The 57,671-nt window shown below is 71.4% G+C and carries 45 protein-coding genes and 1 pseudogene (2 of these 46 cut by a window edge); 12 read left to right on the forward strand and 34 right to left on the reverse strand.

Features of this window, described 5'->3' with window-relative positions; genetic code table 11:
- Nucleotides 1-273: the 5' end (the start) of a TetR/AcrR family transcriptional regulator gene (locus tag ACIQTP_RS07295; RefSeq protein ID WP_403397154.1), read on the reverse strand. It extends 297 nt beyond the left edge of the window; 273 of the gene's 570 nt are visible here — the first part of the coding sequence; it begins with the start codon at nt 271-273; its stop codon lies off the left edge, out of view.
- 159 nt (nt 274-432) lie between these two features.
- Between ACIQTP_RS07295 and ACIQTP_RS07300 the strand changes: the two genes are divergently transcribed.
- Together ACIQTP_RS07300 and ACIQTP_RS07305 are read left to right on the forward strand one after the other, a co-directional pair.
- On the forward strand, nt 433-1,290 hold the full coding sequence (locus tag ACIQTP_RS07300; RefSeq protein WP_382175766.1) for an AAA family ATPase: 858 nt from the start codon (nt 433-435) through the stop codon (nt 1,288-1,290).
- On the forward strand, nt 1,287-2,669 hold the full coding sequence (locus ACIQTP_RS07305; protein WP_403397156.1) for a VWA domain-containing protein: 1,383 nt from the start codon (nt 1,287-1,289) through the stop codon (nt 2,667-2,669). The genes ACIQTP_RS07300 and ACIQTP_RS07305 overlap by 4 nt, the downstream gene beginning before the upstream one ends.
- A gap of 47 nt (nt 2,670-2,716) precedes the next feature.
- On the opposite strand, the gene ACIQTP_RS07310 is transcribed toward ACIQTP_RS07305, so the two are convergent.
- Entirely contained in the window at nt 2,717-3,418 is a 702-nt protein-coding gene (locus tag ACIQTP_RS07310; protein WP_190168162.1) for an SDR family oxidoreductase, read from the reverse strand.
- Between the two features lie 170 nt (nt 3,419-3,588).
- Entirely contained in the window at nt 3,589-5,109 is a 1,521-nt protein-coding gene (locus ACIQTP_RS07315; RefSeq protein ID WP_403397159.1) for an MFS transporter, read from the reverse strand.
- Nucleotides 5,110-5,273: 164 nt separating this feature from the next.
- Between ACIQTP_RS07315 and ACIQTP_RS07320 the strand changes: the two genes are divergently transcribed.
- From ACIQTP_RS07320 to ACIQTP_RS07330, 3 genes are all read left to right on the forward strand, one after another.
- Entirely contained in the window at nt 5,274-5,756 is a 483-nt protein-coding gene (locus ACIQTP_RS07320) for a MarR family winged helix-turn-helix transcriptional regulator (RefSeq protein WP_403397161.1), read from the forward strand.
- A 165-nt stretch (nt 5,757-5,921) separates the two neighbouring features.
- The gene (locus ACIQTP_RS07325; protein WP_403397163.1) at nt 5,922-6,611 is read left to right on the forward strand and encodes a Pvc16 family protein; all 690 of its coding nucleotides are present in this window, start codon (nt 5,922-5,924) and stop codon (nt 6,609-6,611) included.
- 173 nt (nt 6,612-6,784) lie between these two features.
- On the forward strand, nt 6,785-7,966 hold the full coding sequence (locus ACIQTP_RS07330; protein ID WP_403397301.1) for a glycosyltransferase: 1,182 nt from the start codon (nt 6,785-6,787) through the stop codon (nt 7,964-7,966).
- Between the two features lie 60 nt (nt 7,967-8,026).
- Here the strand turns inward: ACIQTP_RS07330 and ACIQTP_RS07335 are convergent, their stop codons facing one another.
- Together ACIQTP_RS07335 and ACIQTP_RS07340 are read right to left on the reverse strand one after the other, a co-directional pair.
- Complete coding sequence (locus ACIQTP_RS07335; protein WP_403397166.1) at nt 8,027-8,224, reverse strand: antitoxin; 198 nt, start codon at nt 8,222-8,224, stop codon at nt 8,027-8,029.
- A 286-nt stretch (nt 8,225-8,510) separates the two neighbouring features.
- The gene (locus tag ACIQTP_RS07340; protein WP_403397168.1) at nt 8,511-9,776 is read right to left on the reverse strand and encodes a DUF418 domain-containing protein; all 1,266 of its coding nucleotides are present in this window, start codon (nt 9,774-9,776) and stop codon (nt 8,511-8,513) included.
- Nucleotides 9,777-9,977: 201 nt separating this feature from the next.
- On the opposite strand from ACIQTP_RS07340, the gene ACIQTP_RS07345 reads away from it, so the two are divergent.
- Both ACIQTP_RS07345 and ACIQTP_RS07350 read left to right on the forward strand, forming a co-directional pair.
- A complete protein-coding gene (locus ACIQTP_RS07345) occupies nt 9,978-10,649 on the forward strand; it encodes a response regulator (RefSeq protein WP_402047357.1) in 672 nt (223 codons plus the stop codon).
- On the forward strand, nt 10,646-11,764 hold the full coding sequence (locus ACIQTP_RS07350; RefSeq protein WP_403397170.1) for a sensor histidine kinase: 1,119 nt from the start codon (nt 10,646-10,648) through the stop codon (nt 11,762-11,764). The genes ACIQTP_RS07345 and ACIQTP_RS07350 overlap by 4 nt, the downstream gene beginning before the upstream one ends.
- Before the next feature lie 134 nt (nt 11,765-11,898).
- Here ACIQTP_RS07350 and ACIQTP_RS07355 read toward each other — a convergent pair whose 3' ends face one another.
- A complete protein-coding gene (locus ACIQTP_RS07355) occupies nt 11,899-12,255 on the reverse strand; it encodes a hypothetical protein (RefSeq protein WP_403397173.1) in 357 nt (118 codons plus the stop codon).
- Here ACIQTP_RS07355 and ACIQTP_RS07360 point away from each other — a divergent pair, their 5' ends adjacent.
- Nucleotides 12,256-13,149, forward strand: a complete 894-nt coding sequence (locus tag ACIQTP_RS07360) for a hypothetical protein (protein ID WP_403397175.1) — start codon at nt 12,256-12,258, stop codon at nt 13,147-13,149.
- Nucleotides 13,150-13,262: 113 nt separating this feature from the next.
- Here the strand turns inward: ACIQTP_RS07360 and ykgO are convergent, their stop codons facing one another.
- From ykgO to ACIQTP_RS07380, 4 genes are all read right to left on the reverse strand, one after another.
- On the reverse strand, nt 13,263-13,385 hold the full coding sequence (gene ykgO, locus ACIQTP_RS07365) for a type B 50S ribosomal protein L36 (RefSeq protein WP_054230145.1): 123 nt from the start codon (nt 13,383-13,385) through the stop codon (nt 13,263-13,265).
- 36 nt (nt 13,386-13,421) lie between these two features.
- Nucleotides 13,422-13,682: a type B 50S ribosomal protein L31 gene (locus tag ACIQTP_RS07370; protein ID WP_403397177.1), complete on the reverse strand. Its 261-nt coding sequence runs from the start codon at nt 13,680-13,682 to the stop codon at nt 13,422-13,424.
- Nucleotides 13,683-13,747: 65 nt separating this feature from the next.
- Nucleotides 13,748-13,912, reverse strand: a complete 165-nt coding sequence (gene rpmG / locus ACIQTP_RS07375; RefSeq protein WP_402047341.1) for a 50S ribosomal protein L33 — start codon at nt 13,910-13,912, stop codon at nt 13,748-13,750.
- Nucleotides 13,913-14,342: 430 nt separating this feature from the next.
- Nucleotides 14,343-15,704, reverse strand: a complete 1,362-nt coding sequence (locus tag ACIQTP_RS07380; protein WP_403397180.1) for a hypothetical protein — start codon at nt 15,702-15,704, stop codon at nt 14,343-14,345.
- 134 nt (nt 15,705-15,838) lie between these two features.
- On the opposite strand from ACIQTP_RS07380, the gene ACIQTP_RS07385 reads away from it, so the two are divergent.
- A complete protein-coding gene (locus ACIQTP_RS07385) occupies nt 15,839-16,330 on the forward strand; it encodes a MaoC family dehydratase (RefSeq protein WP_402047335.1) in 492 nt (163 codons plus the stop codon).
- Between the two features lie 2 nt (nt 16,331-16,332).
- Here ACIQTP_RS07385 and ACIQTP_RS07390 read toward each other — a convergent pair whose 3' ends face one another.
- The 7 genes from ACIQTP_RS07390 to ACIQTP_RS07420 all read right to left on the reverse strand — a co-directional run bounded on the left by ACIQTP_RS07390 (nt 16,333) and on the right by ACIQTP_RS07420 (nt 23,514).
- Nucleotides 16,333-17,298, reverse strand: a complete 966-nt coding sequence (locus ACIQTP_RS07390) for an ornithine cyclodeaminase family protein (RefSeq protein WP_403397182.1) — start codon at nt 17,296-17,298, stop codon at nt 16,333-16,335.
- Nucleotides 17,295-18,305, reverse strand: a complete 1,011-nt coding sequence (dmpG, locus tag ACIQTP_RS07395) for a 4-hydroxy-2-oxovalerate aldolase (RefSeq protein WP_403397184.1) — start codon at nt 18,303-18,305, stop codon at nt 17,295-17,297. Before dmpG ends, ACIQTP_RS07390 begins: the two co-directional genes overlap by 4 nt.
- Nucleotides 18,302-19,231: an acetaldehyde dehydrogenase (acetylating) gene (locus ACIQTP_RS07400; protein ID WP_403397186.1), complete on the reverse strand. Its 930-nt coding sequence runs from the start codon at nt 19,229-19,231 to the stop codon at nt 18,302-18,304. Before ACIQTP_RS07400 ends, dmpG begins: the two co-directional genes overlap by 4 nt.
- Nucleotides 19,228-20,109 carry an HpcH/HpaI aldolase/citrate lyase family protein gene (locus ACIQTP_RS07405; protein WP_403397303.1) on the reverse strand — a complete coding sequence of 294 codons (882 nt, stop codon included), beginning with the start codon at nt 20,107-20,109 and terminating at the stop codon, nt 19,228-19,230. Before ACIQTP_RS07405 ends, ACIQTP_RS07400 begins: the two co-directional genes overlap by 4 nt.
- The gene (locus tag ACIQTP_RS07410) at nt 20,109-21,380 is read right to left on the reverse strand and encodes an aminotransferase class I/II-fold pyridoxal phosphate-dependent enzyme (protein WP_403397188.1); all 1,272 of its coding nucleotides are present in this window, start codon (nt 21,378-21,380) and stop codon (nt 20,109-20,111) included. Before ACIQTP_RS07410 ends, ACIQTP_RS07405 begins: the two co-directional genes overlap by 1 nt.
- On the reverse strand, nt 21,377-22,165 hold the full coding sequence (locus ACIQTP_RS07415; protein ID WP_403397305.1) for a cupin-like domain-containing protein: 789 nt from the start codon (nt 22,163-22,165) through the stop codon (nt 21,377-21,379). Before ACIQTP_RS07415 ends, ACIQTP_RS07410 begins: the two co-directional genes overlap by 4 nt.
- Before the next feature lie 95 nt (nt 22,166-22,260).
- A complete protein-coding gene (locus tag ACIQTP_RS07420) occupies nt 22,261-23,514 on the reverse strand; it encodes an MFS transporter (protein ID WP_403397191.1) in 1,254 nt (417 codons plus the stop codon).
- A gap of 421 nt (nt 23,515-23,935) precedes the next feature.
- Here ACIQTP_RS07420 and ACIQTP_RS07425 point away from each other — a divergent pair, with 421 nt between their 5' ends.
- The 3 genes from ACIQTP_RS07425 to ACIQTP_RS07435 all read left to right on the forward strand — a co-directional run bounded on the left by ACIQTP_RS07425 (nt 23,936) and on the right by ACIQTP_RS07435 (nt 27,389).
- Nucleotides 23,936-25,423, forward strand: coding sequence for an aminopeptidase P family protein (locus tag ACIQTP_RS07425; RefSeq protein WP_403397193.1), 1,488 nt, complete (start codon nt 23,936-23,938; stop codon nt 25,421-25,423).
- A 155-nt stretch (nt 25,424-25,578) separates the two neighbouring features.
- Nucleotides 25,579-26,109, forward strand: a complete 531-nt coding sequence (locus ACIQTP_RS07430) for an ArsR/SmtB family transcription factor (protein ID WP_403397195.1) — start codon at nt 25,579-25,581, stop codon at nt 26,107-26,109.
- A complete protein-coding gene (locus tag ACIQTP_RS07435) occupies nt 26,109-27,389 on the forward strand; it encodes an MFS transporter (RefSeq protein WP_403397197.1) in 1,281 nt (426 codons plus the stop codon). The genes ACIQTP_RS07430 and ACIQTP_RS07435 overlap by 1 nt, the downstream gene beginning before the upstream one ends.
- Nucleotides 27,390-27,800: 411 nt before the next feature.
- Here ACIQTP_RS07435 and ACIQTP_RS07440 read toward each other — a convergent pair whose 3' ends face one another.
- From ACIQTP_RS07440 to ACIQTP_RS07520, 17 genes and pseudogenes are all read right to left on the reverse strand, one after another.
- The gene (locus ACIQTP_RS07440; RefSeq protein ID WP_403397307.1) at nt 27,801-29,669 is read right to left on the reverse strand and encodes an amino acid adenylation domain-containing protein; all 1,869 of its coding nucleotides are present in this window, start codon (nt 29,667-29,669) and stop codon (nt 27,801-27,803) included.
- Between the two features lie 12 nt (nt 29,670-29,681).
- Nucleotides 29,682-34,250: pseudogene (locus tag ACIQTP_RS07445) on the reverse strand (amino acid adenylation domain-containing protein); the annotation flags it as partial.
- Between the two features lie 199 nt (nt 34,251-34,449).
- Nucleotides 34,450-35,721: an ATP-grasp domain-containing protein gene (locus tag ACIQTP_RS07450; protein WP_403397198.1), complete on the reverse strand. Its 1,272-nt coding sequence runs from the start codon at nt 35,719-35,721 to the stop codon at nt 34,450-34,452.
- Complete coding sequence (locus ACIQTP_RS07455; protein WP_403397200.1) at nt 35,718-40,049, reverse strand: amino acid adenylation domain-containing protein; 4,332 nt, start codon at nt 40,047-40,049, stop codon at nt 35,718-35,720. Before ACIQTP_RS07455 ends, ACIQTP_RS07450 begins: the two co-directional genes overlap by 4 nt.
- Nucleotides 40,046-41,860, reverse strand: coding sequence for a non-ribosomal peptide synthetase (locus tag ACIQTP_RS07460; protein ID WP_403397202.1), 1,815 nt, complete (start codon nt 41,858-41,860; stop codon nt 40,046-40,048). The genes ACIQTP_RS07455 and ACIQTP_RS07460 overlap by 4 nt, the downstream gene beginning before the upstream one ends.
- 25 nt (nt 41,861-41,885) lie before the next feature.
- The gene (locus tag ACIQTP_RS07465) at nt 41,886-43,100 is read right to left on the reverse strand and encodes an MFS transporter (RefSeq protein WP_403397204.1); all 1,215 of its coding nucleotides are present in this window, start codon (nt 43,098-43,100) and stop codon (nt 41,886-41,888) included.
- On the reverse strand, nt 43,097-44,422 hold the full coding sequence (locus ACIQTP_RS07470) for a cation:proton antiporter (RefSeq protein WP_403397206.1): 1,326 nt from the start codon (nt 44,420-44,422) through the stop codon (nt 43,097-43,099). Before ACIQTP_RS07470 ends, ACIQTP_RS07465 begins: the two co-directional genes overlap by 4 nt.
- Nucleotides 44,423-44,426: 4 nt before the next feature.
- Nucleotides 44,427-45,239 carry a siderophore-interacting protein gene (locus tag ACIQTP_RS07475; RefSeq protein WP_403397208.1) on the reverse strand — a complete coding sequence of 271 codons (813 nt, stop codon included), beginning with the start codon at nt 45,237-45,239 and terminating at the stop codon, nt 44,427-44,429.
- The gene (locus ACIQTP_RS07480) at nt 45,236-46,447 is read right to left on the reverse strand and encodes a prephenate dehydrogenase (RefSeq protein ID WP_403397211.1); all 1,212 of its coding nucleotides are present in this window, start codon (nt 46,445-46,447) and stop codon (nt 45,236-45,238) included. The genes ACIQTP_RS07475 and ACIQTP_RS07480 overlap by 4 nt, the downstream gene beginning before the upstream one ends.
- Entirely contained in the window at nt 46,444-47,694 is a 1,251-nt protein-coding gene (locus ACIQTP_RS07485) for a cytochrome P450 (protein ID WP_403397212.1), read from the reverse strand. The genes ACIQTP_RS07480 and ACIQTP_RS07485 overlap by 4 nt, the downstream gene beginning before the upstream one ends.
- Before the next feature lie 12 nt (nt 47,695-47,706).
- Entirely contained in the window at nt 47,707-50,274 is a 2,568-nt protein-coding gene (locus ACIQTP_RS07490) for an amino acid adenylation domain-containing protein (RefSeq protein WP_403397215.1), read from the reverse strand.
- A gap of 38 nt (nt 50,275-50,312) precedes the next feature.
- Nucleotides 50,313-51,617, reverse strand: a complete 1,305-nt coding sequence (locus ACIQTP_RS07495; RefSeq protein ID WP_403397217.1) for a PLP-dependent aminotransferase family protein — start codon at nt 51,615-51,617, stop codon at nt 50,313-50,315.
- On the reverse strand, nt 51,614-52,972 hold the full coding sequence (dpgC, locus tag ACIQTP_RS07500) for a (3,5-dihydroxyphenyl)acetyl-CoA 1,2-dioxygenase DpgC (protein ID WP_403397219.1): 1,359 nt from the start codon (nt 52,970-52,972) through the stop codon (nt 51,614-51,616). The genes ACIQTP_RS07495 and dpgC overlap by 4 nt, the downstream gene beginning before the upstream one ends.
- A 2-nt stretch (nt 52,973-52,974) precedes the next feature.
- Entirely contained in the window at nt 52,975-53,679 is a 705-nt protein-coding gene (gene dpgB, locus ACIQTP_RS07505; protein WP_403397222.1) for an enoyl-CoA-hydratase DpgB, read from the reverse strand.
- A gap of 8 nt (nt 53,680-53,687) precedes the next feature.
- A complete protein-coding gene (dpgA, locus tag ACIQTP_RS07510) occupies nt 53,688-54,749 on the reverse strand; it encodes a 3,5-dihydroxyphenylacetyl-CoA synthase DpgA (RefSeq protein ID WP_403397225.1) in 1,062 nt (353 codons plus the stop codon).
- Between the two features lie 160 nt (nt 54,750-54,909).
- On the reverse strand, nt 54,910-56,148 hold the full coding sequence (locus ACIQTP_RS07515; protein ID WP_403397227.1) for a cytochrome P450: 1,239 nt from the start codon (nt 56,146-56,148) through the stop codon (nt 54,910-54,912).
- Nucleotides 56,145-57,671 carry the 3' portion of an amino acid adenylation domain-containing protein gene (locus ACIQTP_RS07520; RefSeq protein WP_403397230.1) on the reverse strand. The gene runs 1,086 nt beyond the window's last position, so the window shows 1,527 of its 2,613 coding nt (coding positions 1,087-2,613); its start codon lies beyond the right edge, outside the window; it ends in the stop codon at nt 56,145-56,147. Before ACIQTP_RS07520 ends, ACIQTP_RS07515 begins: the two co-directional genes overlap by 4 nt.

Raw genomic sequence — 57,671 nt, forward strand, 5'->3', positions numbered from 1 at the left:
CAGCCGGTCGAAGATGCCCAGGATGCGCTCGCGCGGCGTCCCGGCGTCCTCCGGATCCGGCGCGAGCTGCTTCTCGTACCGCGAAATCCGCCGTTCCAGGCTCGCCGCGAGGACGTCGTCCTTGCTCTCGAAGAGCTGGTACATCGACCGCTTCGAGACGCCGGCCGACCGGCACAGCGCCTCGATGCCGACGGATACGCCCTCGCGGTAGACGAGGTCGGCCGCCGCGTCCAGCAACCGGTCCCTGGTGGACGCCTTGTCTGTAGTGGCCATAAGGGCAGGTTACCGCGCGGGACGAGACAAGGAAACCGATCGGTGTCCCCAGACCGCGTGGGCGCAATCACACGTGACACAGCGACTGAACAAGCGCTTGGATAGTGGCGTTCGGACCCGTGTGTCCCACCTCGCCGTGCCGCGCTGGAGGCCCCGTTGCTGTTCACTTCCGTCGACGATGTCTCGGCGCGTCTCGCCGAGACCGGCTATCTGGCCTCGCCTGCGGTCGCGACCACGGTCTTCCTGGCCGACCGCCTGGGCAAGCCGCTGCTGGTGGAGGGCCCCGCCGGGGTCGGCAAGACCGAACTCGCCAAGGCCGTCGCCCAGGTGGCCGGGGCGCGACTGGTCCGGCTTCAGTGCTACGAGGGCGTCGACGAGTCCCGGGCGCTGTACGAGTGGAACCACGCCAAGCAGCTGCTGCGCATCAGCGCGGGCCGCGACGAGACGTGGGACGAGGCGCGCACGGACATCTTCAGCGAGGAGTTCCTGCTGGCGCGCCCCCTGTTGACCGCCATCCGCGGCGACGACCCCAAGGTGCTGCTGATCGACGAGACGGACAAGGCCGACGTCGAGGTGGAGGGGCTGTTGCTGGAGGTGCTCAGCGACTTCCAGGTCACCGTCCCGGAGCTCGGCACGATCGCCGCGACCAGCCGGCCCTTCGTGGTCCTCACCTCGAACGCGAGCCGTGAGCTGTCGGAGGCGCTGCGCCGCCGCTGCCTCTTCCTCCACATCGGCTTCCCGGAGGAGGAGTTGGAGCGTCGCATCGTACGGCTGAAGGTGCCGGGTCTGGACGCGGCGCTGACGGAGTCGGTGGTGCGGGTGGTCGGCGCGCTGCGCGAGATGGACCTGCGGAAGGTCCCCTCGGTCGCCGAGACGATCGACTGGGCGCGCACCCTGCTCGCGCTCGGGGCCGACACCCTCGACGGGACCGTCGTACGTGACAGCCTCGGCGTGCTCCTCAAGCACCAGGACGACATCCTCAAGGCGGCCGCCAAGCTCGACCTGGACGCCATGTGAACGCGCCGACGGGCGTCGCCGAGCGGCTGACAGGGCTGGTCGGCGCGTTGCGCGCGCACGGCGTGCGGATCGGCACCGGCGAGACGGTGGACGCCGCGCAGGCGGTGGCGGCGCTCGGCCTGGCCGACCGGGAGCTGCTGCGTGAGGGCCTCGCCGCCACGCTGTTGCACAGCACGGGGCAGCGCCGGGTGTTCGACCCCGTCTTCGACCTGTACTTCCCGCGTCTCGTCGGGCCACCGATGTCCGACGGGCCGGAGAGCGACGCTCCCGCCGCCGACCGGGAGGAGCTGCGCGACCGGCTCGCGGCCGCGCTCGCCGCGGGCGACCGGGAGACGCTGGAGCGGCTCGCGATCGAGGCGGTGGACGGTTTCGGGGGCTACGGTTCCTCGCCGGGGTCGGACGGCTGGTCGTCGTACCAGACACTCGACCGGCTCCGCCCGCAGACGCTGATGGCGCGCGTCCGTGACAGCGTCCGGGCAGGGCAGGACGGAGCGGCGGGGTTCGCCGACCGGCTGCTGGAGGACGAGATCCGGCGGCGTATCGAGGTGTTCCGCGCGCTGGTGGCCACGGAGGCGCGGCGCCGGGTCGCCGAGCGGCGCGGCCGGGACGAGATGGCGCGGCGGGCGGTGGCCCCGACCGCCGACCGGGTCGACTTCCTGTTCGCGGGGCGGGACCGGCTCGCCGAGCTGCGCAGAACCGTGCAGCCGCTGGCGCGCAAGCTGGCCACCCGGCTCGCCGCACGCCGTCGCCGGGCCGCGCGCGGCACCATCGACCTGCGGCGGACCCTGCGCGGTTCGCTGTCCACCGGCGGGGTGCCCATGAAGCCCGTGCTGCGCAGGCGCCGCCCGGTCCGGCCCGAACTGGTGCTGCTGTGTGATGTGTCGGGCTCGGTGGCGGGCTTCTCGGACTTCACGATGCTGTTGGTGCAGGCGCTGCACGACCAGTTCAGCAAGGTGCGGGTGTTCGCCTTCGTCAACCGGATCGACGAGGTGACCGGCCTGCTCGTGCACGGCGCGGCCGATCCCGAGGGGCTGGGCGCCCGGATCCGCTCGGAGGCGACACTGACGGGCTGGCACGACAGCAGCGACTACGGCGTCGCGTTCGGCGAGTTCGCCGAGCGGTACCTCGACGCGGTGGGGCCGCGTACGACCGTGTTCGTCCTCGGCGACGCGCGGACGAACATGGGTGACCCGAATCTGCCGGCCGTCCGGCGGTTCTCCGAACGGGCCCGCCGTGTCTACTGGTTGAACCCCGAGCCGCTCTCCCAGTGGGGTACGGGCGACTCGGCGGCGCCCGAGTACGCCGAGCTCGTCGAGATGCACGAGTGCCGCAACGTACGGCAGCTCAGCGGGCTGATCGGCCGGCTGCTGCCGGTCTGACCGCCGGGGGGCGGGACGGAACCGACCTCCCCGTGTCCCCGACTCCCTTACGCGACCAGCTGCGGGTACATCACGCCCAGGTCCTCGGCCAGCTGGGCCTTCACCTGCCGGGTGAGGTCGTCGGCCAGCACCTCGAAGGCACCGGACTCGATGCCGTCGAGGGCCTGTGCCGCGACGCTCTCGGGCGAGGACTTCGGCGCGTCCACCTTCGCGGCCATGTCGGTGTCGACGTAACCGACATGCAGTCCCGTGACGTCGATGCCGCGCGGCTTCAGGTCGAGGCGCAGGGAGTTGGTCTGCGACCAGAAGGCCGCCTTGGAGGCGCTGTAGGAGCCCAGGAGCCCTACCCACGACAGCACCGAGTGGACGTTGAGGAGGTGACCGCCGCCGTTGCGCTCGATGATCGGCACGAAGGCGCGCGTGACGAGGAGGGGGCCGAAGAAGTTCGTCTCGAACTCGCGGCGGACGTCCTCTACGGGCGAGTCCAGGAAGTTCGCGTTCACGGACGCGCCCGCGTTGTTGATCAGGACGGTGACGTCCTGCGCGCGCTCGGCGGCCGCGGCGACGGACGCGGGGTCGCTCACTTCCAGCGCCAGCGGCACGGCGTCGGGGTGCGTGACGGTCCGCGGGTCGCGTGCGGTGGCGTACACCTTGGACGCGCCACGCTCGTAGAGGGCCTGCACCAGTGCCCGGCCGATGCCGCGGCTGCCGCCGGTGACCAGGACGACCGAACCTTCGATGGATGTCATGAGAACTCCCGAAGCCACGAGGAAACCGATCGGTTTCTCTTCACCGGAAGCGTAAACCGATCGGTTTCCAAGAGCAAGGCGGGAGGCGAAGGGGGGCAAGGAGGGGGCAAAGAGCGGACACGAAAACGGCTCGCCCCCGTGGACAGGGCAAGCCGTTGAGCGTGTCCGGATCAGGACGTGACGCCCGCCGTCTCCACGACAGCCTCGTCCGCCACGGCGTCGTCGGTGGCGGCGGCGTCCTTCTTCTCGGCCGTGTACTCCTGGGCCGCACCCCTGGTCAGACCGACCAGTGCCACGGCCACGATCAGCACGAACGCGACTCCGGCGATCGCGAAGCTCAGCGTGAACTGGCTCTCGGCGGGCAGTGCGGGCGCGCCGGCCGGCAGGTGCTGGATGGTCTTGGACGCCAGCAGCGAGGTGATCACGGCACTGGCGATCGCGCTGCCGACGGAACGGGAGATGGAGTTGAGTCCGTTGGCGATGCCGGTCTGGTGGTGCGGCACGCTCGCCACGATGAGCGCGGGCATCGCGGCATAGCCGAAGCTGATCGCGACACCGATCAGCAGGCCCGCCAGGATGATCGACGCGGAGGTGTCGTGCGCCAGGGTCAGCCACGCGAAGCCGGCGACACCGAACACCGCGCCCACGGCGAGGGTGAACCGCGCCCCGATCCGCCCGACGAGGATCCCGCCGAACTGTGCGGCGAGCAGCGAGACTAGCGTGGTCGGCAACAGGTACTCGACGGAGGCGCGCAGCACCGAGGCGCCGAATCCGTATCCGGTGAGCTCCTTCGGCATCTGCGCCAGGTACGCGACGCCGATGAACTGGGAGAACATCGCGAAGCCGAGGAAGAGGCCGGCGAGGTTCGTGAAGAGCACCGGGCGGTGGGCGAACATCCCCATGTCCACCATCGGCTCGCGGACCTTGCGCTCGACCAGGACCCAGACGCCCGCCATGACGACCGCGGCGACGAACAGGCCGACGGTGCGGGCGGAGGACCAGCCCCACTCGTGTCCCTGCGAGATCGGCAGCAGGAGCAGGACGAGCAGCGCGGCGAGCGTTCCCGCGCCGAGCCAGTCGGTGCGGCCGCCGGTCGTCGAGCGTGAGGAGGGGACGCGCAGGACGACGCCGACCAGGGCGAGGGCCGCGAGCGCCACGGCGAGCCAGAACACCCGGTGGTAGTCGGGGTCCGAGCCCCGTGTGAGCAGTCCGGCCGCCACCAGGGCGAGTCCGCTGCCAACCGCGAGCGTGCCGCTCACCAGCGCCATCGCGCCGTGCAGCTTCGCCGGGGGTATCTCCTCGCGCAGGACCGAGAGGGCGAGCGGGAAGATCGCGGTGGCCGCGCCCTGGAGCACCCGGCCGACGATCAGCCACAGCAGCGAGGTGGTGGTCGCCGCCAGTACCGAACCGGCGATCATCAGCAGCAGAACCCCGATCAGCGTGGGCTTCTTGCCATGCATGTCGCCGAACCGGCCGAGCAGCGGGGTGAAGACCGCGGCGGACAGCAGGGTCGCGGTGGTGACCCAGCTGACGTTGGCGGTGGTGGTACCGAGGTCGCTCTGGATGATGCTCAGGATCGGTACGACGAGGGTCTGCATCATCGAGACGATCATGGCCGCGAGGCCGAGGACCAGGACGAGTGAGAGGTCGCCGGTGGGGCGCTTGGGCGCCACGCGATCTGTGGGTGTCACGGTGTTCTTCCGTTTGGTCAGGACGTCGAGCAATCACGGACGGTGATGCCGCGAAACTTGAGGTCCGCAAAGCTGTAGAGCCTAGAAGTTTGAGGTCCTCAAGTAACTTGATAGAGGTAAGCATCGAAGATTGAGGTAGTCAAGTTTCGGGTTACCCTGGGTCCATGTCCGCGACATCTGGAACGAACCGCTCCGCCGAGGCGTCCGACGCCGGACCCCCCACCGTCTCCAACGTCATGCTGCTCGACACCCTTTGGGCGTCGATGGTCAGCCTCTACGCGGATCTCACCAGCGCCGCCGCCGCGCACGGCCTCACCTACAGCCAGGCCAAGGCACTCAACGTGCTGCGCCAGGGCCCGGCTCCGATGCGGGCCCTGGCGGGCACCCTGCGCTGCGACGCCTCGAACATGACCGGGATCATCGACCGGCTGGAGGCCCGCGGCCTCGTCTACCGCGAGCCCAGCCCCACCGACCGGCGGGTCAAGAACGTCGTCCTCTCGGAGGACGGGGCGGCCGCCGTGTCGAGCATCCGCGACGGCATGCACGGCACCCACCAAGCCCTCGACTCCCTCAGCGCCGCCGAGCGATCCACCCTCGACGGCCTGCTCTCGCGCCTGTTCGTCGCCGAGGACGGCCGGGCTTCCTGACCCCCGAGCAGGACGCCCCGCCCAAGCAGTTCCGCTGCCTGCCCAGCTCCTCCTAGGGAGGGACCCCGGGATTTCCCCGAAGAGCCGGGGTGCGGCGCGGCCCTAACCTCGCAGGTGATCGGCCGGGGTGGCCTGTGAAGCCCCGGGCGGACACGGGGGGGCGCGGTGGGCAGTGCCGATGTGATCGCCGATGTGTCCGACATCCTGGTGCACGTCCTGACCGCCGCGGTACGCGAATCCGACGCCCACGCCCGGGTGCGGCTCGTCGAACTCGTCGGGCAGCAGCCCGGCGGCGGCCATGGAACGCTCCGCCTCGAACTCTTCCTGTACGAGGTCGCCGAGAACCCCAGCGCACGCAACCGCCCCTCCCGCCACACCGTGGTCGAGGATCCGGGCACTGGTGCCGTCCGGCAGGAACGGCGCGGGGCGGACATGGCCCTGCTGCTGCGTTATCTGCTCATCCCGACCGGCGGCACCCCCGACGCCCAGCAGCGGATCCTCGGCCGGGCGATGCGGGCACTGTACGACGACGCCATCCTCCAGGGCCCGTTGCCGGTGCCGGCCGCGCACAGCAACAGCGTGGCCGACGCCGGGGAGTCGCTGAAGCTGCGGCTGGCTCCCCTGTCGCTCGACGAGCGGGCCAAGGTGTATCAGACGCGTGGCCCCGCGTCGCCGGTGCACCCAGATATTCGCCCTTCCGCTTCAGCCGGGCGACGGGGGCGCCCCGCTCGGTCGCGGCGCGGATTGTACGTGTCGCCCACCCCTGGACCAGCAAATTTCTGGCCTGTTTTTTACCAGTCGGTTGGTGTGAGAACGGCCGCCAGGCCCGCGACCTCCGCCTCTTCATTCGGCTGATCCACCAAACAGTACACCGTAACCAATCGTGTCCGAATTCGAAACGACGAGTTCACAGGCTCGCAAGTTTCTCCTGTGTCCATAGCGGAGAACCCGCAGATCACAGGGGTTGAAAAGGTTTCCTCCCTTTCTGCGAGACGGGCCAAGAGGTGCGCGTGATGGACGAACTGCGTGTGCTGTCGATCTATGAAGGATTCTTCTCGGGCGGGGCCCGGATCGTGCACAGTGATGTGGTGCTGGGGCTCCATGAGGGTGGCCAGCGGCACGCGGTGCTGAGCGTGAATGGCGAAATGTATCGGGAGGAGACCCGGCAGCGGATGGAGGACGACGTCTGCTACCGGTCACTGACCGCGTCGGGCGTGCCGGTCACCTCGCTGGGCCGCACCCCCGGGACACCCGGCGGCCCCGAGACCCTCACCGGGCCGGAACTGGCCGCCACCACGCGGGCGGTGGCCGCCGCGGACGTCATCCTGTCCCTCAAGGAGCAGCCGCTCGGCCTGCTCAACCAGGCCGGTCTGCCCCGGCGGCCCGTCGTGGTCTGTCTGCACCGCTCCGACCCTGAGAACCAGGGGGCGGCGCTGGACGAGCTGCGGACGGCGGTCGCCGACGGCCGGATCGCCGCCGGGATCTGTTGCGCCGAGTCGACGCGCGCCGCGTACGCCGCGGCCGGGATCCCGGCCGGGCTGCTGCACGTCATCCCGAACGGCGTGGATCTGCTGCGATTCCGTCCCGACCCGTTCAGACGCGTTCTGACGCGGACGTCCCTGGGCATCCCGGAGCGCGCGCCCGTGATCGTCTTCGCGGCACGCTACGCCACGATGAAGAACGTTCCGCTGTTCCTCCGGGCCGCCCGGGCCTGGCTGCGCCGAGAGCCCGACGGCCACGTCCTTATGTGCGGCGCGGGCATGACGCGGGCCAACGGCTGCCTGCGTGAGGACATCGCCTCCGCGTTCGGCGAGGACGCCCCGCTCGCCGACCGCCTCTCGCTGCTCGGCGTACGGCACGACATGGAGAGCGTCTACGCGGCCGCCGACGTGGTGTCGCTGACCTCCTCCAGCGGCGAGGCGGCACCGCTGTGCCTGATCGAGGGCATGATGTGCGGCGCCGTGCCGGTAGCCACCGATGTCGGCGACAGCGCCTCGATCGTGACCGGGCACGGCTTCCTCACCCCGCCCGACCCCGAAGCGATCGCCCTGGCCTGGTCCGAGGCGGTGGCGCGGGGCGGCGAGTTCGCACCGGCCCTGGCCCTCAGCCGAGAACGGTTCAGCCGCACCCGCATGATCGCCGCGTACGCCGCGCTCATCGAACAGGTGCGCAGCAGGTCGGGCCGGGTGCCTCTCCCGGAACCCTTCTGAGAGAGCCCGCCGGGAAGGGGCGCCCCCGGGCGCCCTGGGACCTGCGTACGCCGCGCGGGGTCAGGCCTCCTTCTCGCCCAGTTTCTCGACGTACTCCTGCGCCTTGTCCACACCGGTCTCGATCTTGTCGGTGTATTTGCCGTCCGTCTTGTCGTCGACGAGGTCGCCGGCCTTCTCCAGCCCGTCGGAGATCGTGTCGCCGTGGGCCTCGGCGATTTCCTCGGCCTTGTCCTTGAGGTTCTTCAGGTTGTCGAACACGCGTGACTCCTTCTCCGGCGGCACCGCCTGATCAGGGTCACGATCCCACCCGGCCCTCTGCGGACAACAGGCCCACGGTGCGGCGCCCTTGGGCAACGGGAGCGCACGGCGTGGACCGCTCCAGGCCACCGAAGCCCAACGCGCCCCCGCCAGGCCCTCCTTCGCGGACGGGACCACACTCACGGCCGTCCCGCCCCTACGCTCGCGCAGCGCAAGGACCACGACCCCGGCCCGCCCGCACAACCGCCGTTCGAGCCAGGGCCCCGGCGGCCGCTCGACGGATCTCTCAGCGGACGCGCTCCGCGATCCTGGTGGCCCGGCCGAGCAGCCACTCCAGCGGTCCGCGCGCGAAGCAGCGGGACCAGAGGGTCGCGAACACGGTCACGGCCACGAGGAAGCCGAGCAGTACGTGCGGCGGGGAGCCGGGCAGTTCCTCGATGCCCAGGGCCTGGATGCCGACGATGTGGAAGACGTACGCGGTCAGGGACATCGTGCCCACCGCGACGACCGGAGCGGCCAGTCGGCGAAGGCGCGGGAAGGTGTCGGTGACGGCGAGGCAGGCGGCCAGGACCGTGATGGCCACGCCGGTGTTGGCCACGACCGAGAGGGTCGTCTCGCTGTGCGGCGAGGCCGCCAGCAGCCAGGCCGGGGTGGTGCCGGTCGGGTAGCCCGCGGTGTCGGACCACCAGGCCGACATGACCGAACCGCCCTCGCCCCGGCCGGAGGCGCGGAGTGCGGTGGCGACGCCGGGGACGAGGTGCAGGGCCAGGAAGGAGCCGCCGTAGCCGAGGACGGCCAGCGAGACACCGGTGATCGCGAGGCGTGTACGGACGACGGTGGAGGCCAGGTCCAGCCGGGCCACGGCCATGCCCGCGACGACGAACGGTATCCAGGCCAGGGCCGGGTAGCCGCCCGTGAAGAGCAGCGAGACGATGCCGTCCGCGTCGGCGGGCCAGGCCCAGATCCCGCCCGGACCACCACCGTCGCCGCCGCCCGGATTGAGGGCCTGCTGCACCACGTACAGGACCTGAGGCAGGATCAGCGCGCCGCTCACGGCGATGACCGCCAGCGGTCGGGCGCCGAGCCGGTACAGCGGCAGGACCAGCAGGAAGTACAGGCCGTAGAAGGCGAGGATCACCTCGACCGGGGTGCCGGTCAGGGTGAGCGCGGTGCCCAGGACCAGCAGGATGACCGCTCGGATCACCACCTTGGCGACCGCCTGGCGGCCCGCCCGGCCGGTCCTGGGGGTGCGGCGGCCGGTGATCAGCACGATCGAGAAGCCGGCCAGGAAGGCGAAGAGCGCGGAGGCCCGGCCGTGAGCCAGTTCCATGAGGAAGCCGGTCGCTCCGCCCTCGGAGGGATCGGGGCCGACGTGGGCCGCGTACATCCCGAAGACCGCGAGCCCCCGGGCGAGGTCCACTCCGGTCAGGCGCCCCACCGAGGGCCGGGTATCGGGTTGTCGCGTGGTTTCGGACGCCTCCGGTCGGGGCGGTGCCACAAGTCCCGGTCGAGGCGGTGGCACGAGCGCCGTGTCCTGTGCGTTCTGCGTCATGGCTCACAGGCTGGAGAGAACGCCGATCGCGAAACATCCGGCAGTCGTCCGGTCCACACCCCCCGGACGACTGGAACCGACCCGCCACGCGGCTGGGCCGTCCCTCCGGAGCGCCGCACCGGGCTTTTCCCGTTCTACGGTCGCAGTGACGACAATCGACATCGAGGACATCGATGGCATCAAGGGCGAGGCGGAACGCACGTGATCCGGGTGGTAGTGGTGGACGACGAGGCCCTGGTGCGCTCCGGCTTCGAGCTCATTCTCGGCGCGGCCGACGACATCGAGGTCGTCGCGACCACGACGGGCGCGGAGGCGGTGGACGCGGTACGGAGGGAAGGACCGGACGTCGTACTGCTGGACATCCGGATGCCGGACGTCGACGGTCTGACCGTACTGCGGCACCTGCGGGCGCTGCCGGACGCGCCCGTGGTGGCGATGCTGACGACGTTCGACGCCGACGAGTACATCCTCACCGCGCTGCGCTCCGGGGCGGCGGGCTTTCTGCTCAAGGACACCGAGCCGGACCAACTCGCGCAACTGGTACGGACCTTGTGCGCGGGCGGTGTCGTGATGTCACCGAAGGCGTCCCGTGCCGTGTGGCAGAGCCACCCGGGCGCGGCCGCCGCGGACGACGAGGAGGCCGCCCGCGTCGGACGGCTCACCGAGCGGGAGCGCGACGTGCTGGTGCTCATCGCGGAGGGGCTGTCCAACGCCGACATCGGCAGCCGCGTCCACCTGAGCGCGGGCACCGTCAAGGACCATGTCAGCGCGATCCTCACCAAGCTGCGCGTGAACAGCCGGGTGCGGGCCGCGCTGCTCGCCCAGCGGGCGGGCCTGCTGGACGAGCGGAACGGGTCGGAGGACCGGCGATGAACGCGGGCGGCCCGTGGTGGGCGCGGGTCCCGGATCCGGTCGTCGATGCCGCGGTCGTCGCCGTGGCCGCCGTGGACGCCCTGATCAGCCTGGGGGACTCGAGCCGCCTCGTGACGGCCACGGCGGCCGTCGCCTGTGCCGCGCTCGCCCTGCGTCGCCGCTTTCCGCTCACGGTGTTCCTGCTCACGCTCCCCGCCAGCCTGATGGTGGACATCGTCTTCGCCCCGTTCGCCGCGCTGTTCACCCTCGCCGAGCGCTCCCGCGACCGTCGGCTCCTGGTCGCGGGCGCCTTTCTGTTCGCCGGCGCCTCCGCCGCGCCCTGGCCCCTGGGCAACGTCGGCTCACATGAACGCGCCTGGACGGTGATCTACTTCTTCTACACCCTGGCCACGGCCGCCGCCCCCGTACTGCTCGGCCAACTCGTCCAGGCCAGGCGGGACTTGGCCGACCGGCTCGCGGAGATCGAGGAGGCCCGCGAACACGAGCGGCTGCTGCACTCCCAGGCCGTCCTGGCCCGGGAACGCGCCCAACTGGCCCGTGAGATGCACGACGTCGTCTCCCACCAGGTGAGCCTGATCGCCGTACAGGCGGGTGCGCTCCAGGTCGCCGCCAAGGACCCGGACTTCAAGGAGGGCGCCCGCACCATCCGTTCGCTGAGCGTCGACACGCTCGACGAACTGCGCCACATGGTCGCGCTGTTGCGGGCCTCCGGAAGCCGCGTCGGCGAACTCACCCCGCAGCCCACACTCGCCGACCTGCACAAGCTCGTGTCGACCAGCGGCATCGAGACGACGTTGACCGGTGAGCTCCCCTACGCCATCGGCACCCCCGCGCAACGAGCCCTCTACCGCACCGTGCAGGAATCCCTCACCAACGTACGCAAACACGCGCCCGGCGCGGCCGCCACCGTCCGCCTGTGGCACACCGGCGACCGCTTCGGCGTCACGGTGATCAACAACGCCCCCACCCGCCCCTCCCTGCCGCTGCCCGGCTCCCAGCAGGGCCTCGTCGGCCTCCGGGAGCGCGCCGAACTCCTGGGCGGCACCTTCGAGTCCGGCCCCACCCCCGACGGCGGCTACCGCGTGACGCTCCGCATCCCGACGGACGCGGACTGAGCCCGCAGCCATGGCGCGTACGAAGATCAGACCGTCGCCGAGACGAGGCGGAGGGGCCGATCGGGGGGACGTGCCCAGGTGCCCCGCGTGGGATTCGCGATCCGACGGAGAAGGGCGCCTACCCTCCGAAAGGATCAAGGAGGTGGCATGCGGGACAAGATCCGCAGGGGGATCGTCACGTCGGTGTGTGCTGGAATCGGCCTCGCCACGGCCGCCGCCTGCGGCTCCTCGGAATCGACGAATGACCCGTCGACGTCCCCGGCCGTCAGTCCGTCCTGGTCACCGAGTTCCTCCACCACGGTTCCGGTTCCTTCCACGGACACCACGGACGTTCCTTCCACGGACACCACCGGGCCGACGGTCCCACCACCGCCGCCGCCACCCACGGATCCCAGTGACGACACGACCGTCGAACCGCCCCCCGCGCCGCCGTCCGCGACACCGTCCGACAACACCCCGCACGCCGACGAACCACCGGCGCCTCCGAGCACGTGAGCGAGCATGTCGAGCACAACTACCGTGCGGACAGTTCCACACTGATGACGGACCTGGGCGACCGCAGGAGCACGACGGCTCTCTTCAAGAGCGTGGCCGCTCAGGCTTCCTTCGTCGCGGCGCTCATGTTCTACCTCGGCACGATGTACACCACCAGTTTCTACGGCTACTTCAACCTCACCCTGAACACGCTCAACCTCGGTTTCAGCGGCTTGGTACTGCAGAGCCTGCACCTGCTGAGACGCCAAGTCCTGGTGGTCGCCGTGATCGTTCTGATGGCGACAGGCATCCCGTGGTCCCGCTTCGGCGGACGATTCGCTGAGCCAGGAGACGGAGACGGCGGCTCACCTCTTCGCACAGCGGCGGCACGTCTCCACTTGGTGGTGGTCGGCACCGGGCTGGTGCTGCTTGTGATCTCGCCGACCATCGCACCGTACGGCTGGGTCGCCGCGCTCACCGTCGCGGCCGGTCTCTTCCTCGGCCAGTACCAGAACGCCACGGGCGCCCGTCGGGCCGGTCTCCGGCACAAGGCGCTCCCGTGCTTCGCGGCGGCCGTCTTCCTGTTCTGGGCACTGACCCAGATCACCTGGCAGCTCGGAGAACAGGACGCCAAGGAGCGCGCCCGAGATGTGACGCGCTGGACCGGTGTGATGATTCTCAGCACGCACCGGCTGGCCCTCCCCCAGGACTCCCTGGTCACGGAAGACCTGGGAGAGCGCTTCCACCCTCGTTACCGCTACACGGGTCTGCGGCTGCTCCTGGAGCGCGATGGCCGGTACTACGTGGTTTCCCGTGGATGGAAACCACGTAGGGATCCCCTCTACGTGATCCGGGAGAGCGACGACATCTGGGTTGCCCTGACGTCCGGCACGCAGCCGCGCAGCGCCTAGCCGGGCGGCCGACACGGCATCCGAAACCATGAGCGTCCAGGCCGTAGTCGTTCCCGGCGGCCTGGACGCACTCTTCATTCACCCGGCCGCGCCGTGGCCGGCCCGGTGTGCCGTCAGCCCTGGCGGGCCTTGAAACGCGGGTTCTTCTTGTTGACGACGAAGACCACGCCTCGTCGACGGACCACCTGAGCCCCCGGCTTGGACTTCATCGAACGCAAGGACTTGCGCACCTTCATGGATCTGCCTTCCTCGTGCTGGGAACCGGCCCGCCGTCAGTGCCGCGGCGAGGCCGTACGGCCGTAACGACGCTCGAAGCGCTCCACACGGCCTGCGGTGTCCAGGACCCGCGAGGTCCCGGTGTAGAACGGATGGCTCGCCGACGAGATCTCGACGTCGATCAGCGGGTAGGTACCCCCGTCCTCCCACTCGATCGTCTTCGACGAGAGCGCGGTCGAACGGGTCAGAAACGCGACGTCCGCCGCCCGGTCACGGAAGACGACGGGACGGGATTCGGGGTGGATACGCGGCTTCATGAGGTTTCCTCCCTTGTGACGGTCGACGGTCCTGTGACGGTCCGCCCGGTGACGCCGGGCTCGGCTCAGCGCTCCTCCCGGAACGGGACGTGCTCACCGAGCACCGGGTCGTACTTGCGCAGGACGAGCCGGTCGGGGTCGTTCGCGCGGTTCTTCCGTGTCACGTAGGTGACGCCGGTCCCGGCTGTCGACCTCAGCGTGACGACGGGTCGCGCGCTGTTGCGTGCCATGAGGTTCTCCTTCCGCCCACATCACGCGATCTTGACTCGCGCATGTCAGCTACGTGTGCTGTAACAGCGGACCTGGTCGGCGCATTCCCGGGGGCAGGGCAGAGGCCCGGAGCGGGGGTGGGAGGCGGGCAGGCAGCGGCAGCAGGGAGGCCTGGGGCGAAACGAAACAAGCCCCGCCTCCGGAGTACAGGAGGCGGGGCTGTGGAGCGCCGGGCAGGCCTTGCACCTGCATCTCCCCGCAGGAAGCGGGGCGTCTTTCCTTGGACCACCAACGCGAGGCCTACCGCCGAAATGATCTGGCGGGCTGCTCAAGATCAATCATAGCGCAGCCGGAGCGGTGCGTGACACCGCCAGGGTCGCGGGCCCCCGCGGCCGGTGCCGCGCAGGCCCTCGCCGGTCTACTGGCGCAGGCCCTCGGAGAGACGCCTTCCTAGACGGCGACCACGCAGTCGTAGGAGCTGTTGTTCCCGTTGATGCTGACGATGCCCGACGTGTTGTCGGCGGAGAAACGGGAGAACAAGGCAGCCGGGCGGCCGGCGAACAACACCGGTCCGAACACCGGGGCGACGTCGACGTCGTACGGCTCGTCGACGCCGTCGGCGACCACCGCCAGCCGACACGTGCGCGGCTCCACGAACTCCTGCACCACGCTGGCACCCTTCTCAGCGGCCTCCGTCACCGCCGCCTCCCATTCGGCTTGACCCGTCTCCCGGCCGATGACGACCTGTTTGCCACTCATCCCGATGCTCTCCTTGAGCACCAGCGACTCCCGGTTGTCCACGGCGTATCGCACGAGGTCGACCTTCCGGCCGCCTCGGGTCGTCCACCGATCGGAGAGCACCCGAGTCCACGGCAGGTAGGTGTCGACCAGAGAGCGCTCGCTCGCGCTCATCCATGGTCGGCCCTCCGACAGCATGCCCAGAGTCAGCTTGCTGGACAGGAAGGTGGAGGTCTGGGTGCCCACCAGCAGGCACCCGTTGTCCAGGGCGGCCTGCACCGGGGCGGTATCGATGCCGAGTTCGGCCCAGTCGGGGATGGTGAAGTCCCTCAGCCCCAGCGGGTAACGCAGGTGCGGTGGGCAGTCCCAGGCCTCGTGCAGGTCCTCAGGCTCGAAGAAGCGTGCGATCAGCCCGTGACTGTTGAAATAGTCGGTCTGCATCTCGAAGTACCGTGTAGATCCTCCTTGGTCACGGGAGCTGCCCAGGAGAGCCACCCGGGGCGCCACCCCCAGTTCCCGGCCCAGGCTCCGAAACATCTCCGTACGGACGGCGAACGCGTCCTCATAGCTGAACGGCACCCGGCCCCGGGCGTCGGTGTAGAGCCTGCGCCAGACCTCGAGGCGGCAATGCGTCTCCACCGGGCCACCGAGCGCCCCGCTGACGTTGAACTCGAGGAATTTCGGTCCGTTCGGTCCGATCACGATGTCCGGGCGGGTCACACAGTCCGCGTACCGCTCTTCGGTGAACTGATCGGCCACGAAGAGCTGGTGCTCGCTCGGCGGCATGCGATAGGCCGCCAGTCTCCCCTCCGTGGTGGGCGCGCTCTCCAGGGCGGTGCGGCGCACCAGGTCGAGCAGGGCCGCGCTGACGCGGAACAACTCGGCGTAGGACGTACTTGGCAACGTGATCGGAGCCGCGGGCAGGAACGACTGGTAGGAATACCCCATGTCCCGCATCTCGGTGCGCAGCATCTCCCGGATCGTCTGCGCCGGGGCGGCCGGCAGCAGTCGGTTCCGGCCGAACCACGGGTGTCCTGTGGCCGCTTGGGGGCCTGTCTCCTGGAACACGCTCATCAACTTTCTCCCGTTCTGCCACTCCTGAGGGGCATCGCTAATGTGTGCGCGGGGGCGGTGCCGTCTCCGCGGTGCCGCCACCCGGCGACGCCCGCGCCCGCCCGGCAGAGCGATCGCACAAGGGAGAACGCCGTATGACCCTTCGCCGCGTCCAGGACAACGAGTACGTCGAAGAGCACGGCGGGGACTACGAGGACTTCGAGCCGGGCATGGTGATCCGGCACTGGCCGGGACGGACCCTTACCGAGACCGACAACACCTGGCTGACGCTGTTGACGATGAATCAGCACCCCCTGCACTTCGACAGGGCCTACGGGGAAAGCGCGGAGTACGGGCGGGTGCTGGTCAACAGCGGGATCACCCTGTGTCTGGTCGGCGGGATGACCGTGCAGGCGCTGTCCGCACGTGCCGTGGCCAACCTCGGCTGGGACCGGGTCCGTCTGAAGGACCCGGTGTACGTGGGAGACACCTTGTACGCGACGAGCCGGATCCTGGGCAAGCGGTTGTCCAGGTCGCGGCAGGGGCTGGGGATCATCACGGTCGAGACGACCGGGACCAAGTCCACCGGGGAGACCGTCATCGTCTTCGAACGGTCTTTCATGGTGCGCTGCCGCGAGGCCGGCTGACCTCATGGTCCGGCGCCCGCGGCCGCGAACAGCGCGGCCGCGGCGGCCGTGTCCTCGATGGCCATGCCCACGCTGCGGAACACCGAGGTCCTGCCGTCCACGGCCGCCGCCGCCCCCTCGGCCAACTCCCCCAGTTCGTGCAGCGCGTGGACGTCGATCAGCCCGTCGGCCAGAGCGGCTCGGACCTCCCCCGCCTCGGCACGGGCGGCGGCCCGCTCCTCCACGACGACGAACGCGTCCTCGAGCAGCGCCGGGTCGACCTCAAGCGCGTCCTCGTGGGTTCCGCCGATCACATTGACGTGCGCGCCGGGCGACACCCAACCGGCCTTCACCAGCGGCTCCCGGCCGCCCGTGGAGGTCGCGGTGCAGATGACCGCCGCGTCGCGGACGGCGTCCTCGGCGGTGTCGCACACGAAGACCCGGATCCGGTCGTCGGTGGTGTCGCTGATCCACTGTGCGAACCGCTCGGTCCGCTCCCCGGTACGCGAGAACACCCGGACCGTCCGAACGGGACGCACCGCGAGCACCGACCGAACCAGGGCGCGTGCCTGTACCCCGGCGCCGATCACGGCCAGGTCGGCGGCGTCCGCCGGGGCGCACAGGCGGGTGGCCAGCGCGGCTGCCGCGCCGGTGCGGACGGCGGTGAGCTCGGCGCCCTCCAGCAGGGCGGTGACCCGGCCGGTGTCCAGGTCGGTGAGCACGACGACGCCGTGGATCAGCGGCAGCCCACGGTCGGGGTTGCCCGGGGTGAGGGTGGTGATCTTGACGCTGCCCACGCCGTGCCGCTCCCAGACCGAGGTGGCGGTCAGCAGCTCCCGTCGTCCGCCGTGCGGGACGACCGTACGCGGCGGGGACGACACGCGTCCGGCCGACAGGTCCGCGAAGGCCTCGGCCAGCGCGTCGACCACCCGCAGCAGCCGTTCGGTACCCGCCATGTCCTCGGGACCGATGGTCACCGGCCCTGTCATACGGCCCTCTCCCCGGCGCTCAGTGCGGCCACCGCATCCGGGATCAGGTCCTCCTGCCCGGCGATGGCCTGGCATCTGCCGAGTTCGAAGAAGACGTCTCGGGGATCGACTCCGGCCCGCTGCGACTGTTGCAGCACCTCGTGCTTGAACCCGGAGAACACCCCGGCCAGCCCGCTGACGATACTCAGCGAGCCGGTGACCGGCGGCGCGGGCATCAGCTCCCGCTCGGCGAACTCGGCCGCGTCCAGCAATCCGTACAGGTCGATGCCGGTGACGAAGCCGGTCCGCTCGAGCACCGGCACCAGAACCTCCAGCTGCGTGTTGCCCGCTCCGGCGCCGAAGCCGCGCGCGCAGCCGTCGATGATCCCGGCGCCGGCCTGGGCGGCCGCGACGGAGTTCGCGACGGCCATGCCGAGGTTGTTGTGCCCGTGGAAGATCACCGGGACGTCGACGGCCGCACGGATCGCGCCGATCCGTGCGGTGACGTCCTGGGGCAGGAAGTGGCCCGCGGAGTCCATGATGCCCACCGCCTCGGCCCCGTAGCCGACGGCGCGTGCCGCGTGCTCGGCGAGTTCGTCGGCGGTGGCCATGTGACTCATCATCAGCACGCAGTGGGCCTCGGTGTCCCGCTCGCGCAGCAGGTCCAGGTGGCGCTCGGCGAGAGAGGTCTCCGTGCAGTGCACACCGATGCGGATGACGTCGGTGCCGTGCCCGATGGCCTTGCGCAAGTCGTCGGAGGTGCCCCAGCCGGGCAGCATGAACGCGGCCATCCGGCTGTGGCGCAGGGCTTCCCGCACGGTCGACAGCATCAGGTCGTCACTCACGGCGGCCCGGCCGACCTGGAGGGAGGAGGCGCCCAGGCCGTTGCCGTGGCCCACCTCCACGACCGGGACGCCGGCGGCGTCGGCCGCCTCCGCATAGCCGCGCAGTGCTGCCGCCGTGAGCTGGTGGCGCACGGCGTGCTGGCCGTCGCGCAGCGTGGGGTCGTGAATCACCACGGTCTTCACCGGCCCGCCCCCTTCCGGGAGGCCGAGTCGAGCCGGGCCGCATGCTGTTCGGCGACCAGGACCGCGGCCGAGTCGATGATGTCCAGGTTCCCCGCGTAGGCGGGCAGTACGTCGCTGTCGGCGGTTACTTCCAGGGAGACGGTGACCAGATCGCCGCGCACGTCGCAGGCGAGAACCCGGTAGCCGGGCGCGAACTCCCGCACCCGCCCGGCCGCCTCGCCGACGGCGGCCCGCACCGCCTGTGGGTCGGCCTCCGGCAGCACCGCGTGGACGGTGGTGCGGAAGTGCGCGGGCGGCACGGCCGGACTGATGTTGAGGATCGCCTTGTTGCGGCGTACGCCGGTGAAAGCGGTAAGGGCGTGCTGGGTCGTCGCGACGTATTCGTCGAGGTTGAGCCGGGTGGCCCGGCCGGCGATGCTGCTGGCCACGGTGGAGACGACTTCAAGGTACGTCACCTCGAACCGGTCGGCGAGGGCGTGCGCGACCGGGACCGACGCCTGTCCCCCGCAGCTGATCAGGCTCACGTTGCCCGCGGAGGGCGCCTGCACGCCCGTGACGGTGGGCACCACCATCTGCCCGGTCTTGCTGGGGGTCAGGTCGATCAGGAGTGTGCCGAGCGGTTGCAGCAGCCGCCAGTGTTCGGCGTGCGCCATCGCGTTGGTGGCGTCGAACACCACGTCGAACGGGCGGGGCGCGGCGAGGATCGCGTCGATGCCGTCCGCGGAGGTCCGGCAGTCGAGCAGAGCGGCGTGCCGCAGGCCCGCCGACTCCGGATTGCGCCCGGCCACCAGGGCGCAGTCCAGCAGGTCCGAACGGCTGATCTTGGAGACCAGGTCCTGGCCTATGGCACCGGTGCCGATGACGGCCACCGTGAGCGGCGGGATGGAGTGCGGCCGCACGGTGGTGAGGGCCTCCGTGACGGTCATCGCTCCGCCTCCGCTCCCGTCGGAACCGACGCGAATCGCGCGGCCCAGGCTTCCCCGAGGGCGACGGTCGTCCGGGCCATCCGGGCGAACGGCGGGCCGACCATGTTGCCGTCCAAAACCGCGATTCCGCCGTTCGCGGACCGGACGGCCGCGGTGACGCGCCGGGCCTGGCGCAGTTCGTCCGGGTCGGGCCGCAGGGCCAGGTTGATCGCGTCGAGTTCACTCGGGTGCACGGTCACCTTGCCGTGGAAGCCCAGTTCGCGTATTCGGCCGATCTCCTCGTCCAGGGCCTCGGGTTCGGTCAGCCGGAAGTTGGCGGTGTCCACGCAGGCCTTGCCGTGCCGGGCGCAGGCCAGGGCCATCGCCTGTCGCGCGGCGAGGAGTCCGGCCCAGGTGATCTCGACGCCCAGGGTGGCGGCGAGGTCCGCGGAGCCGAGGATCAGCCCGTCGGCGGCTGCCGCGATCGCGTCGACGGCGGCGACGGCGGCCGGGGTCTCCAAGGTCACGTAGATCTCGGGGTGGGCGCCGACCGAGGCGAGGGTGGCGCGCAGCAGCTCCACCTCGACCGCGGAGTCGACCATCGTCATCACCACGATGCCGGGCCTGACCGGGCTCTCGATGAGCAGCAGCAGGTCGCGCACCGCGTCGGCGGTACCGAGCTGGTTGAGGCGTACCCCGATGTTCGCGGGCTCCGGCGCCTTCTCCAGCGCCGCGCGGCACATCTGCCGGGCGGCCTGCTTCTCCGGCGGCGGGACGGCATCCTCCAGATCGATGACATGCACGTCCGCGTCGTACGACCAGGCCTTGACGACCCGGTCCATGGACAGCGCAGGCGTGTAGAGGATGCTGCGCGGGATGGCCCGGGCGTGGCCGCTCATCATGCGACCTCCCCGGGCTCGGGTGCCGTGCCTCGGGCGCCCACCTCGGCGAGGACCGCGCACAGTCGGCGGATCTGCTCCTCGGTCTGCCCGGTCCGCATCATCACGCGCAGTCCCGCCGTCCCGCGGGCGACGATCGGGAAGAACACCGGGGAGACGTAGAAGCCGGCCTCGAAGACCCGGCGGCCGGCCTCGATCACGGTGTCGTCGCTCATCGGGACCAGGCGGATGGGAAAGGTGCTGCCCGCCTGCTCGGTGCGGATCAGCGAGTCGAAGAGTGCGATGTTGGTCTGGAGCCGGTTCTGCAGTGCGGTCAGTTCGGGGGTGCGGTGGATCTCCGCGGAGGCGAGGCCGGCGCCGACGGCGGGCGTGTTCAGCAACTGCGAGTAGTTCAGCGCGCCGCCGAAGCGCTCGATGACCCGCAGGGTCTCCTTCTCGTAGCCGTCGAGGACGATGGCCGCGCCACTGGTGCCGAACGCCTTGTTCAGGGTCACCACCACGATGGTGCGCTCGTCCAGCACCGGGCTGTGCGAGCGGACGTAGCCGACGCCCCGTTCCCCGTACGCCGACAGGGAGTGGGAGTCGTCGTAGTAGACCAGCAGACCGTACTTGTCCTGCAGTTCCGCCAGTTCCTTCACCGGCGCGTAGCCGCCGAGGCTGTCGCTGCCGTCACAGACGTAGGCGACCCGCTCGTACCTGCGGCAGGCGTCCTCGATGTAGTCGAGGTCGTGGTGGCCGCTGGTGACGACCTCCGTCTCGTCGGCGCAGACCGGTTTGAGGTTCGCCATCGACACATGGGCGTTCTTGTCGAAGATCATCAACGGGCGGGTGCCGTTGCCCAGATGGCCGGAGGCGATGAGCGGCAGGAGCCCGAACGTCGCTGTGCTGGCGGCGATGGAGCACACCACGTGGGCGCCGAACAGCTCGCCGAGCGAGTCCTCCAGTTCCAGCATCGCGGGTATCTGCACCCTGCTGCGGGCGATGCAGTGGTCCAGGACGCCGTAGCGACGCAGCGCCTCGATGCCGCCCTCGACGACCTTGGGGTGGGAGTCGAGGTCGAGGTAGGAGCAGCAGCTGAAGTTGACGAACTCGTGTCCGGCGTCGATGAATTCGTGGCCGGGGGTGGTCCGCAGCACACCGGCGTCCAGGTCGGCCACGATGCCGGCCAGCCCGTTGCGCTCCGACATGTCCCAGAACTCGTTGCCGATGCCGATCAGCTTGTCGTTGTTGCGGTAGCGGTGGGTGGGGGTGATGGTGACGCGCTCGGTCATGACGCCGCCTGGGCAGGTTCGTAGTTGTAGACGCCTCTGAGCTTGCGGAAGACGGCTGTGTAGAGCGCCACACCCAGCACGTACGGCCTGCGCAGGATCTTCGGGTCGCGGAGCCAGAAGTTGATGTTGATGTTCATCTCGTCGAGCGATTCGGCCTGGTGCCACCAGCCGAGCGGCAGGTAGAGCATCTGGCCGGGTTCCAGGATCAGTTCCCGGCGCTGGGCCAGTTTGGCGGCGAGCCTCGGGTAGCGCGCGGCATCCACGTCGTCGAAGTCGAAGACCTGTGACTTGTCGCCGAATCCCCGCTTGAGCGAACGCGGGTAGTACTCCCTGGATCCCGGGGGCGCCAGGACGAACCGTTTGCGGCCCTCCAGAGCGATGTTGAAGTTCTCCAGCTCGTCGAAGTGGCTCTGGGTGAACACCCCGCGGTGGCTGATCCACAGGTTCGCGGCGTTGAGCGAGCGCCGGTAGTCGAACAGCTTCCCCGCGTCGAAGCCGAGGATCGCGTTGACGTCGGCCGGGCGGTTGCGGATGTTCGACACGACACGGTTCCAGGTGCTCGCATCGTTCTGATAGCGGTCGTCGGCGAAGAACTCTGCGAGCCGGATCTCCCGGGTCGTCCAGCGCTCCGGGTTCCGCTTGTCGCTCGGCTCGGTGAACAGGGTCACCGCGAGATGTCCGAGCCGCTCGGCCACCCCCTCCCTGCCCAGGCCGCGGGTGCCGCCCGGCAGGGTGACCACCACCGGAACGTCGGCCCTGATGAGAGCGTCACGGCCGAAGGCCATGAACTCGTCGAACGAGAGCCGGGGCACGGGCCGGCCTCCGAGGTCTGCCCGTGTCGGGACAGGATCCGCTGTTCCCACAACTCTTCCCTCTCTGCTCACTGTTCCTGTACCGCCAATTCCGAGGTGGCCTCCATGACCGGCCGCCGGGTTCTCAGCACCGGCTGTCCCACGAGGCTCAGTGCCAGGGCCACCAAGCCGCCGCCGGCCCCGGCCCACGCCCCCGCCGCGGAGCCGAACGCGTCGGTCAGCCGTCCGCCCACCGCTGTGCCGGTGGCGATGCTCATCGCGCCGGCGCTGGTCAGCCACGAAAAGCCCTCCGAGAGCGCGCCCTTGGGGCAGACCGACTCGAGCAGCGTGCTGCCCGCGATGAGTCCCGGGGAGATGGCCACGCCCGCCAGGACGGCGAGGAAGCACATCATCAGGGAGGATCCGGCGAAGGCCAGGGGGACGACGCCGAGCGTCAGCACACACGTGGTCACCGACAGCAGCCGGGCTTGCGACAGCCGCCAGTTCACGGCGCCGTAGACCGCCCCCGCGATCAGGCTGCCGACCGAGATGAGGGCCAGGAACACGCCGCTGAGGCCGGGCGACGACTGCTCCCGCGCGAACGCGATCATCGTGACGTCGACCGCCCCGAACTGGAAGCCCATACCGGCGTAACAGAGCATCAGCACCCACACCCCGGGCACCTTGATGGCGCGCTCGGGGCCGCGGCCGGCCGTTGGCTCCGGTGTCGGCTCGGACTGGCGGTGCAGCGCCACGGCGATGGATCCGGTCAGCGTCAGCAGCGCACAGGCGACCAAGCTGGCAGCCGGGTGCACGGTGGTGGACAACACCGTGACCAGCAAGGGTCCGAGCAGGAAGATCGTGTCGTCCAGCATGGACTCCAGGGCGTACGCGGTGCGCAGCATCCCTTGGTCGACCATTACCGCCCAGCGTGCGCGCATGAACGAGGTGAACGACACCGAGGTACAGCCGGTGGCCACCGCCGCGATGATCATCACCGGCAGAGGGGCCTCCAGCACGATGGAGACGAGCAGCATCGTCATCCCCAGGACGTGCGCCGCGCACGCGGTGAGCAGGACCCTCCGCTGGCTGTAACGGTCGGCCGTCCGCCCCAGCACCGGGCTGACGATGCCCTGGGCGAGCAGCATGGCCGCCGCCACCAGACCGGCATCGGTCAGTGATCCGGTCTCCGCCGAGACGAGCAACAGGCAGCTGATGGACCGCATGGCGATCGGGGCCCTGCCGATCACCCCCCACAGCGCCAGCGGGGCGGCGCCCGGCAGGCGCAGCAGCCGAAGATAGGCACCGAGTCCTGAACCCGCCCCCGAAGCACCCTCCGACACGGATTCCCCCATAACTGACATGACGTCATAAGTGTGATGGGCCCCGGAGTTTGGGACATCGGGGCATCGGCTAGCCACGCGGGAGCCGAGGACCCGCCGGCCGTCCCGTCGGACGTATCGGCGATCTTTGCCGTCCAGCACGACGGATGGCAACGTTCGGCGGTCGAAAAAAATCGGCCGCATGTAGGGTGCGGACAGCGTGGTCCCTTCCGCGTCCGAGCAGCAGGCGTGCGGTCAACTCCCCTGCGGCGTAAGGCGTGTGGTCCGTCCTGACGACACGGCCGCCCGTGTCCCGCCGCACCCGCACGTCCCACGACCTCGGTGCGGCGAGACCGCGCGCAAGAGCCGTCCACCCGTGAAACGGCGCCTGCCGCACGAGATCCGGGAGGGCCGTGCGGCGAACCCGAACGAGGAGGCACGAGTGAACGAGCCGACGTCCGAAACTCTGGAGCCCCAGACCCCGCGGAGCACTCAGGGCGAGGAGACCGAGGCGGTGAAGCCCCGCAAGAACGGCCTGGACCGCGGTCCGAGCGAGGAACTCGCCGAGAACATGCGGCAGGGCTGGGCCGACACCGAGCGGCACGACCTGGAGGCCGTTGCGCAGGCAGCGCACACCGCGCGCCGCCGTGCGGTGCTCTCCGCCCGCTTCCCCGGTGAGCGTCTGATCGTCCCCGCCGGCACGCTGAAGGTGCGCTCCAACGACACGTACCATCCTTTCCGCCCCGGCTCCGACTACGTCTATCTGACCGCCGACCAGAGCGAGAACGGGGTGCTGGTCCTGGAGCCGAAGGACGGCGGCGGCCACGAGGCCACCCTGTACCTGCTGCCCCGCTCCGACCGCGACAACGGGGAGTTCTGGCTCTCGGCCCGGGGAGAGTTGTGGGACGGGCGGCGCAACAGCCTCGCGGAGAACGAGCGGCTGCTGGGGCTGGCCACCGCGGACATCCGCCGGCTGACGGACCTTCTGGCGGACGCCACCGGCCCGGCCCGGGTACTGCGCGGCCTGGACGCCGGTGTGGAGGAAGCCCTGCGCGACAAGGTGACCGCCGAGGGCGATGAGGAGTTCCGGATCTTCCTCTCCGAAATGCGCCTGATCAAGGACGACTTCGAGGTCGCCGATCTGCGCTTCGCCTGTGCGGCGACCGCGCGCGGCTTCGAGGATGTGGTCCGGGTGCTCGACAAGGCGCAGGCCAGTTCGGAGCGCTACATCGAGGGCACCTTCTTCCTGCGCGCCCGGGTCGAGGGCAACACGGTGGGCTACGCCTCCATCTGCGCGGCCGGACCGCACGCCACGACCATCCACTGGGTGCGCAACGACGGCCCGGTCCGCCCGGGAGACCTGCTGCTGCTCGACGCCGGCGTGGAGACCCGCAACCTCTACACGGCCGACATCACCCGCACTCTGCCCGTCAGCGGTCGCTTCACGCCGTTGCAGCGCACGATCTACGACGCGGTGCTCGACGCCCAGCAGGCCGGCATCGAAGCGGTGAAGCCGGGGGCCTCCTACCGCGACTTCCACGAGGCGGCCCAGCGTGTGCTGACCGAGCGCCTCGTCTCCTGGGGGCTGTTCGGGGACCTGTCGGTGGAGAGGGTGTTCGAACTCGGTCTGCAGCGCCGCTGGACCATGCACGGCACCGGCCACATGCTCGGTCTCGACGTCCACGACTGCGCCGCCGCCCGCGCCGAGCGGTACGTGGGCGGCCCGCTGGAGCCGGGCATGGTCCTCACCGTCGAGCCCGGCCTGTACTTCCAGGCCGACGACCTGACGGTCCCCGAGGAGTACCGGGGCATCGGCGTCCGCATCGAGGACGACATCCTCGTCACCGAGGGCGGCCGGGAGATCCTGTCCTCCGCCCTGCCGCGAGGGGCCGACGACGTCGAGGCCTGGATGGCCTCTCTCCTGCCCTGATCCCCCGTCAACCCGGGTCCGCCCGGCCGCCTCCGAGGACCGCCGTACGGCGCTCGGCAGCGGCCGGGCGCTCTGTTTTCGGGGGCCTTCGGGGCAGGTGAGCGGTGCCGGAGGCCGCATTGACAATATGGTCAAGACTCGTTGACCATTGCGGCGTGTCAGAAAAACAGCCGCCCGACGGCCAGGACGAGACGCTGCAACTCACCAGCGAGCTGCAACTGCGCGCCGTCAGCAACTTCGTGCGCCACCGCATCCTCCGCGTCCTGCGCGACCAGCCCGCGACCATCACCCAGGTCGCCGCCCGGCTGGGCATCGCCAAGGGCAGCGCGAGCTACCACATGCGTCTGCTGGAGAAGGCGGGCATGGTGGCCGTGGTGCGCACCCGCAAGGTCCGCGGCGTGACCGAGCGCTACTACGAGCGGACGAGCAGCGGGATCAGGTTGCCCGAGCCCGAACAGGGCGCACCCAACGTGGTGATGCGGCATGCCCTGGCTGATCTGGAGGCCGCGCCGAGCGGGCCGCCGCGTCTTGTCCGGATGCACCAGGCGCGGCTGAGCAAGGACAGATTCGCGGAGTTCACCGCCCGCTTGCAGGCGCTGGTGGAGGAGATCGCCGCGGCATCCGACCCGGCGGAGCCCGCGGCCACGCTCGCCGTGGCCTTCTTCCGACCCGAGGAGGACGTCTGATGTCCCCGCTGATGTCCCTGCGTAGACTGCACGACGGTCTGCCGCCCGCCTTCAGCCGCCTGTGGTTCGCCTCGGCCGTGTCCTCCCTCGGGGACGGCGTCTACCTGGTCGCCCTGCCCCTGTTCGCCGTCTCTCTCACGCCCGATCCGTTCGCCCTCAGTCTGGTCACCGCCGCTTCCCTGCTCCCGTGGCTTCTGTTCGGGCTGCTGGGCGGCGCGCTGGTCGACCGCTGGGACCGGCGCCGGACCATGTGGATCAGCGACCTCGCGCGCACCGCACTGCTGTCGGCACTGGTCGCGGCGACCGCCCTCGGAGCGGTGGACCTCCAGCTCCTCATCGCCGTGGCCTTCCTGCTGGGCATAGGGCAGATCTTCTTCGACACCGCCTCCTCGGCCTATCTGCCCCAGCTGCTCGACCGGGATCTCACCAGCCTGCGGCGCGCCAACACCCTGAAACAGGGCGCGCAGACGGCGACGAACGAGTTCGCCGGACCGCCGCTGGGCGGTCTGCTCTTCGCCCTCGGCCGGGCCGTTCCCCTGGCCTTCGACGCCCTCTCCTTCCTGCTCAGCGGGCTGCTCATCCGTACCTTGCCCGCCCAGCCGGTCGCTCCTGCCAAAGAGCGGCGCTCGCTGTGGTCGGACGCGCGGGAAGGCGCCGCCTACGTCTTCGGCAACCGCGTCCTGCTCGGTCTCGCCCTGCGGTTCGCCGTCGGCAACCTCGCCTTCGCGGGTGGGGAGGCGGTCCTGGTTCTCTTCGCCCATCGCACCCTGCACATCGGGAACAGCGGCTACGGCCTCCTGCTCGCCACCCAGGCCGTCGGCGGCCTGGCCGGCACCGCGCTCGCCGGGCTGCTCGGCGCCCGGATGAAGACCGGTCACGCCCTGACGGTCACGGCCGCGGTGGAGGCGGCGGCGCAACTCGGCCTCGGTGTGTCCAGCGGGCCGCTCACCGCAGGCCTCGCCATGGCCGTCTGCAGTGCGGCGATGTCGGCGACCATGGTGCTCGTCCCGTCCGTGTCCCAGGCCATCGTCCCCGCCCACCTCACCGGCCGGGTCTCCGCCACCAACCGCATGCTGGGCGTCGGCGCGGCACCGGTGGGTGCCGTCCTGGGCGGCTGGCTGGCGACTGCGGCGGGGTTGCGTGCCCCCTTCGTCGCAGGAGCCTTCGTCCTCGCCGCGATGACCGTACTCGTCGCCGTGCTCACGAGTGCCGACCGCATCGAGGCCGCCCTCGAGAAGGCCCGGGACGAAACCGCCCCGGCCGACCTCCCGGCTGCCTGACGGACAACCCGACGGAGCGAGGAGCCACGACGTCGCCGACGTGCCCGGGCCGAGAGTGGGCCCAGGCCCCCGCACGCGGCGTTCGTCCAAGACCCCGGCGGCCAGCCGGCCGCCGGGGTCGTTTCACACCCTCACACCGGCGATGCCCGCGTGGTCATCCTGCCCGGCGGCACCTGCGCCGACAGGAACACCGACGCCCCAGCCCTGACCCGCGGGTTGCGGCGTCATCGCCTGATCCCTGCCGTCACTCGACCTCCAACCGGCTCCGAGGGACCGCGTCCTCGGAGCCGACGCGGATGTTCGACTGAGGAACTTCCTCGCTCGAACGGCGGCGGAACGAGCCCACCGTCTCCGGCAACCGACCGGTCGTGGCGGCGATGGACCGGCCGGAAGAGCCGGGCGCGTTCCTCGTCACTGATGGGCCCGGCGCCGGCGCAGGGCCGGACGAGCGGGGACGGCATCCTGCAGCCGCTCCGCCAGACCGGCCACGGTCGGGGACTCGAAGAGCGTCTGAATCGTCAGCTCCGTCCCCAGCAGGGAACGCACCTTGTTCACCAGGCGGGTGGCGAGCAGCGAGTGTCCGCCGAGCTCGAAGAAGCTGTCGTCGATCCCCACATCGGGCAGCCCGAGGATGTCGGCGAACGCCTTGCACAGTGTCGTCTCGCGCGCGTTGCGCGGGGCGGCTGCGGACAGCACACCGTCGTACGTGGGGGCGGGCAGCGCCCGACGGTCGAGCTTGCCGTTGATGGTCAGCGGCAGCACACCCAGGCTGACGAACGCCGCTGGAACCATGTAGTCGGGCAGCGCGGCGGACAGATGCCGGCGCAGCTCGGTGGCCGGAGGCAGGGAGCCCCCCGCAAGGGGCGCGGCGTAGGCGACCAGCCGCCGGTCACCGGGCCGGTCCTCGCGGACGATGACAGCCGCGGCGCCCACCTGGGGGTGGCGCGTCAGGACGGACTCGACCTCGCCGAGCTCGATCCGGAAGCCGCGCAGCTTCACCTGGTCGTCGGCACGGCCCAGGAAGTCCAGCGCGCCGTCCGGCAGCCAGCGCACGAGGTCACCGGACCGGTACATGCGCGCCCCCGCCGGACCGAACGGGTCGGCGACGAAGCGCTCGGCGGTCAGATCCGGCCGGTTCAGGTAGCCGCGGGCCAGACAGGTACCGGCCAGGTACAGCTCGCCGGAGACACCCGGCGGCACCGGATTGAGGTGGCGGTCCAAGACGTACGCCCTGGTGTTCCAGATCGGCGGCCCGATGGGCGCGGTCGCCGTGGCGGGCCAGTCGGGCACGCGGTCCGGGAGGGTGTACCCCGTCACTACGTGCGTCTCTGACGGCCCGTAGTGGTTGTGCAGCCTCACGTGGGAGTACCGGGTGTGGAACGCCCGTACGCCGTCGGTCAGCCGGAGCGCCTCGCCGGCTTGCATGACGTGGCGCAGGGAGCCGAGGGCGAGGCCCTGTTCCATCGCCGCCTCGCAGACCGCGCCGACCACCAGGTCCGGTGCGAAGAGTTCGTCCACGTCGTGCCGGTCCAGCCAGCGGGCGAGCGCGGACGGGTCGAGGCGGGTCTCATCGTCCGGGACACACACGGTCTTGCCGTTGAACAGGGCGGAGAGTATCTCGTGTTCCGAGGCGTCGAAGCTGATGGCACTGAACTGCGCCACCCGGGCCCCGGGGCGTACGGCGACGGCGGAGGCGTTCCACACCAGCAGGTTGCGCAGCGCGACGGCGGTCATCACCACGCCCTTGGGGCGGCCGGTCGAGCCCGAGGTGTAGATCACGTAGGAGCTGGTCTCCGGCAGCAGCGGGGCGGTGCGGTCGGAGTCGGCGGGGTCGGTGGCCGCCTCTCGGGACAGTTCCCGGACGGTGTCCGCGCCGTCCAGGAGCAGTACGTCGAGGGCGGCGGGCAGCGGGCCACCGGAGCCGTTGGTGACCACCAGCGCCGGCTGGGCGTCGGTCAGGATGTAACGGATGCGTTCGGCCGGGTAGGCGGGGTCGATGGGCAGATACGCCGCGCCGGTCTTCAGGACGGCCAGGAAGGTGACGATCAGGTCCGCCGACCGGGGCAGCCGCACCGCGACGTACCGCTCCGGGCCGATGCCCCGCCGGATCATGAGGTGGGCCAGCCGGTTGGCCCGGGTGTTCAGCTCGTCGTAGGACAGCCCGGTCTCGCCGGCCAGCACGGCGGCGGCGTCCGGGGTCCGCGCCACCTGCCGCTCGAAGGCCTCGGGCAGGTTGTCACCGGGCGGCTCCACCGCCGTGTCGTTCCACTCGGTGAGCACGCGCCGACGTTCCCCCGCGGTCAGCAGATCGGCCTCGGTGACGGGGCGGTGCGGCTGCGCCACGACGGTCCTGAGCAGGGACAGCAGCCGGTCGGCCAGGGCCTGGGCGGTCTCGGCGTCGAACACGTCGGTGGAGAACTCGACGACCCCGTCGATGCCGCCGGCCGCTCCCTGCGCATAGGACTCGGTGAAGCTGAACAGCAGGTCGAACTTGGAGGTGCCGGTCCGGCCCTCCTCGACCGTCAAGGACAGGCCAGGAAGGGTGAAGACGTCGTATTCGTCGGCGGCCTGCATGACCAGCATGACCTGGAACAGGGGGCTGCGGGACAGCGAGCGGGTCGGATTGACCGCTTCCACGACTTGCTCGAAAGGCACGGTCTGGTGCGCGAAGGCCGCGAGGTCGGTGGCGCGTACCCGGGTGAGCAGTTCCTCGAAGGTGGGGGCGCCGGAAAGGTCGGCGCGCAGCACCAACGTGTTGGCGAAGAAGCCCACCAGATCGTGCAGCGCCTCGTCCTGACGCCCGGCCACCGGGGTGCCCAGCGGAATGTCCGTACCGCCGCCGAGGCGGCTCATGAGCGCGGAGAGAGCTGCCTGGAGGACCATGAACACGGTGGTGCCGGTGCGGCGTGCGAGGCGGACGACGGCGGCGTGCGTGCCGGCGTCGACGGCCATCTTGACCGTGTCTCCGCGGTAGCTCGCCGCCGACGGCCGAGGCCGGTCGTACGGCAGGTCGAGTTCCTCCGGAAGGTCCGCCAGTTCACGGGTCCAGAAGGAAAGTTCCGCCGCCGTACCGTCCTGCGCAAAGGCGCTTCGCGCGCGCTGCCACAGGGCGAAGTCCGCGTACTGCAAAGGCAGTTCGGGCCACACTGGTGGGGCACCGGCGCACCGCGCCTCGTACGCCGCCGCCAGGTCCCCGGCCAGTGGCGCGGTGGACCAGCCGTCGGTGGCGATGTGGTGCATCACCAGCAGCAGTACGTGTTCCTCCGGCGCCACCCGCAGCAGCTCGGCGCGCAGGGGCAGGTCGCGGGCCAGGTCGAAGGGGCGCAGTGACGCGGCGCGCAGCGCCGTTTCGAGCTCCTGGCCGGCGGCCTCGGTGACGACGAACTCGGGGCGTGCCCGCTCGCCGTCCAGCACCAGCTGAAAGGGGGTGCCCTCCTCGTCGGGGAAGACCGTCCGCAGGCTCTCGTGCCGCGCCACCACATCGCCCAGTGACGCCTGCAACGCGTCCACGTCGAGCGGCCCGGAGAGCCGCAGCACCAGCGGGATGTTGTAGGTGGCCGAGGGGCCCTCCAGCCGCGACAGGAACCACAGCCGCTGCTGGGCGAACGACAGCGGGACATGTTCCGGGCGTTCCCGCGGCGCAAGTCCCGTCCGGCCCCGAGCATCCGTCCCGCCCGGCGCGGACCGTTCCAGCCACCGGGCCAGTCCGGCGGGAGTGGGCGACTCGAAGAGCACCCGGATGGGCAGGTCCACCCCGAGCCGCGCCCGCATCCGGTTGGCCAGTCGGGTCGCCAGCAGCGAGTGGCCGCCCAGGGCGAAGAAGTCGTCGTCCGCCCCGACCGCGGTGACGCCCAGGACGTCGGTGAACGCCTCGCACAGGATCGCCTCCTGGGCGGTGGCGGGTCCCCGCCCGGTGCCGGCGATGTACTCGGGAGCCGGCAGCGCGGTGCGATCCAGCTTGCCGTTCAGCGTCAGCGGCAGCTCGGGGACCACCACCACCGCTGCCGGCACCATGTATCCCGGCAGCCGTTCGGCGCCGAACCCGCGCACCTCGGCGGCCAGCACGCCCGCGGCGGGGGCCAGATCGGGATCTTCGGCGGGCACGACGTAGGCGACCAGCCGCTTGTCTCCCGGGTTGTCCTCCCGGACCACCACCGCCGCCTGGCGCAGCCCCGGGTGCGCGGCCAGTACCGCGGCCACTTCGCCCGGCTCGATCCTGAAACCCCGGATCTTCACCTGCTCGTCGGCCCGGCCGACGAATTCGAGGTTGCCGTCCGCCCGCCACCGGACCCGGTCCCCGGTCCGGTACATCCGCTCACCGGCAGCGCCGAACGGGCAGGCCACAAAGCGCTCCGCGGTCAGCCCGGGCCGCCCCAGGTACCCCCGCGCGAGCCCCGCACCGGCCACGTACAGCTCACCGACCACCCCTACCGGCACCGGGCTGAGGGAGTCGTCGAGCACGTAGGCGCGGGTGTTGGCGATCGGGGCGCCGATGGGCACCGTGCCCGACCGCAGTCCGGGGCGGCAGCGCCACGCGGTGGCGTCCACCGTCGTCTCCGTGGGGCCGTAGGTGTTGAACATCACCCGCCCCGCCGACCAGCGCTCCACCACCTCGGGAGGGCATGCCTCGCCACCCACCTCGAGGACGACTCCGGTCCCGATCGCCCCGTCCGGCATCGTCGCCAGGGCCGCGGGAGGCAAGGTTGCGTGTGTCACGCCCTGGTCGGCCATGAACTCGGCCAGTTCCACGCCGAGCCGCCGGTCCTGGTCCACGACCACCAGGGCCGCTCCCGACAGCAGGGCCAGCGACCACTCCGAGCAGAAGTTGTCGAAGCCCACCGACGCGAACTGCGCCACCCGGTGGCCCGGTTCCACACCGAACCTCGCGTGGCTGGCCGACAGGTTGGCGAACCCCGCGTGCGAGACGACCACGCCCTTGGGCCGGCCGGTGGAGCCGGAGGTGTAGATGACGTAGGCCGCGTTCTGCTTCCGCGGCGGCGCCGGCCGGTCCGCGTTCTGTGCGTCTCCCGCCTCCGGTGTCCCGGGCGCGTCCAGCACCAGCAACGGTACGTCGCAGCCTTGCGGCAGCACCCGTTCGCAGCGTGACGTGGTCAGTATGCAGTCGGGCCTGGCGTCATCGAGCGTGTAGACGACTCGCTCGACGGGATAGTCCGGGTCGATGGGCAGGTAGGCGCCGCCGGCTTTGAGCACCGCCAGGATCGCCACGATCAACTCGGCGGAGCGCTCCATGAGCACCGCCACCACCGACTCCGGGCCCACGCCGTACTCCGATGCCAGGCGACGGGCCAGCCGGTCCGCCCGCACGTCCAGCTCGCCGTACGTCAGTTCGGTGCCGTCGCACACGATCGCGACGGCGTCCGGGGTCCGGGCCGCCTGGGCCGCGAACAGCTCGGGCACCGTGGCCTCGGGCACCGTGAGTCCGGTGTCGTTCCACTCGTCCACCACTTGCCGTCGCTCGGCCGCGTCGAGCACGTCCAGATCGCCGATCCGGGACTGCGGAGTCTCCCCCATTCCCCGCAGCACCCTCACCAGCCCGCGCGCGATCCGCCCGGCGGTGGCCGGGTCGAACAGGTCTGCCGCCACCGTGAGTTCCCCGCGCAGACCGCCGGGCGCGCCCTGGCCGTCGGTCTCCTCGCTCAGGACCACCTCAAGGTCGTACGCGGTCATCGGTTCGCCCACCGTCGACGGGCTCACCCGGACGCCGGGAAGCTCCAGGAGCGCCGCGGCGGAGGCGGTGGTGTCCCGCAGCGTGAGCATGACCTGGAACAGGGGGTGGGCGAGGCCGAGTTCCTCCACCAGGCGTTCGGCCGACACATCCTGACGGGCCGTCGCGCCCGGCTCCGTCTCCCGTACCCGGTCCAGCACCTGCGCCGTGGTGGGATCGCCGGACAGGTCGATCCGCGTCACGCGCGTGTCCGCGTAGCACCCGACGAGGCATTCCAGCATCTCGTCGGTACGCCCGGCCACGGCCGACCCGACGAGGACGTCACGGTCGGCTCCCCACCGGGACAGCAGCACGGCCAACCCGGCCCGCAGCACCGCGCCCAGGGGCATCCCCCGCTCCTGGGCCAGCGCTGCCAGGTCCCGGTGGACTGCGGCGGGCACGGTGACGTCGAGGCGATGCCCGCGGTGCGAAGCCGTGGCCTGACGCGGCCGGTCCGCGGGCAGCCCCAGTTCGTCCGACACTCCGGCCAGCACCTCACGCCAGTACGGCAGTTGCCCGGACAGCTCGCTGTCCGGATCGTCCGCCGAGCGGAGCGGCTCGCAGCGGCCCGGTGCGTCGTCGGCGTCCGGGGCCGGGGGTTCACCCCAGAGCGGCTGCTGTCCCCGCCGACGCGCCGCGTACGCGACCGACAGGTCCCGTACCAGCGGTGCGGCCGACCAGTCGTCCCCCGCGATGCGGTGGACGACCAGCGCCAGCACCGCCTCGTCCGCCCCCGTGCCGGACAGCCACGCCCGCACCGGGATCTCCGACTCGAGGTCGAACGCGCGGGCCGCCGCCTCCACTTGGGGCGACTCGGCCATCTTCAGTTCGAAGCCTGTCCCATCGACGGGGAGGATCCGTTGATACGGCACCCCGTCGGCAGCGGGGAACACCGTGCGCAGCGCCTCGTGCCGCCCGATGACGTCGTGCAGTGCCGCCTCCAGCGCCTCCCGGTCCAGCTCTCCGGCCAGCGTCCAGGCCATCGTCAGACGGTTCACCGCGCTCGGTTCGTCCGACCGTTCCAGAAGCCAGAGCCGTCGCTGCCCAAGGGAAATCGGGATACGTTCCGGACCTAGCTGATCCGCCGTGTCTGGTCGCGCAAAGAACATATCTGCCCCCATGGGTAAAAAATTCATAGACTCATGGTCAGCCGCGAATTGCAGCGCAATGAACAGGATGAAAGTGAACGGATAAATGACCGGCCGGCAGGAACAGCGCACTCCATGTGCGAAGCCGAATGTCCGGAGAGCCCGCCAAGGGAATTTATTTGATTCCCATTCAGGCTCAGCTATGTCGATTCAGAAGGTATTACCGGCCCACTCGGCGCGTCAAGCTTCATTCATTGCACAGGGCGACTCCGAAGGGGTCGAGCACCTCGTCCGCGGCCGTCAGCAGGTCCTGCATCGTGGCCGTCGGCTCGATGGGGAGCGGCTCCGTGTGGACGCGGATCAGCGCGGCGGCACTGCGGGCCCGCCGCTCGGCCGTGGCGGCGTCCTCGGCGCGCGCGACCACGTATCCGCTGCGGTCCTCGGACCAGCGCAGGGGCTCCACCTGTCCGCCGGGGTCGACGCCCACCTCCGCCCGGACCACGCCCTCGGCCTGCCGGGCCGCCGCGAGGCCCTCCACCGCGCGTACCCGGCCGGGCGGTGGGGTGAGGAAACGTACCGCGGCCGCTCCCCGGGTGACCGGGTCGAGCGCCGGTACGCCGCCAGGCAGGGCGAGTTGGCAGGTCAGTCGCTCCATGTCGAAGCCGTGCACCAGCTCGACCAGCTCGGCGATCCGGCCGCCCGCGCACCGCGGGTGCGACTCGACCACACGTGGCCCGTCGGCGGTGAGAATCAGTTCCGTGTGGGCCGGCCCGTCGACCAGGCCCACCGCGTCGAGCATCCGGCGCACCATGTCCTCGACCTCGGCGGCGCACCCGGGCGGCAACGGCGCCGGGAGTACATGCCCGAGGGCCACGACGCCGCCGCCGTTGTCCTTCCGGGAGACGGCAAGCACGGTGTGGTGTCCGGCGACCGAGAAGCTCTCCACGCTGATCTCGGTACCGGTGAGCAGCTTCTCCACCATGAACTCACCCACGCCGAAGGCGTCCAGCCAGGCCCACGCCTCCGGCACCTGTTCCGGGGTGTGGACCTTGCGTACGCCCAGGCTGCCCGATCCCATGGTCGGCTTGACCACCAGGGCGCCGTGCCGTTCGGCGAAGGCGCGCAGCATGGACGGCGAGCCGCCCACACGGAAGGGCACCGGGCCGATCCCCCGCTCGTTCAGCAGGGCGCGCAGGGCCGCCTTGTCGTGCAGCAGCCGCGCCGTGGCCGCGCCGGTGCCGGTCAGGCCGAGGACGGTGGTGAGGTGGCCGGCCACCAGCGGACCGGCCTCGGTCTGGCTCACCACGCGCCGGAACGGCCGGTGCGCGTGCAGGGTACGGGCCAGCGCGGTGACCAGGCCGATGTCCTGGTAGTCCACCAGGTGGGTCTGGACGCAGTAAGCACGGGCGGCGGGTTCGAAGAGCGCCGGCTTGTCGATGTTCACGACGTCCAGGCCGCACTCGGCGGCCTTGCGGACCCCGGCCTCGGTACCGCCGAGCAGCAGGATGCGTGGCCTCACCGGACGTCCCCCGGTCCGGGCAGGAAGCCGACGGCCCGGAAGTAGGACAGGTAGCGGTCGAAGAGCGGGCCGTCCACCTCCGGACAGTCCACGCCGGTTCCGGCCAGCAGCCGCCGGGTGTCGGTGGCGTCGAAGCGGATGCTGCCCTCGGGGTCCTCGTCCGCGCCGTTCTCGCCGAACGCGCCGAGCAGCGGGAAGGCCGCGTTGCCGGGCGAGGCCGCCACTGCCCGCAGCCATGCGCCGACCGGCACCTCGCGTAGCGCGTACCCCCGCTCGCGCAGCCGGTGCACGGCGGTCCCGAACGGCAGCAGTCGCTCGCTCGCCAGATGGAAGGTCCGCCCGGCCGCCTGTGGACTGCCGGACAGCGCCACCACGGCCCGGCTGACGTAGTCCACCGGGACCAGGTCGAAGGCGACCTCCGGGAGTGCGGGTGCCAGTCCCAGCTGAACGCAGCCTTTGAGCAACAGCCACAGGAAGTCGGTCCGCTGACAGGCGCCGTCGCTCACCGCGCCGGAGACGCGGGTCGGCCGGTAGACGGAAACAGACAGGTCGCGCCGCCGGGCCTGCTCGACCAGCTGCTCGGCCACCCACTTGCTCTGGGTGTAGCCGTGCACCAGCCGCCCGGGCCGGGCCAGCGGCTCGCGCGGCCCGATCCTGCGTCCGGCCAGACCGGGACCGGCGAAGACCCCGGCCGTGGAGATGTGATGCACCGGCACACTCCGGACGGCGGCCAGGCGCAGCACCTCCACCGTGCCGGTCACGTTGGCGTCCCGCGCCTGTGCGTACGCCTGGGCCAGGTTGACCTGCGCCCCGCAGTGGTAGACGGCGTCGACCCTCCGGGCGAGCTGGTCGAACGCCGCCGCGCCCAGTCCCAGCCGGGGAGCGGCCAGGTCGCCCCGGTGCACGGTGATCCGGTGCTGGACGGCGGCGTCCCACAGGCCGAACTCCTCCAGCGCGGCGCGCAGCCGCTTCTCGGCGTGTTCCCGGTCGCCTCCCCGGACCAGGCAATGCACCCGTGCCGTGGTGTGAGCGAGCAGATCGCGCAGCAGAAAGGCACCCAGGAAGCCGGTGGCACCGGTGAGCACGACCTCCTCCGGGTGCCCGGAGCGGACACCCGCGTCGGGTGTGCCGGGCCGGACATCGGCCGGCAGCCGCAGATCGCCGGGCGGTACGGATCCCGGCGTGCCCGGTTCCAGATCGTCCACCAGGGCTCCCAGCGCCCTCACGGTGGGGGCGGTGAACACCGCGTTCATGGGGATCCGCGCGCCGAATTCGGCGCGCAGCGCGAGCACGAGCCGTACAGCCAGCAGGGAGTCACCGCCGTGCCGGAAGAAGTCCTCGTCGGCACCGATCCCCGGCAGGCTCAACAGCCCCGCCATGTGGTCGGCGATCCTGTGCTCGGTCGCGGTGCGCGGGGGCGCCACGGCGCCGGTCGGCCGACCGGCCGGGACGCCGGTCCAGGCCCGGGCGACGGCGGCCCGGTCCACCTTGCCGCTGTGGGTCAGCGGGAGGGCCGGCAGGTGCAGGAAGGCGCTGGGCACGAGCGCCTTCGGCAGCCGCTCGGCCAGGGCGGCGCGAAGCTCGTCGGCCGCGGCGGAACCGTCACCGACGTAGCCGGCCACGAGCCGGTGTCCGGCGCCCGGTCCGGGTTCGGCCGTCACCACCACGGCGTCCCGCACCTGTGGCAACGCCTTCACCGCCGCCTCGACCTCGCCGAGCTCGACGCGGTGTCCACGGATCTTGACCTGGTCGTCGCGTCGGCCGAGGTAGTCGATCCGGCCGTCGGGAAGCAGCCGGGCCAGGTCACCGGTGCGGTAGAGCCGTCCGGACGGTGCGCCGTCGACGGCTTCCGGTGCCGCGGCCCCGGCCGGCGGGGCGTATGGGTCGGGGAGGAACCGCTCGGCGGTCAGCCGCGGCCGCTCCAGGTAGCCCACGGCGAGCGGGGGCCCGGCGACGCACAGTTCGCCGACCGCCCCGACCGGGGCCGGGCGCAGCCTGTCGTCCAGCACATAGACGCGTGCGCCCGTGACGGGACGTCCTATCGGCGGGCGCTCGGGCCAGAGCGCGGGGGAACCGGTCAGACGTTCGGCGGTGACCACATGTGTCTCGGTGGGCCCGTACTGGTTCTCCAGTACGGCATCGGTGAGTTCGGCGAAGAAGCGCCGTACCTCCTCCGTGACGTAGAGCTGCTCCCCGGCCGTGATCACCTCGCGCAGCCGGGGCAGGCGGCGCCGCGTGGCGCACGCGTACTCGGCCAGCTGACGCAGCGCCACATACGGCAGGAACAGGCGGTCCACGCGCTGCTCGACGAGCAGGTCGCAGAGCCGCTCGGGGTCGGTACGGGCGGTGTCGTCGGCCAGCACCAGGCAGCCGCCGCCGGCCCAGCTGGCGAACATCTCCTGGAACGCCACGTCGAAGCTCAGCGGGGCGAACTGCAGGGTGCGCGAGCCCTCGCCGCAGCCCGACGCGGCGCGTTGCCAGGCCACGAGGCCGGCGGTGGAGCGGTGGGGCATCGCCACGCCCTTGGGGGTGCCGGTGGAGCCGGACGTGTAGAGGACGTAGCAGAGGTCGTCGGGGGTCGCCGTCGGCAGCGGTCCGAGCGCGGCGGGCAGCGCGTCCAGGCTGACGGCCGGCAAGGCGGTGGGGAGCGGACGGTCGGTGAGCACGGCGGCGGCCCCGCTGTCGCGGAGCATGAAGTCGATCCGCTCGGCCGGGTAGGCCGGGTCCACCGGGACGCAGGTGGCGCCCGCCCGCAGCACGGCGAGGACAGCCTGCGGCAGCGCGAGGGAGCGCCCCACGCAGACCGCGATCCGCCGGCCCGCGTAGCCCTCCTCGACCAGCCGGGCGGCCAGCACCTCGGTGGCCGTCTCCAGGTCGCCGTAGGTCAGCCGCTGTTCGCCAAGGGCGACGGCCGGCGCGTCGGGGGTGCGGCGGGCCTGTTCGGCGAAGAGTTCGTGCACCAGGGGCGGGTCGAGGGGTGGCCGCCCGGCCGTCCAGGCCGCGCGGATCGCCCGCTCCTCCGCTTCGGGCAGCAGCGCCAGGTCGGCGACCGGGTGTCCGGGGTGGGCGAGCCCGTCGGCCAGCAGTGTGCGGTAGCGCTCGACCAGCCGCACGGCGCTGTCGTGGTCGTAGAGGTCCGCCGCGTATTCCAGTACGCCCGACCAGCAACCCTGCTGCGGGGTGAGGTTGCAGAAGAGGTCGTACTTGGCGGTTCCGGTGGGCACATGCAGCCGCTCGGCTGTGATGCCGGGCAGGTCCGGACCGACGGCCTCGGTCGACTCGGCGTTCAGTACGATCTGGAAGAGCGGGAACCTGCCGAGCGTACGTTCGGTGCCGAGTTCGCCGAGCAGCCGGGTGAAGGGCAGGTTGCGATTCTCGACGGTGTCCAGCAGGGCGAGCTGGGCCTCGTCAACCAGGGCGGCGAAGGAATCGACGGGGTCGATCCGCTGACGTACCGGAAGCACCTCGGTCAGGCAGGCGATCAGCGGGTCCAGGTCCGGCTCGTCGCGCAGCGAGACCGGCACGCCCAGCACCAGGTCCCGCCCGCCGGTCAACCGGTGCGTGAGCGCGGTCAGCGCGGCCACCAGCACCGCCTGCGGGGAGCTGCGCCGTTGCCGGGCCAGGCGCGCGATGCGCCCGGTGAGTTCCTGGTCGAGGACGAAACGCACCTCCCCTCCGCGCGGTCCGAGCACGGACGGCCGGGGGCGGTCGCCGGGGAGCGCGGTCTCGGCCGGCGCGCCTTGCAGAGCGGCGCGCCAGTGGGCGGCGGCCGTGTCGGCGAGGCCGCTCTCGTCCCGGTGGCGGAGTTGGGCATGGGGGCCGATCTGGCGGGGCAGGGCGGGCAGCGGATCCGCCCTGCCGTCCAGCGCGGCCCGGTACAGGGCGCTGAACTCGGTGTCCAGCACCCGCAGGCTCGCCCCGTCCATGGCGGCGTGGTGCAGTACGACGGCCAGGACGTACTCGTCGTCGGTGTCCTCGATGTCCAGCAGGGTGGCCCGCAGCAGCGGCGGGGTGTCGAGCGGCAACGGCTCGGCCATCATCCGCGCCACTACCTCGGACAGCCGGTCCGCCGGCACGGTTCGTCGTGGCACCCGCACCGGAACGGGTGCCAGTACGGTCTGCACCGGGCCGGCGCCGGACAGTTCGAGCCGGCTGCGCAGCCCTTCGTGGCGGCGGACGATCCCGGTGAGCGCGGCCTCGACCGCCGACGGCTCCAACGGTCCCCGCAGCCGGTACGCCCAGGACTCCCGGTAACGCGAACCTCCTTGACCGACCCGGTCGTTGAGCCAGATGGAGGTCTGCTCGAAGGACATTGGATAGCTGGTCATGGCACTCCGATCGGGGTTCGGCCCGCACGGGCCAGGAGGAGCTGGACCTGCTCGACGTGGTCGTCGAACCGCGGATGAGCGAAGACCGTCCGCAGCCGGAGGACGACGCCCGCCTCCCGGTGGAGCGTGGCGGCCAGCCGCGCGGCGAGCAGTGAGTCCCCGCCCAGGGCGAAGAAGTCGCTGTTCCGTTCGATCTCGGCGGCGCCGAGGACCTCCCGCCATACGCGCCGGAGTAGCGGAACCAGGTCGTCGGGGCCCGGAGCCACCGCGTCCGCGGGGCGGGCGGCGGCCAGGTCCCGCAGGGCCGGCATGTCGACCTTGCCGCCCGGGGTCAGCGGGAACGTGGGCAGCACGAGCAGCTCGCCGGGAATCATCGTCGCGGGCAGGACCGTACGCAGGTCGCGCAGCAACCGGCCCGTGTCGACGGGCCCGTTCGTGGTCAGGCAGCCGACCAGCCGGTCGCCCGCCCGCAGCACCCGGACGTCGGTCACCGAGGCTGCCGCGGCCAGGGTGGCGGCGATCTCACCGGGGTCGATGCGCACCCCGTTGACCTTGAGCCGGTCGTCGGTCCGGCCGAGGAAGTACAGGAGCCCGCCCTGCTCGCAGACCCGGTCGCCGGTGCGGTACCAGCGCTCGGCGCCATCCCGGACGAACCGTGTGTCGCCGTCCGCGTCCAGGTAGCCCAGCGCGATGCCCGCACCACCGAGCAGCAGCTCGCCCGGGGTGCCGGGCGGTACGGGCAGGCCGTCGTCACCGACCACGGCCGTGGTGACGCCGGGCAGGGCGGTGCCGATCGGCACCCGCGCGCCCTCGACGAGTTGCGGGCGCACCGTGCACGCGACCGAGGTGATGGTGGCCTCCGACACTCCGTATGCGTTGAGCAGCCGAGGCCGGCCCGGCTCAGCGCACCACAGCTGGGCCGCGGCGACGGGCACTTCCTCGCTGCCGGTCACCACCAGGCGCAGCGTCCCGGTGCCGGCGCCGGTGCGGGACAGGTGGGCGGCCCAGCCGCTGAAGTACGAGGCGGGCAGGTTGACGACGGTGAGGCGTCGCTCGGTCACCAGCGCGGTGAACCGTTCGAAGCCGGTCCGGCCGAGGCCGTCCGGCAACAGGTCGACGCAGGCTCCGGCGCAGAGGGTGGGCCAGATCTCCTCGGCGGCCACGTCGAAGTCGATCGCGGCGGCCTGCAACACCCGGTCTCGCGGCTGGAGTTCGAACAGGTCGCGGACCGTCCTGGCGTGCCAGCCGAGCGAGGCACGGCCGACCAGGACGCCCTTGGGGCGGCCGGTGCTGCCGGAGGTGTGGATCACATAGGCAGGCCCATCCGGCGCAGCGGTGGCCCGGGACCGGTCGGGAGCAGGCGGGTGTGCGGCGGCCTCCCGGTGGTCCACCACCACGAGCGGGGTGTCCGCGCGTCTCGCCGAATCCTCTGGAAGGTCCGGGCGTGTGGCGTCGGCGAACACGTCTCGGTCCTCCGCGAGGACCACGCGCGGCGCGGTCTGCCGGATGACGCGGGCCAGCCGGGCGGCCGGCGGTTGCTCGGCCACCGCCAGGTAGGCGGCGTCGGTGAGCAGGACGCCGAGCAGCGCGGCCACCAGGTGTGGACGGCGCCGTCCCTGAACCACCACCACGTCGCCGGCGGCCGCACCGCGCTCGCGCAGCAGCCCTTCGACCCGGCGGGCCCGCTCCAGCAGGCGGGCGTAACTCCACGTTTCGGCGCCGTCGGTGACGGCCGGGCGGTCCGGGTGGCGGCGCGCCGAGGCGAGGATCAAGTCCACGACGTCCGTGGGCTGCGTTGTCGAACGGTCCATCCTTGGGGGACTCCGATTCACCAGATCAGCGGGAGACGGCAGCCGGTTGGCCGGGGCGGGTGCGCAGGGCCCAGGCCAGGGCGGGCGCGCAGAACGTCGTCACGCCGAGGAACCCCAGACCGAGCAGCAGCCAACCGGCGGCGCCGTAGTGGGAGACGAGTAGGGTGACCGCGGCCGGGCCGAGCACCAGGTTGACGGAGCTGCCCAGCGCGAACAGTCCACCCCAGGTGCCCTGCGCTCGGGCCGGCGCGAGGTCGAAGCGCAGTTTCCAACCGGCCGCGGAGCTCCACAGTTCGGCCAGTGACAGCAGCAGCACAGCCGCTACCAGGGCGGCTGTGCCGGGCAGCGCGCCGCCCGTGCCGCTCACGGCCACGGCCGCGCAGGAGCCGGCGGCCGCCGCACCGGAGAGGACCAGCAGGCGCCGGGCGCCTGTGAAGCTCTCCGCGCCCCGGCTCAACCGCACCTGGAGGCCCACCACCAGGACGGCGTTGAGGCCGTACAGCCAGGCTCCCAGTCCCTTGGGCAGGCCGGCATGCGCCACGACCCACAGGGGGATGCCGATCCGCAGCACGATGTCGCCGACCGCGAGCACGCCGTACAGCAGGGAGAGCGCGAGGTAGGGCAGGTCACGCAGGGCCTGCCGGAGCCCGACCGGGTCCTCCCGTAGGGCCGGTCCGCGCGACCGGTCCGGCAGGCCCAGGCAGCAGGCGGTGGCCGCCGCCTCGGCCAGCGCGCTGGCCAGGATCAGCCCCAGGTAGCCCGGAGCACTGTCCAGGGACAGCGCCAGGCCGCACCCCAGGGCGCCCGCGATGACACCGATGTTGAAGACGCTGCGCAGCCGGGCGGAGGCGTTGACCCGGGCGGCCGAGTCGACCAGGTCGGCGACGAGCGCCTCCCGGCAGATCCAGCCGCCCTGCACGCAGATGCCCAGCAGGGGCGCCAGCACCAGGAACGTCCACAGACTGTGCACCTCGGTGGCCGCCACCAGCAACAGCACCTGGGCGCAGCCCAGTCCGACGGTGGCCCGGCGGGCACCGATCCGGTCGCAGAGCCGTCCGATGGACAGCGACAGCGGCAGCCAGACCAGGCCGGCCAGGGTCAGACCGGCGCCGACCTGGGTGACCGGCAGGCCGACCTGGCGGGTGAAGTAGACGGCACTGCCCGACGCGTACAGTCCAAATCCGACGCTGCCCAGCAGATGGGCCGCCACGAGCCGGCGCGGTGTGCCGGGTCCGGTCACCCGACCTCCACCTGCGCCGGACCGGTCTCGCGCGAGGGCCGCAGCCCCGGCGCGGTGCGGGCCAGCGCGGCACCGGCGAGCTGGGAGGTCACCAGTGAGACGAGGACCAGCACCACGAAGAACGTCTCGTTGATGAGCTGCGCCCGGTAGGTCACCCCGGCCAGCACCACGCCCACCGTGCCGCGCGCGTTCAGCGCAACCGCCAGCGAACCCGCGACCACCCGGCTCTCGCCGGCCAGCAGCGCCGCGCCCCAGATGCTGAGGGCCTTGGCGCCGCAGGCGACCACCAGGAACCACAGGAAGAACCAGGGGTCGAAGCTGTGCGCCAGGTCGAGCCGGACCCCGACCAGAGCGAAGAAGACGGGCACGAAGAAGGCCATCGAGAACTGCCGGATGGCGCCCCACACCTGCGCACCGCGCGCGTCGGCCGCCGCCTCACCCGTCCTCAGGTCACCACGCACCACGCACATGCCCGCCGCCAACGCCCCGAACACCGCGTTGACGCCGAGCCCCATGCAGCACAGCACCATGAAGCACAGGAAGACCAACCGGAATGCGACCGGGCTCTGGCGGGCGACGGGGTTCCAGCGGTGCTCGGCCAGCCACCGGAACGCGCGCGGGCCCGCGAACAGGGCGAGGGCGAAGAACAGGGCGCTGACGACGGTGTAGTACGCCACTGACGGCACCACGGCTGAGCTGCCCACCGCCGGCCACAGGCCCGCGGAGTCCCCGGAGTGGGCGAGGCCCAGGGCGATGGCGAGGACGATGTAGAGGATGACGTCCTCGATCACCGCCACCGCTAGCACGATCCGGCCGAAGGGCGCGTCCAGGATGCCCAGGTCCATCATGATGCGGGAGATCACCGGGATGGCCGCCACCGCCATCGCCAGGCCCACCACCAGCACGGTGGTCACGGTGGTGCCGGCCTGGCCCGTGAAACGCGCGGGACGCAGCCCGGCGATCACCGCGCCGATCGCGAAGGGCACCAGCAGACCGGCCGCCCCGACGAGCACGCTGGTGCGCCGCTCCCGGCCACCGACCCGCATGCGCAGTTCGGCGCCGGCCAGGAACATCAGGAGCAGCTGGCCCAACTGGTAGATCGCGTCCAACGCGGACGACACCGGCCCGGACCGGGGGAACAGCCACTTCTCCGCACCGGGTGCGAACAGGCCCAGCAGGGAGGGGCCGAGCAGGATTCCGCCCACGATCTCACCGATCACGGGCGGCTGCTTCAGCCGGACGAAGAGGTGGCCACAGCTGTGCGCCGCTATGCATACGAGGGCCAGTGCCATGAGCAGGCGGGCCGTTTCGACAACGGTCATCGGATCAGTTCCATTCGTGTTTGGTTGCCTGCCAGCCGTCTTCGTCGGCCCCTCGGCGCCAGTACCCGGAGATCGACGTCCGGGCGCGGTCCAGGCCGCGTTCGCCCAGCAGGTGGCCGCGCAGTGACTTGACGAAGCTCGCCTCGCCGTGGACGAAGGCCTGTACGGTGCCCGGCCCGAACTCGGCGGCCGTCACCGCCGCGACGAGTCGCTCGCCCACCGGTGCGTCGCCCCGGTGCAGCCAGACGATGTCCGCCGCCGCCCGGGTCTTGATGTCCACTTCCTCGGCCGCGTCGGCCACTTCCACGAAGGCGGTGCCACGGGCCCCGGCGGGCATCGCCTCCAGGGCCGCGGCGATCGCCGGCAGCGCGCTCTCGTCACCGGCCAGCAGGTGCCAGTCCGCGTCGGACTCGGGGGCGTAGCCGCCGCCGGGACCGCTGAAGTGGAGCGGGTCCCCCGGGCGGGCGCCGGCCGCCCATGGGCCGGCCACGCCCTCGGCGCCGTGATGGACGAAGTCCACGCTCAGTTCACGAGCGGCCGCGTCCCACTCCCGAACCGTGTAGGTGCGGGTCACCGGCCACTGTTGACGTGGCAGCGTGGCGCGTGCCGCCGCCGGGTCGAACGGCTGCGGGTAGAGGACCCCGGGACGCGGGAAGTGCAGCTTGATGTAGTGGTCGGTGCATCCTCGTACCGAGAAGTCCGCCAGGCCTTCGCCGCCGAGGACCACGCGGATCATGTGCGGGCTGATCCACTCGGTACGCAGCACGCGTCCGCGGTGCAGGCCGCCCTGCCTGGAGTTCCTGGGTCGATCTGTCATGGTGAGGTTCGCTTTCGTTCCGCGCGGGCGAGATACCCGAACGCTTCGGGGTCGGGCAGTTCCAGACCGGGCAGGGCGCAGCACCAGCCGTGACGGCCGAGGGCCAGGGCCAGTTCCTGTGCCGAGCGCTCGTCGACGGTGAGCGTGACCGTGCCGGCCGTGCCCTGCGCGTCGTGCTCGATCTGCAGGTCCTCGACGTTCACTCCGGCCGCTCCGACCTCGGCCAGCAGCCGGCCCAGGGTGCCGGGTTCGTCGCCCACCACAACGTCGAGCCCGACGGTGACCACGGGAGCGGTGTGCGGCTTCGCTGGCACCTGCCGGTGTCCCGTCCTGCCCCGCTCCAGCAGCTCGTTCAGCTGGGCCAGGGAGTCACCGCGGCGGTCCTCGGAGCCGAGTGCGCGCAGGGCTCGCAGGGTGACGCTCAGGTCGACCAGGAGGCCTTCCAGCACCTCGGCCACGGCCGGTGCGTTGGCCGAGAGGATGTCCGACCACAGCAGTGCGTCGCCGCCGGCGATCCGCACCATGTCGCGCAGGCCCTGGCCCGCCAGGCCCGTCACGGACCCTTCGGCGGCGGGCAGTTGGGCCGCCATCAGGGACGACAGCAGGTGCGGGGCGTGCGAGACCAGGGCCACGGCCTCGTCGTGGGCCCTCGCCGTCATGGTCACCGGGACGGCACCGCACAGCGCGACCAGCTCGTGTGCCAGCGCGGACGTCTCTTCCGTCGTGCGGGCATCCGGGGTCAGCACCCAGGAGCAGCCTCGGAACAGGTCGGCGCGCGCGGCGCACGGCCCCGAGCGCTCCCGGCCGGCCATGGGGTGTCCGCCCACGTACCGGGCGGTGTCGCAGTCCAGCCGGAGCGCGTCGCCGAGCGGGAGACTCTTCACGCTGGCCACGTCGGTGTAGGCGCGGGCCACGCCGTCCGCCTGGGCCCGGGCCAGCACCGCGCCGACCTGGGCCGGGGGCACCGCGATCACGGCGAGGTCCACCGGGGTGCCGGGCCGGTCCAGGCTGCCGGCGCCCAGCGCGGACGCCGTCCGGGCCGCTCCGGGGTCGGAGTCACTGAGGTAGACCCGGACTCCGGCGTCCAGCAGGGCCAGTGCCACCGAGGTGCCGATCAGGCCGGTGCCGATCACCAGGGCCGTACGCAACAGCCCGCGGCCCGCGACGCCGCCCGCCGGATGGTTGTCGAGAGCGGTCGTCGCGGTCACCGTTCACCGCCCTCGGCCGTGTGCAGACGCACCGGCAGGCTGCTGTAGCCCTGGAGGAACGTCGAGTAGACCGGCTTGGGCGCACCGAGCGACTCGATCGAGTCGACACGGCGCAGCAGCGCCTCCAGGACCGCTGTCAACTCCGCCCGGCCCAGGTAGGAGCCCAGGCAGAAATGCGGGCCGAAGCCGAAGGTGAGGTGCCGGTTGGGGGTGCGGGCCAGGTCGAAGCGGTAGGGGTCGGTGAAGACGGATTCGTCGCGGTTGGCGGAGACGTTCCAGGCGGTGACGGTCTCCCCGGCCTTCACGGTCCGGCCGCCGATCCGTACATCGGTCACCGCCGTACGGCCCACATGCAGGGCGGGGCTGGTCCAGCGCAGGATCTCCTCGACCGCGGTGGCGAGTTCCACCCGGCCCTCCTTCAGCGCGGCCCACTGGTCGGGGTGCCGGAGGAGGTTCCACACCGTCCCGGTGGCGGCCAGCCGACTGGTCTCGTCGCCGGCCAGCACCAGGCCGTAGCAGTTGAGAACCAGTTCCTCCTCGGTGAGAGGTGCGCCGTCGACCTCGACGGTGGCGAGCGTGGTGATCAGGTCGTCCCGCGGGGACGAGCGGCGGTGTGCGGCGAGTTCGGCGAAGTAGAGCAGGATCTCGTTGCGGGCCAGCCAGGCGTCCTCGGCGGACTGCCCGGCCTCGTCGGAGCTGAGGGCCTGCTTGCTGAGCAGCAGCAGTTCGGCCTGGTCGCCGTCGGGCACGCCCAGCAGGTCGCAGATCGTGCCCATCGGCACGTGGTCGGACACCTCGACGGCGAAGTCGCAGTCGCCCTTGGCCACCGCGGCCGCCATCCGCTCGTCGGCGCGTGCCCGCACCTTCTCCACCACACCCCGCAGCACCCGGGGCGAGAAGGACTTCAGCAGGGTGGTGCGCAGCGCCGTGTGCCGGGGAGCGTCCATCACCGCGAGCAGCCGGCCACCCGCCGGGTCGCCGCCGCTGAGCAGCGAGGTGAGCATGTTGCCGTGCCGGGAGACGAACCGCTCCGCGTCCTTCATCACGGCCATGACGTCGTCGTAGCGGCTGAGCACCCAGAAGGCGGGGGCGGAGTCGGTGGCCCGGTGCCGGGCGACCGGCTGCTCGGCCCGCAGCCGCTGCCAGAACTCGTCGAGGTCCGGACCGACGAAGGTGGCCGGATCGGTCAGGTCGCGGCCGGTCTCGTCGTCGAGCCCGGTATCGACGATGGTTGCAGGTGTGGACATGCTGCTGACTCCTCAGACGGTCGGCGCGAGGTGGCGGGCGGCGATCGGCCCGATCCGCTCCAGGGCGGCGGGGGTCATCAGGCGCAGATGCTCGGCCTCGACCTGAATCCGGGTGATCGTCCCGCCGGTGTACGGGCGCCACACGTCGGCCAGTCCGCTCGAGCGCCCGGCCGCGTCCGTGGCCTCGAAGAAGAGCAGGTCTCCGTCGAAGTGCTCGGGCCGGCCCGCGTCACTGATCCTGATGTTGTTGGTGGTCGTGGCGGTGATCGCCTCGACCGTGCGGGCGCCGATCCCGGCCAACGGGCTGTCGGCCTCCCGCAGGATCTGCCGCACCCGTTCCGCGGGGATCGGCCCTGTGCCGGGCTCGGCGTCGAAGGCCGGCAGCCCGTCGAAGGCCAGCTTGAGCGTGTCGCGCTGGCTCGGCGATCGAGGTGCGCTGCGCGCGCCCCCGTGGCTCGAGTCCAGCACGGCCAGCAGCGACACCCGCTCGCCCGCCCGGCGCAGCCGGGCCGCCATCATGTGCGCGACGTTGCCGCCGAAGGACCAGCCCAGCAGCCGGTAGGGGCCTTCGGGCTGGATCCGGCGGATCTGCGCCAGATAGTCCTCGACCAGCTCGGCCATGTCGGCCGCGACCGGCTCACGGCCCGTCAGGCCGCGTGCCTGAAGCCCGTAGACCGGTATGTCCTTGGGCAGGTGGCGCAGCAGGCCCACGTAGCACCACGCCATGCCCCCGCCGGGGTGGATGCAGAAGAGCGGGGCGCCGCTGCCCTGGGCGCGCAGCTTCAGCAGGGGGCGCAGGCCCTCGGTGCCGGCGTCGGATTTCTCGTCGGTGCCCACGGCGGCGGACAGTCCGGCCACCGTGCGCCGGTCCAGCAAGTCACGCATGGACAGCCGGACGCCGAGTTCGGAACGGATCCGGCTGATCAGACGGGTCGCGGCCAGGGAACTGCCGCCAAGGTCGAAGAAGTCGTCGTGGATGCCCACCCGCTGCACGCCCAGGGCCGCGGCGAAGAGGCCCGCCAGCTGCTCCTCACGCGCGTCGCGCGGTGCGGGACCGCCCGCGCCACCGGTCTTCTCCGGTTCGGGCAGCGCCCGGTAGTCCACCTTGCCGTTGGGCGTCAGTGGCAGGGCGGGCAGGCGCACGAAGGAGGAAGGCACCATGTAGTCGGGCAGCATCTCGCCCAGGCGCCGGACGAGTTCGGCGTCGTCGGGAACGCCGCCGCGCGGCCCGGCGACCAGATAGGCCACCAGGTTCCGGTCGTTGGCGTCCTCACCGTGGCTGATCACCACCACCTGGGCGGCTCCGGACACCCGGGCCAGCACGGTCTCGATCTCGCCGAGTTCGACCCGGAAGCCCCTCACCTTGACCTGATTGCCGACCCGGCCGAGGAACTCCAGTTCACCGTGGGCGTTGCGGCGGCCCAGGTCACCGGTCCTGTACATGCGACTGCCGGGAGCGCCGAACGGGTCCGCCGCGAACCGCTGGGACGTCAGCGCGGCCTGGCCGAGGTAGCCACGCGCGACACCCGGCCCCGCGAGATAGATCTCGCCCGCCTCCCCGTTCTCCACCGGGGCCAGCTTCTCGTCGAGGACGTGGACGCTCACGCCGTCCAGGGGGCGGCCCAGCGGCACGTCGCCATGTGGCGGTTCGGACATGGGGTGGTGCGTGGCGAAGAGGGTGGTCTCGGTGGGCCCGTACATGGCGCGCACCACCGTGTCCGGGCAGGTGTCGAGCACTCGGGCCACCGCCGCCGGGGAGACCACGTCGCCGCCGGTCATCACCTCCCGCACGGTCGCGAAGCACTCCGGTGCCGCCTCGGCGACCACCCGGAACAGACCGGCGGTCAGGTGCAGTCCGGTGATCCGGTGCGTGGTGATCAGTGAGCGCAGGGTGTCGACGTCCACCTCCGGCGGTGCCAGCACGAGGTGCCCGCCGCGCAGCAGCGGGACCCAGAGTTCGTAGGTGGAGACGTCGAAGGCGTGCGGCGCGAGCATCAGCACCCGCTCGTGGCGTCCGCCCGTCCACAGGCCGTCGTCGACCAGATCCAGCACGTCCCGGTGGGTGACCGCGACGCCCTTGGGGCTGCCGGTCGAGCCGGAGGTGAAGATGACGTACGCGAGCCGGCCGTCGGTGCACGGGACCTGCGGCTCCACGGCCCGCGCGGCGTCCTCGGGTACGGCGGTCGCCTCGGCCGCGTCCAGGACGGCGAGGCCGCGGGCGTCGAGCTCGGGCACGGCCCGGTCGGCCAGCAGGATGCGGGCGCCGGCCTCGTCGAGCACCGTGCGGTGGCGCGCGGTGGGGTCGGCGCCGTGCAGGGGCAGATAGCAGGCGCCCGCCTTGAGCACGCCCAGGATCGACACCACCAGTTCGGCGGAGCGCTCCATCAGCAGGGCCACCGGCTCCTCCGGGCGGACCCGGAGGGCGAGGAGCCGTTGGGCCAGGCTGCTCGCCCGGCGCTCCACTTCGGCATAGGTCAGGCGTTGCCTGCCGCAAGTGAGGGCGATCGCGTCCGGGGTCCGGCGCGCCTGTTCGGCGAAGCGCTGGTGGACCGTCGCCTGTGGGTTGGGCACCTGAGCCATCGCTAACTTCACTCCTGCTGGTTGTCTTTGGGTATGGGTCAGGTCCCGGCGCCCACCGGGGCGGCGACCTCACGCAGGAAGGCGGCGAGTCGGCGCACCCCCTGATCGATCTGTTCGGGGTCGAGGTAGCTGCACGACAGGCGCAGCTCCCGCTCCCCGGCGTCGCTGAGGTAGAACTGCGCCATCGGCGTCCACAGCACCCCGAACCTGGCCGCCGAGCGCTCCAGCAACGCCTCGTCGACCGGGACCGGCAACTGCATCCGCACGAAGAACCCGCCCTGCGGACGGTTCCACCGCACGTCGGGCAAGGGCGGCACATGCCGGTCCAGCGCCTGAAGCAGCAGACCGAGATTGCGCCGGTACAGCGTGCCCCGGCGACGGCCGAGGGCGGCGAGCGAGCCGCCCTGCTCCAGCAGCATGCCTGCGATCACCGCCTGGCACAGAGGCGACGTGTTGACAGTGACCATGCTCTTCAGCGCCGCCAGGTCGTCGGAGAGCAACCGGAGGGCACCGTCGGCGCCGGTCACCTGCTGGTCGGCGATGGCATAGCCGACCCTCGCCCCCGGGAGGCAGAGCTTGGCGAACGTGCCGATCTGGACGACCCGTTCGCCGCCCGGCATCGCCTTCAGCGAGGGCAGTTCGGTACCCGGCGCCGCCGTGAAGCAGTACGCGTTGTCCTCGATGAGCATCAGCTCGGACCGGTCCGCCGCCGCGAGCAGCGCGCGACGCGCGGCCAGGTCCATCACGGTGCCCGACGGGTTGGCGTGGTCGGGAGCGACGTACATCGCCCGGATCCGCCGGCCCTGCGCGGCGAGCCGGGCCCGGGTCTCCTCCAGGGCGTCCAGGTCGGGCCCGTCGGCGCGTTCGGGGACGGCGACGACCTCGATGTCCAGCAGCCGTGCGGCACCGAGGATGCCGACGAAGCACGGCTCGACCACCGCGAGTACGTCGGAGCGGTCACGGAAGAGCGCGCGCAGGGTGAGCAGCATGGCCTCCTGCGCCCCGACCGTGATCACCACCGCGCGGTCGGGCACGTCGATACCGTGGTCGGCGCGTACCGCCTCGGCCACCAGGTCGTTGATCAGCCCGCGGGCCGGACCGTACTCGTAGAGCAGCCTGCGTACCCGGTGCGCGTCGAAGCCCCGGGTGGCACGCAGGTGTTCACCGAACAGCTCGATGTAGCGGGAGAGGTCGGTGTCCCTCAGATGGGCCAGGTGCGGGGCGCCCGGCGCGAAGGAGATCGCCTCGGGGAAGCGCGTCATCACTTCGTTGAGGAAGCCGATCGAGCAGAGGACGGGGTCGGTCAGCGAGGTGTGCAGTTGATCCTGGCCGAGGAGTGTCACGGGGCGTGCTCCCCGTCCGCCGACTGCCGGGCAGCGGGTGCGGAGAACCGGCCGACCTTGGCCATGACGTCCGCCGCGTACAGCCGGCGGGCCTGCACCAGAGCGAACTCGGCCAGGTAGCGGCGCAGTCCGTCCCGGGACTCGTCGGCCAGGTTGAGCATCATCCGGTTGGCGACCACCGCCGGGGCGGCCAGTTCCCGCGCGGCCTTCTCGACGGCGGCGTCCATCGCCTCGGGCGCGACCACCTCGTCGCAGACCAGCGCGGCCTCCGGGTCGGTGGCCCGGATCCGCCGCCCGCCGAGGATCACGCGGCGCGCCAGCCGGGCGCCGGTCATACGCGACAGCCGGAAGTTGCCGAGCCCGGGAACGATGCCCTCCTGCGCCGCGGGCAGCCTGAGGAAGGCGTCGTCCGCGGCGATCACGTGGTCGAAGACGAGGAGCAGCTGCATTCCGCCGCCGATGGCGAACGAGTCGACCGCGGCCAGCCAGGGCTTGTGCAGGGTGCGCTGGGGATAGGCGTCGGGCGCCGCGTCGACCAGCACACCGTGCATCAGCTTGTTGAGACAGCCGAGTTCGCGGCGCAGCAGGAAGTCCACGAAGGAGATCCGGCCGGCGTGCAGGTCCTTGAGGTTGATGCCGGCGCAGAAGACCCGGCGGCCCGCGTAGCGCGGGTGGGTCATCACTCCACCGCGCACCACGCCGACGCTGATCTGATCGTCGAGCAGCACGAGGTCGACGGCGGTCTCCAGGTCGTCGATCAGCCGGTTGTCCTCGGCGTTCAGGCAGTGCTGGTTGTTGACCGTCAGGTGCGCCACGTCCTCGCGCCGTTCGACCAGCACCGAGCCGAGGTCGACGCGCCCCGCGGCGCGGAAGTCGCTCAGCAGGTCGAGGGCTCGAGGGGTGGGCGCCAGCATGCTATCGAGGAGGTGCTCGCCGACCGAGGGATCGGTGAGCAGGGCGCGGAAGAAGATCCCCTGGTCGATCTCGCGCCCTTCCTTGTCCGCCTGCGCCCGGGTGGCTTCCTCGGTCATCTGGTCGTCGGTGGGCACCAGTCCGGGGAACCGCTCGGCCGCGGCCCGGGCCAGCCCCGCCAGCCGCAGGGGCTTGCGGCGCCGATCGGTGAGCGCGTCGTAGACCGCCGGGGCGTGCCGGTGCAGGAAGGCCGTACGCGCCCGGCGGCAGGAGTCGACGAGGGACGCGGCGAACTGTCGCAGGTCTTCGTCGCGCAGCCCGGGTCGGGGCAGCCCGGCCAGTTCCTCCTCGGCCCGGCCGACATGCTCGGCCAGGGCCAGGGCGTCGTCCTCCAGCAGGCCGCGCAGCGCCGGGCCTGGCGCGTTCACCGTGGTCACCGGCATCGTCAGTCCTCCCGGAAGGCCTGGCCGCGGCGACGTATCACCCGGTCGCAGGCGGCCAGGTGCGGGCCTATCGCCTCCTCGAAGGTGGTGGTCGTCGCCTCCAGCAGCAGGCGTCGGCGCACCGCGAACTCGGGCCCGCGCGCCGGGGCGAGTTCGGCCAGGGCGGCCCACGGCCGGTCCGGGTCGCTGGTGATCTCGTCGGCCAGGCCCGCGGTGTGGGCCTCGGTCGCGTCGACCGAGGCGGCCAGCAGCACCCGCCGGGCACGGGCGACGCCGAGCTGGTGGGCGAGGCGGTACAGGGTCATGCCCGGCCAGGGCAGCCCGTCACGGTCGCGCAGGACCAGCCGCAGGCGGGTGCCGGCGATGCGGTGGTCGGCGGCGAGGAAGACGTCCACCAGCGGACCGGTGAGGGTGCCGTCGGCGACCGTCATGGTCAGCGCGCCGAGCCGCTCGATCCGGCGTACCGCCCGCTCCCATCGGTTGACCTGATGGACCGCCAGGTCGGCGGGCCAGCCGTCGTCGGTGCCGGCGGTCAGCCGCAGGATGAGCGCGCCGTGCTCCGACCCGTCCTCGGCACGGTCGCAGGCCCCGGTGACCAGTTCGGTCAGCTCCGCGAGCGAGGCGCTCGCGTCCAGTTCGACCACCACGGTGCCCGGGGTGGGGTCCGGGGCCGTGTTCTCCAGGTTCTCCAGCGTCTGCGCGCTCATTGTCTTCCCTACCACTGCACTAGAGCCGTCTCGATGGTGGAACCGGGGCCCATGGTCATCAGGACCCCGTACTCGCCTGGCTGCGCCAGTTCCTCTTCGAGGAGTCGCTGGTAGGAGAACAGGAACGAACCGCTCGACAGGTTCCCGTAGTCCCGCAGCACACCGGTGGTGTGACGCACGTCGTGGGCGGTCAGCCCGAGGTTGACCCGCACGGAGTCGATGACCTTCTTGCCGCCGGAGTGGACCAGCCAGTGGCTGATGTCCGAGCGCCTGAGGCCGGTGCCGGCGAGCAGCCGGTCCACCACTTCCTCGGCGTTGGCTCCGACCACGTAGGGCACGTCCCGGTCCAGGTAGAAGCTGAACTTGCCGTGCTCGTCGTCCCAGTCGTAGCGCATCGCCTCGATGGCCTCGGGCATCATCGTGCTGGCGAACTTCAGCAGGGCCGGGCCCTGTGCGCCGCCCTCGCCCTCCTCGGCGATCACCCCGATGGCGGCGGCGCCGTCTCCGAAGAGGCTGTTGACCACGGAGGTACGCATGGTGCCGTCGAACACATAGGCCGCCGAGCAGGTCTCCACGCACACCATGACGGCCAGCTCGCCGGGATGCGCGTGTGCCCAACCGGACACCGCGGCCAGTGCGTTGAGGCCGGCGTTGCATCCCATGCCGACCACGTCCAGCCGAGAGGTGGAGGTCGGCAGACCCAGCTCCTTCAGCAGTCGGGCGGTCAGTCCCGGGGTGAGCAGGCCGGTCGAGGTCACCGCGCACAGGTAGCGGACGTCCGCCACCGTGGCGCCGAGCCGCTTGAGGCAGGTCTCGACCGCCCGGCCGCCCATCTCGATGCCGTTGGCTCGGTGCTTGCCAAGGAGTTCGCCCTGGGTTTCCAGCCGACGGGAGCCGTCCGGCTCCAGCGGGGGCAGCAGCAGATGGCGGCGCTCGATACTGCCGCTGAGGAACACCGACCTGATACGCGGGTCCTCGACGTGGAAGACGTCCAGAACCTCCTGTTGGGTGTACGAATCCGGTGGCACGTCCGTGCCGACGGAGACGACCCTCGGCAGCACTGCGGTCATTTTCTCTCCAGCAACTGGTTCGGTGGATCAGCACCCACCCAGCGGAACCCACCCAGCGGAGCAGGCGATGGGAAAAGGCGGACCGATGTTGTCGGACTCGCCGGAAGGAAGTCGACTGGCCCCGACGGGGCGGAATTCTCGGGCGGCGGTTCACAACCGCTCAGCGCAACGCCAACTCCAGACCACTATAACCGCGCAGGAAGGTCGAATACATCGGTTTCGGAGCACCGGTGATTTCAATCTCCGTCACGTTTTTGCACAGCGTGGACAGCACGGCCCCGATTTCCGCCCGCCCCAGGAATGCACCGAGACAGAAATGCGGTCCGTTGCCCAGTCCGACATGTTTGTTCGGAGACCGGTCCGGAATGAAGGTGTCAGGATCCGCGAAAACCCTCTCGTCGCGATTGGCCGAGATGTTCCAGGCCGTGACGATGTCCCCGCGCCGGATGTGCCGGCCGTGCAGTTCCACGTCCGCGGCGGCGGTTCGGCCCACGTGCTGCACCGGGGTCGTCCAGCGGATCACCTCCTCCACCACGGCACCGGGGTCCACCGCCCCGTCCTTTACCCGGGCCAAGTGGTCGGGCCTGCGGCCGAACTGCTCCATCGCCCCGATCATCGCCAGCCGGCTGGTGTGGTCACCTGCCAGCAGGAAGCCGTAGCAGTTGAGGATGATCTGCTGGTCGGTGAGCGGCTCGCCGTTGACCTCGGCGAACGCCATCCGGCTGAGCAGGTCGTCGCGTGGGTCGTCCCGCTTCTCCTCCAGCATCTGCGAGCAGTAGACCAGCAGTTCGTTGCGGATCACCCAGCGTTCCTCGGGTGTCTGGTCCGTCGAGTCCGCGCTCAGCGCGGACCGGCTGAGTTCCAGCAGCCGGGGACGGTCCTCCTCGGGAAATCCGAGGAGGTCACAGATGACCCAGATCGGGATCTCCTCGGCGACTTCGGAAGCGAAGTCGAAGGAACCGGTGCCGATCCGGTCGGTTATCAGCTTCTCCACACGGGTCGCGAGGCGCTCCACCACGAACTGGCGGATCGCCGGCGTGAACGACTTCATCAGGATGGCGCGCAGCGGCTGGTGGTCCGGGGCATCCGCCATGAAGAGGACCTCGCCGGCCGCGGGATCGCCCTGCGGCTTCTGCAGCGACTCCAGCATGTTGCCCGGGCCGGACAGGAAGGTCTGGCTGTCCTTGTACATCGCCATGACGTCGTCGTAGCGCGACAGAACCCAGAATCCGCGGCCCTGCGGGGTGTCCGGGTGGCGGTGGACCGGGTGCTCGTCGCGCAGGCGCCGCCACACGGCGTCCATGTCATGGCTCCAGAAGGTCCGCGGGTCCGACAGGTCGACCTCGGCGAGGTCGATGTCGGCGGCTATGGCGGCGGCCCCCGGCTCGGTGCGCGTCACGTCAACTCCTTCAGGGACTGGGCCACTACGGGGCCGATCACCTCGAGGGCCTGGGGGGTCAGCAGCTCCCGGTGGGTGAACGGCACTGTCCTGCCGTCGATCTCGCCCGTGATCCAGGCCGTCCAGAAGTCGCGGGGGCGCCTGCTCTCGGTGGCGTCGCCTTCCGGTTCGAAGAAGAGCAGATCACCGTGGAAGCGCTGCTGCACGGACTCGTCGCCGAGCTTGAGATTGTTCGCGGTGATCGTGATCAGGTGAGTGATCGTGTCCTCGTCCAGGCCGGCCAGCACACTTCCCTCTTCCGCGAGGATCTCCCGTACGCGAGACAGCGGCAGCTCCCCCTCCCCCGGTTCCCCGGCGAAGGCGTCGATCCCCTCGAAGACCTGGGCGAGCAGCTCGCGTTGGCCGGGTGAGCGGTTCACCGTGGTGTCCTCTCGGCCCGCGTCGAGCAGCGCGAGCAGAGCCACGTCGTGCCCGTCCTGCTGGAGCTGCACCGCGACGGCCTGCGCCACGAGCCCGCCGAAGGACCAGCCGACCAGCGCGTAGGGACCCGAAGGGTGCAGTTCCCGCACGCGCTTCGCGTAGGTCTGGGCCATCTCCTCCAGCGTGCGCGGCAGTTCCTCGGCGCCGTCGAGGCCCTGCGCCTGGACACCGAAGACGGGGTGGCCGCGCGGGATGTGCGTCAGCAGTGCCGAGTAGCACCAGGCCAGGCCGCCGCCCGGGTGGAAGCAGAAGACGGGCGCCTTGCGGCCGGCCCCGCGCAGGGTCAGTACCGGTCCTAGTCCGCTCTCGCTCTCCCCGTCGGCGTCCAGGAGTTCCACGATGCCGGCCACCGTCGGGGCCTCGAGCAGGTACCGGATCGGCAGGTCGAGTCCGAGCACGGTCCGCACCCGGCTGGCCAGCCGGGTGGCGAGCAGTGAATGCCCGCCCTTCTCGAAGAACGAGTCGTCGATGCTCACCGACTCCATCGACAGCACCTCGGCGAACAACTGGCACAGCACCTCTTCACGTGGGGTGCGCGGGCCTCGGCCGAGCGGGTCGGAGTGTGCCTCGGGCGGCGGCAGCGCCCGGTAGTCCACCTTGCCGTTGTCGGTCAGCGGCAGCGCCTCCAACAGGACGTAGGCGGCCGGGACCATGTACTCGGGCAGCCGGGCGGCCGCCTGCTCCTTGAGCGCCTGCATGTCCAGTTCGCCCTCGGCGACCACATAGGCCGCCAGGCTCTTCTCGTCGCCGGGTTGCGCGCCGGGCCGGGCCACCACGGAGACCTGTGCGAGGCCGCCGGCCTCGGCGAGCACATGCTCGACCTCGCGCGGCTCGATGCGGTAACCGCGAATCTTGACCTGGTCGTCGCTGCGCCCGATGAACTCCAGCAGTCCGTCTTCGTTCCAGCGCACCCGGTCGCCGGTGGCGTACATGCGCTCGCCGGGCCCGTCGAAGGGGTTGGCGAGGAACCGCTCGGCGGTCAGCTCCGACCGGCCGAGGTAGCCGCGGGCAAGACCCGCGCCGGCGATGTAGAGCGAGCCCTC

Origin of the sequence: Streptomyces sp. NPDC090798 (assembly GCF_044768965.1) — a bacterium.
Lineage (GTDB): Bacteria > Actinomycetota > Actinomycetes > Streptomycetales > Streptomycetaceae > Streptomyces.

Bases quoted from the DNA above. Each gene is read 5' to 3' on its own strand.
- ACIQTP_RS07320 (WP_403397161.1), top strand. From the start codon at position 5,274: ATGTCCGCGACATCTGGAACGAACCGCTCCGCCGAGGCGTCCGACGCC.
- ACIQTP_RS07475 (WP_403397208.1), bottom strand. From the start codon at position 45,239: ATGACAGATCGACCCAGGAACTCCAGGCAGGGCGGCCTGCACCGCGGA.
- ACIQTP_RS07460 (WP_403397202.1), bottom strand. From the start codon at position 41,860: ATGGACCGTTCGACAACGCAGCCCACGGACGTCGTGGACTTGATCCTC.
- rpmG (WP_402047341.1), bottom strand. From the start codon at position 13,912: ATGGCACGCAACAGCGCGCGACCCGTCGTCACGCTGAGGTCGACAGCC.
- ACIQTP_RS07415 (WP_403397305.1), bottom strand. From the start codon at position 22,165: ATGGCCTTCGGCCGTGACGCTCTCATCAGGGCCGACGTTCCGGTGGTG.
- ACIQTP_RS07435 (WP_403397197.1), top strand. From the start codon at position 26,109: ATGTCCCCGCTGATGTCCCTGCGTAGACTGCACGACGGTCTGCCGCCC.
- dpgB (WP_403397222.1), bottom strand. From the start codon at position 53,679: ATGAGCGCGCAGACGCTGGAGAACCTGGAGAACACGGCCCCGGACCCC.
- ykgO (WP_054230145.1), bottom strand. From the start codon at position 13,385: ATGAAGGTGCGCAAGTCCTTGCGTTCGATGAAGTCCAAGCCGGGGGCT.
- ACIQTP_RS07310 (WP_190168162.1), bottom strand. From the start codon at position 3,418: ATGACATCCATCGAAGGTTCGGTCGTCCTGGTCACCGGCGGCAGCCGC.
- ACIQTP_RS07385 (WP_402047335.1), top strand. From the start codon at position 15,839: ATGACCCTTCGCCGCGTCCAGGACAACGAGTACGTCGAAGAGCACGGC.
- ACIQTP_RS07485 (WP_403397212.1), bottom strand. From the start codon at position 47,694: ATGTCCACACCTGCAACCATCGTCGATACCGGGCTCGACGACGAGACC.
- ACIQTP_RS07400 (WP_403397186.1), bottom strand. From the start codon at position 19,231: ATGACCGTCACGGAGGCCCTCACCACCGTGCGGCCGCACTCCATCCCG.
- ACIQTP_RS07350 (WP_403397170.1), top strand. From the start codon at position 10,646: ATGAACGCGGGCGGCCCGTGGTGGGCGCGGGTCCCGGATCCGGTCGTC.
- ACIQTP_RS07405 (WP_403397303.1), bottom strand. From the start codon at position 20,109: ATGAGCGGCCACGCCCGGGCCATCCCGCGCAGCATCCTCTACACGCCT.
- ACIQTP_RS07380 (WP_403397180.1), bottom strand. From the start codon at position 15,704: ATGAGCGTGTTCCAGGAGACAGGCCCCCAAGCGGCCACAGGACACCCG.
- ACIQTP_RS07370 (WP_403397177.1), bottom strand. From the start codon at position 13,682: ATGAAGCCGCGTATCCACCCCGAATCCCGTCCCGTCGTCTTCCGTGAC.
- ACIQTP_RS07410 (WP_403397188.1), bottom strand. From the start codon at position 21,380: ATGACCGAGCGCGTCACCATCACCCCCACCCACCGCTACCGCAACAAC.
- dpgC (WP_403397219.1), bottom strand. From the start codon at position 52,972: ATGCCGGTGACCACGGTGAACGCGCCAGGCCCGGCGCTGCGCGGCCTG.
- ACIQTP_RS07390 (WP_403397182.1), bottom strand. From the start codon at position 17,298: ATGACAGGGCCGGTGACCATCGGTCCCGAGGACATGGCGGGTACCGAA.
- ACIQTP_RS07455 (WP_403397200.1), bottom strand. From the start codon at position 40,049: ATGACCAGCTATCCAATGTCCTTCGAGCAGACCTCCATCTGGCTCAAC.
- dpgA (WP_403397225.1), bottom strand. From the start codon at position 54,749: ATGACCGCAGTGCTGCCGAGGGTCGTCTCCGTCGGCACGGACGTGCCA.
- ACIQTP_RS07490 (WP_403397215.1), bottom strand. From the start codon at position 50,274: ATGGCTCAGGTGCCCAACCCACAGGCGACGGTCCACCAGCGCTTCGCC.
- ACIQTP_RS07340 (WP_403397168.1), bottom strand. From the start codon at position 9,776: ATGACGCAGAACGCACAGGACACGGCGCTCGTGCCACCGCCTCGACCG.
- ACIQTP_RS07470 (WP_403397206.1), bottom strand. From the start codon at position 44,422: ATGACCGTTGTCGAAACGGCCCGCCTGCTCATGGCACTGGCCCTCGTA.